This is a genomic window from Pseudomonas sp. ADAK2 TE3594 (genome assembly GCF_053628675.1).
In genome coordinates, this window is the sequence record NZ_JBRJGV010000001.1 from 322,501 (window position 1) to 378,759 (window position 56,259).

At 58.6% G+C, this 56,259-nt stretch carries 54 protein-coding genes, 1 tRNA gene and 2 rRNA genes (2 of these 57 cut by a window edge); 42 read left to right on the forward strand and 15 right to left on the reverse strand.

Annotated features, from left to right (window positions below):
* From AB7M22_RS01415 to AB7M22_RS01430, 4 genes are all read left to right on the forward strand, one after another.
* Positions 1–2,143, forward strand: a 23S ribosomal RNA gene (locus tag AB7M22_RS01415); it begins 749 nt to the left of the window's first position.
* 154 nt (positions 2,144–2,297) lie between these two features.
* Positions 2,298–2,413: ribosomal RNA gene (rrf, locus tag AB7M22_RS01420) — 5S ribosomal RNA — on the forward strand.
* A gap of 224 nt (positions 2,414–2,637) precedes the next feature.
* Entirely contained in the window at positions 2,638–3,303 is a 666-nt protein-coding gene (locus tag AB7M22_RS01425) for a M24 family metallopeptidase (protein WP_454184991.1), read from the forward strand.
* A gap of 13 nt (positions 3,304–3,316) precedes the next feature.
* Positions 3,317–3,670 carry a gamma-glutamylcyclotransferase family protein gene (locus AB7M22_RS01430; RefSeq protein ID WP_454184992.1) on the forward strand — a complete coding sequence of 118 codons (354 nt, stop codon included), beginning with the start codon at positions 3,317–3,319 and terminating at the stop codon, positions 3,668–3,670.
* A 68-nt stretch (positions 3,671–3,738) separates the two neighbouring features.
* Here AB7M22_RS01430 and AB7M22_RS01435 read toward each other — a convergent pair whose 3' ends face one another.
* Together AB7M22_RS01435 and AB7M22_RS01440 are read right to left on the reverse strand one after the other, a co-directional pair.
* Positions 3,739–4,008: a hypothetical protein gene (locus tag AB7M22_RS01435; protein WP_454184993.1), complete on the reverse strand. Its 270-nt coding sequence runs from the start codon at positions 4,006–4,008 to the stop codon at positions 3,739–3,741.
* A complete protein-coding gene (locus AB7M22_RS01440; protein ID WP_454184994.1) occupies positions 3,998–4,789 on the reverse strand; it encodes an MlaA family lipoprotein in 792 nt (263 codons plus the stop codon). Before AB7M22_RS01440 ends, AB7M22_RS01435 begins: the two co-directional genes overlap by 11 nt.
* A 166-nt stretch (positions 4,790–4,955) precedes the next feature.
* Here AB7M22_RS01440 and AB7M22_RS01445 point away from each other — a divergent pair, with 166 nt between their 5' ends.
* Complete coding sequence (locus tag AB7M22_RS01445; protein ID WP_454184995.1) at positions 4,956–5,666, forward strand: response regulator; 711 nt, start codon at positions 4,956–4,958, stop codon at positions 5,664–5,666.
* Entirely contained in the window at positions 5,663–7,015 is a 1,353-nt protein-coding gene (locus AB7M22_RS01450; protein WP_454184996.1) for a sensor histidine kinase, read from the forward strand. Before AB7M22_RS01445 ends, AB7M22_RS01450 begins: the two co-directional genes overlap by 4 nt.
* 152 nt (positions 7,016–7,167) lie before the next feature.
* Here the strand turns inward: AB7M22_RS01450 and AB7M22_RS01455 are convergent, their stop codons facing one another.
* The 5 genes from AB7M22_RS01455 to AB7M22_RS01475 all read right to left on the reverse strand — a co-directional run bounded on the left by AB7M22_RS01455 (position 7,168) and on the right by AB7M22_RS01475 (position 12,987).
* Positions 7,168–7,389 carry a formate dehydrogenase subunit delta gene (locus tag AB7M22_RS01455; RefSeq protein WP_454184997.1) on the reverse strand — a complete coding sequence of 74 codons (222 nt, stop codon included), beginning with the start codon at positions 7,387–7,389 and terminating at the stop codon, positions 7,168–7,170.
* On the reverse strand, positions 7,386–10,268 hold the full coding sequence (gene fdhF, locus AB7M22_RS01460; RefSeq protein WP_454184998.1) for a formate dehydrogenase subunit alpha: 2,883 nt from the start codon (positions 10,266–10,268) through the stop codon (positions 7,386–7,388). The genes AB7M22_RS01455 and fdhF overlap by 4 nt, the downstream gene beginning before the upstream one ends.
* Positions 10,265–11,797 carry a formate dehydrogenase beta subunit gene (locus AB7M22_RS01465; protein WP_454184999.1) on the reverse strand — a complete coding sequence of 511 codons (1,533 nt, stop codon included), beginning with the start codon at positions 11,795–11,797 and terminating at the stop codon, positions 10,265–10,267. The genes fdhF and AB7M22_RS01465 overlap by 4 nt, the downstream gene beginning before the upstream one ends.
* Entirely contained in the window at positions 11,794–12,270 is a 477-nt protein-coding gene (locus AB7M22_RS01470; protein WP_454185000.1) for a formate dehydrogenase subunit gamma, read from the reverse strand. The genes AB7M22_RS01465 and AB7M22_RS01470 overlap by 4 nt, the downstream gene beginning before the upstream one ends.
* Before the next feature lie 339 nt (positions 12,271–12,609).
* Positions 12,610–12,987, reverse strand: a complete 378-nt coding sequence (locus AB7M22_RS01475; RefSeq protein WP_454185001.1) for a hypothetical protein — start codon at positions 12,985–12,987, stop codon at positions 12,610–12,612.
* A 460-nt stretch (positions 12,988–13,447) separates the two neighbouring features.
* Here AB7M22_RS01475 and AB7M22_RS01480 point away from each other — a divergent pair, with 460 nt between their 5' ends.
* The 3 genes from AB7M22_RS01480 to AB7M22_RS01490 all read left to right on the forward strand — a co-directional run bounded on the left by AB7M22_RS01480 (position 13,448) and on the right by AB7M22_RS01490 (position 16,006).
* Positions 13,448–14,584, forward strand: coding sequence for an ImmA/IrrE family metallo-endopeptidase (locus AB7M22_RS01480; RefSeq protein WP_454185002.1), 1,137 nt, complete (start codon positions 13,448–13,450; stop codon positions 14,582–14,584).
* Positions 14,581–15,078: a DUF4411 family protein gene (locus tag AB7M22_RS01485; RefSeq protein ID WP_454185003.1), complete on the forward strand. Its 498-nt coding sequence runs from the start codon at positions 14,581–14,583 to the stop codon at positions 15,076–15,078. The genes AB7M22_RS01480 and AB7M22_RS01485 overlap by 4 nt, the downstream gene beginning before the upstream one ends.
* Positions 15,079–15,256: 178 nt before the next feature.
* Positions 15,257–16,006, forward strand: a complete 750-nt coding sequence (locus AB7M22_RS01490) for a tetratricopeptide repeat protein (protein WP_454185004.1) — start codon at positions 15,257–15,259, stop codon at positions 16,004–16,006.
* A 164-nt stretch (positions 16,007–16,170) separates the two neighbouring features.
* On the opposite strand, the gene AB7M22_RS01495 is transcribed toward AB7M22_RS01490, so the two are convergent.
* The 3 genes from AB7M22_RS01495 to AB7M22_RS01505 form a co-directional block, all read right to left on the reverse strand.
* Entirely contained in the window at positions 16,171–16,671 is a 501-nt protein-coding gene (locus AB7M22_RS01495) for a DUF3916 domain-containing protein (RefSeq protein WP_454185005.1), read from the reverse strand.
* A 147-nt stretch (positions 16,672–16,818) separates the two neighbouring features.
* Positions 16,819–17,148: a hypothetical protein gene (locus tag AB7M22_RS01500; RefSeq protein ID WP_454185006.1), complete on the reverse strand. Its 330-nt coding sequence runs from the start codon at positions 17,146–17,148 to the stop codon at positions 16,819–16,821.
* Positions 17,149–17,310: 162 nt separating this feature from the next.
* Positions 17,311–17,395: transfer RNA gene (locus tag AB7M22_RS01505), tRNA-Leu, on the reverse strand.
* Between the two features lie 107 nt (positions 17,396–17,502).
* Between AB7M22_RS01505 and queA the strand changes: the two genes are divergently transcribed.
* The 6 genes from queA (at position 17,503) to AB7M22_RS01535 (ending at position 23,585) form a co-directional block, all read left to right on the forward strand.
* Complete coding sequence (gene queA, locus AB7M22_RS01510; protein WP_048393697.1) at positions 17,503–18,552, forward strand: tRNA preQ1(34) S-adenosylmethionine ribosyltransferase-isomerase QueA; 1,050 nt, start codon at positions 17,503–17,505, stop codon at positions 18,550–18,552.
* A 14-nt stretch (positions 18,553–18,566) separates the two neighbouring features.
* Positions 18,567–19,682 (forward strand): tRNA guanosine(34) transglycosylase Tgt, encoded by a 1,116-nt coding sequence (tgt, locus tag AB7M22_RS01515; RefSeq protein WP_454188745.1) that lies wholly within the window; start codon positions 18,567–18,569, stop codon positions 19,680–19,682.
* A gap of 43 nt (positions 19,683–19,725) precedes the next feature.
* Positions 19,726–20,061: a preprotein translocase subunit YajC gene (yajC, locus tag AB7M22_RS01520; protein WP_008014002.1), complete on the forward strand. Its 336-nt coding sequence runs from the start codon at positions 19,726–19,728 to the stop codon at positions 20,059–20,061.
* Between the two features lie 63 nt (positions 20,062–20,124).
* A complete protein-coding gene (gene secD / locus AB7M22_RS01525) occupies positions 20,125–21,993 on the forward strand; it encodes a protein translocase subunit SecD (RefSeq protein WP_008014003.1) in 1,869 nt (622 codons plus the stop codon).
* 9 nt (positions 21,994–22,002) lie between these two features.
* Complete coding sequence (gene secF, locus AB7M22_RS01530) at positions 22,003–22,917, forward strand: protein translocase subunit SecF (RefSeq protein WP_454185007.1); 915 nt, start codon at positions 22,003–22,005, stop codon at positions 22,915–22,917.
* A gap of 119 nt (positions 22,918–23,036) precedes the next feature.
* A complete protein-coding gene (locus AB7M22_RS01535) occupies positions 23,037–23,585 on the forward strand; it encodes a glycine zipper 2TM domain-containing protein (protein ID WP_454185008.1) in 549 nt (182 codons plus the stop codon).
* Between the two features lie 256 nt (positions 23,586–23,841).
* On the opposite strand, the gene suhB is transcribed toward AB7M22_RS01535, so the two are convergent.
* Positions 23,842–24,660: a type III secretion system regulator SuhB gene (gene suhB, locus AB7M22_RS01540; protein WP_007903571.1), complete on the reverse strand. Its 819-nt coding sequence runs from the start codon at positions 24,658–24,660 to the stop codon at positions 23,842–23,844.
* Between the two features lie 146 nt (positions 24,661–24,806).
* Between suhB and trmJ the strand changes: the two genes are divergently transcribed.
* From trmJ to AB7M22_RS01645, 21 genes are all read left to right on the forward strand, one after another.
* Positions 24,807–25,577: a tRNA (cytosine(32)/uridine(32)-2'-O)-methyltransferase TrmJ gene (gene trmJ, locus AB7M22_RS01545; protein WP_007903572.1), complete on the forward strand. Its 771-nt coding sequence runs from the start codon at positions 24,807–24,809 to the stop codon at positions 25,575–25,577.
* 2 nt (positions 25,578–25,579) lie between these two features.
* The gene (cysE, locus tag AB7M22_RS01550) at positions 25,580–26,356 is read left to right on the forward strand and encodes a serine O-acetyltransferase (RefSeq protein WP_454185009.1); all 777 of its coding nucleotides are present in this window, start codon (positions 25,580–25,582) and stop codon (positions 26,354–26,356) included.
* 264 nt (positions 26,357–26,620) lie between these two features.
* Positions 26,621–27,112: a Fe-S cluster assembly transcriptional regulator IscR gene (gene iscR, locus AB7M22_RS01555; protein WP_007903581.1), complete on the forward strand. Its 492-nt coding sequence runs from the start codon at positions 26,621–26,623 to the stop codon at positions 27,110–27,112.
* Between the two features lie 50 nt (positions 27,113–27,162).
* Positions 27,163–28,377 (forward strand): IscS subfamily cysteine desulfurase, encoded by a 1,215-nt coding sequence (locus AB7M22_RS01560; RefSeq protein WP_007903584.1) that lies wholly within the window; start codon positions 27,163–27,165, stop codon positions 28,375–28,377.
* An 85-nt stretch (positions 28,378–28,462) separates the two neighbouring features.
* The gene (gene iscU, locus AB7M22_RS01565) at positions 28,463–28,849 is read left to right on the forward strand and encodes a Fe-S cluster assembly scaffold IscU (RefSeq protein ID WP_003443374.1); all 387 of its coding nucleotides are present in this window, start codon (positions 28,463–28,465) and stop codon (positions 28,847–28,849) included.
* Positions 28,850–28,883: 34 nt separating this feature from the next.
* The gene (gene iscA, locus AB7M22_RS01570; RefSeq protein ID WP_007903589.1) at positions 28,884–29,207 is read left to right on the forward strand and encodes an iron-sulfur cluster assembly protein IscA; all 324 of its coding nucleotides are present in this window, start codon (positions 28,884–28,886) and stop codon (positions 29,205–29,207) included.
* Positions 29,208–29,215: 8 nt separating this feature from the next.
* The gene (hscB, locus tag AB7M22_RS01575; RefSeq protein WP_007903590.1) at positions 29,216–29,737 is read left to right on the forward strand and encodes a co-chaperone HscB; all 522 of its coding nucleotides are present in this window, start codon (positions 29,216–29,218) and stop codon (positions 29,735–29,737) included.
* A gap of 51 nt (positions 29,738–29,788) precedes the next feature.
* Positions 29,789–31,654 carry a Fe-S protein assembly chaperone HscA gene (gene hscA / locus AB7M22_RS01580; protein ID WP_454185010.1) on the forward strand — a complete coding sequence of 622 codons (1,866 nt, stop codon included), beginning with the start codon at positions 29,789–29,791 and terminating at the stop codon, positions 31,652–31,654.
* Entirely contained in the window at positions 31,654–31,995 is a 342-nt protein-coding gene (gene fdx, locus AB7M22_RS01585) for an ISC system 2Fe-2S type ferredoxin (protein WP_008014719.1), read from the forward strand. Before hscA ends, fdx begins: the two co-directional genes overlap by 1 nt.
* A gap of 14 nt (positions 31,996–32,009) precedes the next feature.
* On the forward strand, positions 32,010–32,210 hold the full coding sequence (gene iscX, locus AB7M22_RS01590) for a Fe-S cluster assembly protein IscX (protein WP_007903597.1): 201 nt from the start codon (positions 32,010–32,012) through the stop codon (positions 32,208–32,210).
* Positions 32,211–32,302: 92 nt separating this feature from the next.
* Positions 32,303–32,728 carry a nucleoside-diphosphate kinase gene (gene ndk / locus AB7M22_RS01595; RefSeq protein ID WP_007903599.1) on the forward strand — a complete coding sequence of 142 codons (426 nt, stop codon included), beginning with the start codon at positions 32,303–32,305 and terminating at the stop codon, positions 32,726–32,728.
* Between the two features lie 28 nt (positions 32,729–32,756).
* Entirely contained in the window at positions 32,757–33,905 is a 1,149-nt protein-coding gene (gene rlmN, locus AB7M22_RS01600) for a 23S rRNA (adenine(2503)-C(2))-methyltransferase RlmN (RefSeq protein ID WP_367372830.1), read from the forward strand.
* Positions 33,906–33,917: 12 nt separating this feature from the next.
* Positions 33,918–34,676, forward strand: a complete 759-nt coding sequence (pilW, locus tag AB7M22_RS01605) for a type IV pilus biogenesis/stability protein PilW (protein ID WP_007903601.1) — start codon at positions 33,918–33,920, stop codon at positions 34,674–34,676.
* Positions 34,676–35,710, forward strand: a complete 1,035-nt coding sequence (locus AB7M22_RS01610) for a RodZ domain-containing protein (RefSeq protein WP_454185011.1) — start codon at positions 34,676–34,678, stop codon at positions 35,708–35,710. Before pilW ends, AB7M22_RS01610 begins: the two co-directional genes overlap by 1 nt.
* Before the next feature lie 3 nt (positions 35,711–35,713).
* Positions 35,714–36,823, forward strand: a complete 1,110-nt coding sequence (gene ispG / locus AB7M22_RS01615; protein ID WP_007903603.1) for a flavodoxin-dependent (E)-4-hydroxy-3-methylbut-2-enyl-diphosphate synthase — start codon at positions 35,714–35,716, stop codon at positions 36,821–36,823.
* Positions 36,824–36,846: 23 nt separating this feature from the next.
* Positions 36,847–38,136, forward strand: a complete 1,290-nt coding sequence (gene hisS / locus AB7M22_RS01620) for a histidine--tRNA ligase (protein ID WP_063341451.1) — start codon at positions 36,847–36,849, stop codon at positions 38,134–38,136.
* Between the two features lie 40 nt (positions 38,137–38,176).
* The gene (locus AB7M22_RS01625) at positions 38,177–38,818 is read left to right on the forward strand and encodes a tetratricopeptide repeat protein (RefSeq protein WP_454185012.1); all 642 of its coding nucleotides are present in this window, start codon (positions 38,177–38,179) and stop codon (positions 38,816–38,818) included.
* Complete coding sequence (gene bamB / locus AB7M22_RS01630; protein ID WP_032836290.1) at positions 38,811–39,962, forward strand: outer membrane protein assembly factor BamB; 1,152 nt, start codon at positions 38,811–38,813, stop codon at positions 39,960–39,962. The genes AB7M22_RS01625 and bamB overlap by 8 nt, the downstream gene beginning before the upstream one ends.
* A 140-nt stretch (positions 39,963–40,102) precedes the next feature.
* A complete protein-coding gene (der, locus tag AB7M22_RS01635) occupies positions 40,103–41,572 on the forward strand; it encodes a ribosome biogenesis GTPase Der (RefSeq protein WP_008070964.1) in 1,470 nt (489 codons plus the stop codon).
* 224 nt (positions 41,573–41,796) lie between these two features.
* Positions 41,797–42,945 carry a pyridoxal phosphate-dependent aminotransferase gene (locus AB7M22_RS01640; protein ID WP_454185013.1) on the forward strand — a complete coding sequence of 383 codons (1,149 nt, stop codon included), beginning with the start codon at positions 41,797–41,799 and terminating at the stop codon, positions 42,943–42,945.
* Positions 42,933–43,724, forward strand: coding sequence for an amidohydrolase (locus AB7M22_RS01645; RefSeq protein ID WP_052967491.1), 792 nt, complete (start codon positions 42,933–42,935; stop codon positions 43,722–43,724). Before AB7M22_RS01640 ends, AB7M22_RS01645 begins: the two co-directional genes overlap by 13 nt.
* A 202-nt stretch (positions 43,725–43,926) precedes the next feature.
* Here AB7M22_RS01645 and leuA read toward each other — a convergent pair whose 3' ends face one another.
* Positions 43,927–45,606: a 2-isopropylmalate synthase gene (leuA, locus tag AB7M22_RS01650; protein ID WP_007903610.1), complete on the reverse strand. Its 1,680-nt coding sequence runs from the start codon at positions 45,604–45,606 to the stop codon at positions 43,927–43,929.
* A gap of 393 nt (positions 45,607–45,999) precedes the next feature.
* Between leuA and AB7M22_RS01655 the strand changes: the two genes are divergently transcribed.
* Positions 46,000–46,356 carry a hypothetical protein gene (locus AB7M22_RS01655; protein WP_454185014.1) on the forward strand — a complete coding sequence of 119 codons (357 nt, stop codon included), beginning with the start codon at positions 46,000–46,002 and terminating at the stop codon, positions 46,354–46,356.
* 117 nt (positions 46,357–46,473) lie between these two features.
* On the opposite strand, the gene AB7M22_RS01660 is transcribed toward AB7M22_RS01655, so the two are convergent.
* From AB7M22_RS01660 to AB7M22_RS01670, 3 genes are all read right to left on the reverse strand, one after another.
* Complete coding sequence (locus AB7M22_RS01660) at positions 46,474–47,295, reverse strand: peptidoglycan DD-metalloendopeptidase family protein (RefSeq protein WP_454185015.1); 822 nt, start codon at positions 47,293–47,295, stop codon at positions 46,474–46,476.
* A 3-nt stretch (positions 47,296–47,298) separates the two neighbouring features.
* Positions 47,299–48,678 (reverse strand): exodeoxyribonuclease VII large subunit, encoded by a 1,380-nt coding sequence (gene xseA / locus AB7M22_RS01665; RefSeq protein ID WP_454188746.1) that lies wholly within the window; start codon positions 48,676–48,678, stop codon positions 47,299–47,301.
* A 138-nt stretch (positions 48,679–48,816) separates the two neighbouring features.
* A complete protein-coding gene (locus AB7M22_RS01670) occupies positions 48,817–49,713 on the reverse strand; it encodes a LysR family transcriptional regulator (RefSeq protein ID WP_454185016.1) in 897 nt (298 codons plus the stop codon).
* Between the two features lie 100 nt (positions 49,714–49,813).
* Here AB7M22_RS01670 and AB7M22_RS01675 point away from each other — a divergent pair, with 100 nt between their 5' ends.
* The 5 genes from AB7M22_RS01675 to AB7M22_RS01695 all read left to right on the forward strand — a co-directional run.
* Positions 49,814–50,581, forward strand: coding sequence for a sulfite exporter TauE/SafE family protein (locus tag AB7M22_RS01675; RefSeq protein ID WP_454185017.1), 768 nt, complete (start codon positions 49,814–49,816; stop codon positions 50,579–50,581).
* 184 nt (positions 50,582–50,765) lie between these two features.
* Positions 50,766–51,314, forward strand: coding sequence for a sugar ABC transporter ATPase (locus AB7M22_RS01680; protein WP_454185018.1), 549 nt, complete (start codon positions 50,766–50,768; stop codon positions 51,312–51,314).
* Positions 51,315–51,545: 231 nt separating this feature from the next.
* Positions 51,546–53,015 carry an IMP dehydrogenase gene (gene guaB, locus AB7M22_RS01685; RefSeq protein WP_007903618.1) on the forward strand — a complete coding sequence of 490 codons (1,470 nt, stop codon included), beginning with the start codon at positions 51,546–51,548 and terminating at the stop codon, positions 53,013–53,015.
* Between the two features lie 93 nt (positions 53,016–53,108).
* Entirely contained in the window at positions 53,109–54,686 is a 1,578-nt protein-coding gene (gene guaA, locus AB7M22_RS01690; RefSeq protein ID WP_007903619.1) for a glutamine-hydrolyzing GMP synthase, read from the forward strand.
* Positions 54,687–54,895: 209 nt separating this feature from the next.
* Positions 54,896–56,259: the 5' portion of a tetratricopeptide repeat protein gene (locus AB7M22_RS01695; protein ID WP_454185019.1), read on the forward strand. 619 nt of this gene lie beyond the right edge of the window; 1,364 of the gene's 1,983 nt are visible here — the first part of the coding sequence; it begins with the start codon at positions 54,896–54,898; its stop codon lies off the right edge, out of view.

Here is a 56,259-nt window from a genome sequence, read left to right on the forward strand (position 1 = left end):
GGATGACCTGTGGATCGGAGTGAAAGGCTAATCAAGCTCGGAGATAGCTGGTTCTCCTCGAAAGCTATTTAGGTAGCGCCTCATGTATCACTGTAGGGGGTAGAGCACTGTTTCGGCTAGGGGGTCATCCCGACTTACCAAACCGATGCAAACTCCGAATACCTACAAGTGCCGAGCATGGGAGACACACGGCGGGTGCTAACGTCCGTCGTGAAAAGGGAAACAACCCAGACCGTCAGCTAAGGTCCCAAAGTTATGGTTAAGTGGGAAACGATGTGGGAAGGCTTAGACAGCTAGGAGGTTGGCTTAGAAGCAGCCACCCTTTAAAGAAAGCGTAATAGCTCACTAGTCGAGTCGGCCTGCGCGGAAGATGTAACGGGGCTCAAACCATACACCGAAGCTACGGGTATCACTTAGGTGATGCGGTAGAGGAGCGTTCTGTAAGCCTGTGAAGGTGAGTTGAGAAGCTTGCTGGAGGTATCAGAAGTGCGAATGCTGACATGAGTAACGACAATGGGTGTGAAAAACACCCACGCCGAAAGACCAAGGTTTCCTGCGCAACGTTAATCGACGCAGGGTTAGTCGGTCCCTAAGGCGAGGCTGAAAAGCGTAGTCGATGGAAAACAGGTTAATATTCCTGTACTTCTGGTTATTGCGATGGAGGGACGGAGAAGGCTAGGCCAGCTTGGCGTTGGTTGTCCAAGTTTAAGGTGGTAGGCTGGAATCTTAGGTAAATCCGGGATTCTAAGGCCGAGAGCTGATGACGAGTTACCCTCTGGGTGACGAAGTGGTTGATGCCATGCTTCCAAGAAAAGCTTCTAAGCTTCAGGTAACCAGGAACCGTACCCCAAACCGACACAGGTGGTTGGGTAGAGAATACCAAGGCGCTTGAGAGAACTCGGGTGAAGGAACTAGGCAAAATGGCACCGTAACTTCGGGAGAAGGTGCGCCGGTGAGGGTGAAGCATTTACTGCGTAAGCCCACGCCGGTCGAAGATACCAGGCCGCTGCGACTGTTTATTAAAAACACAGCACTCTGCAAACACGAAAGTGGACGTATAGGGTGTGACGCCTGCCCGGTGCCGGAAGGTTAATTGATGGGGTTAGCTAACGCGAAGCTCTTGATCGAAGCCCCGGTAAACGGCGGCCGTAACTATAACGGTCCTAAGGTAGCGAAATTCCTTGTCGGGTAAGTTCCGACCTGCACGAATGGCGTAACGATGGCGGCGCTGTCTCCACCCGAGACTCAGTGAAATTGAAATCGCTGTGAAGATGCAGTGTATCCGCGGCTAGACGGAAAGACCCCGTGAACCTTTACTATAGCTTTGCACTGGACTTTGAATTTGCTTGTGTAGGATAGGTGGGAGGCTTTGAAGCGTGGACGCCAGTTCGCGTGGAGCCAACCTTGAAATACCACCCTGGCAACTTTGAGGTTCTAACTCAGGTCCGTTATCCGGATCGAGGACAGTGTATGGTGGGTAGTTTGACTGGGGCGGTCTCCTCCTAAAGAGTAACGGAGGAGTACGAAGGTGCGCTCAGACCGGTCGGAAATCGGTCGTAGAGTATAAAGGCAAAAGCGCGCTTGACTGCGAGACAGACACGTCGAGCAGGTACGAAAGTAGGTCTTAGTGATCCGGTGGTTCTGTATGGAAGGGCCATCGCTCAACGGATAAAAGGTACTCCGGGGATAACAGGCTGATACCGCCCAAGAGTTCATATCGACGGCGGTGTTTGGCACCTCGATGTCGGCTCATCACATCCTGGGGCTGAAGCCGGTCCCAAGGGTATGGCTGTTCGCCATTTAAAGTGGTACGCGAGCTGGGTTTAGAACGTCGTGAGACAGTTCGGTCCCTATCTGCCGTGGACGTTTGAGATTTGAGAGGGGCTGCTCCTAGTACGAGAGGACCGGAGTGGACGAACCTCTGGTGTTCCGGTTGTCACGCCAGTGGCATTGCCGGGTAGCTATGTTCGGAATAGATAACCGCTGAAAGCATCTAAGCGGGAAACTAGCCTCAAGATGAGATCTCACTGGGACCTTGAGTCCCCTGAAGGGCCGTCGAAGACTACGACGTTGATAGGTTGGGTGTGTAAGCGCTGTGAGGCGTTGAGCTAACCAATACTAATTGCCCGTGAGGCTTGACCATATAACACCCAAGCAATTTGTGAACTCGAAAGAGGCCAGATTGCGGTGTGTGAAGACGAAACGAACCGAAAGTTCGAGAACAAACACACAAACTATCGCATACCCATTCGCTGGAGCGTGATCTCGCAAGAGAGAACGACCTGGCTACCGAATTTCTTGACGACCATAGAGCATTGGAACCACCTGATCCCATCCCGAACTCAGCAGTGAAACGATGCATCGCCGATGGTAGTGTGGGGTTTCCCCATGTGAGAGTAGGTCATCGTCAAGATTAAATTCCGAAACCCCTATCTGCGTATGCAGGTAGGGGTTTTGTTTTGTCCGCAGGAAAGTTCGTACAGCATTATCGGACCGCTTCCGGCTGTCACAGCCTCGCTCAGGCGTCATGGCGATGAATTGAAGTCAGGGTCATGGCTATATTTTTATTATTGAATATCGCAATATATAAAACTATATAGCGTATGAGCCTGCGCTTTCTAATAAAGGGAATGAGTGATGACAATGGTCCTGAGCGGAAAAGAGGCAGTAGGCGAGCGCTACACGCTGGAAACGATGCGCCACGCCCAGCAGATGACCTGGAAGGCCATCGAACAGATCGCTCGGATTATTTCTCCCGGTATGCGCGAGTCTGAAGCCCAGTTGCGAGGCAAGCAGATTTTGTCCGAACTGGGCATGGATCGAATCTGGCATCCACTGCTGATCCGCTTTGGCGCCAACACACTCAAGACGTTCAAGCAGCGCTCCGATGGCGATCCTGAATTGAGTGACGAAGATATTTTCTTCATCGACATGGGCGCAGTCTGGCAAGGGCACGAAGGTGATGCCGGGGCGACTTTCACCACGGGTTCCGATCCTGAAATGATCGCCTGTGCCGCGGCTGCCCGAGAGCTTTTCAATCGGGTCGAAGGCTTTTGGCGCAGCGAACGGGTTTCCGGCATGGAGCTTTACAGCTATGCGGCCAGCCAGGCGCAAGCCATGGGGTGGAAGCTCAATCTGGACATCAAAGGCCACAGAGTCTGCGATTTCCCTCATGCGATTCACCGTGGCGGCGACCTCGGGGATTTAGACAAATGCCCGACAACCGGCCTATGGATTCTGGAAATCCAGATCGCCCACCCGGAGCGCCCTTTCGGAGCGTTCTACGAAGATTTGCTTATCTGACCGAGGAAACCTCATGCCTAACCAAACAGAGCAACCGGTTCTGCTGTTCTCCTACGGTACCTTGCAGGATCAGGCAGTCCAGTTGTCCACCTTCGGGCGCGAGTTGAAAGGGCATCTGGACAGTCTGCCAGGCTACAAGCAGAACCTGGTCGAGATAACCGATCCAGCAGTGTTGGCCATGAGTGGGAAAACCCATCATCCCATCGTGCAGGAGAGTGGCGACCTGTCGGACGAGATCGCCGGCACTGTTTTCGAGATCACGGCCCAAGAGCTGGCCGCGGCCGACGAATACGAGGTGGCGGACTATAAACGCGTCAGTGTGACCCTCAAGTCCGGCATCAGCGCCTGGGTTTATGTGCGAGCCTGATCGCCAAGGGCTGCAGCAACTGGGATGACGACCGGAAGACTTCCGTCCTCCGTATCATCACCCTGAAATCAAGGCAGCGACTGGCTGCTCGCTCTCATGACCCCCGCCTCACCATTGGCCACGAGCCAACGAAACAGTTCAGCCACCGACACCGTGTGGCTGCGCTCTATCCAGCGTACCAGCGCCGGGCCGTAGTGTTCGGTGTAGCGGGTGAGCACCAATTGGCGGCAGTCCGGTGACAGGCGCAGGGTGATTTCCCGACAGTGCAGATGCTGATTGGCCGAGTCGTCCCGAATCACCCGTTGCTGCAGAATCAGGCTATTGCTTTCAGAAACCATCGGCCGGTACTCCTGTGCATTGAGGAGCGGTGTTGTCTGGCGAGCCTTGTTTGCCTTCGGCCACGTAAGCGGCACGATGCTCGGCGACCACATTACGCAAAGCGCTGTAATAGTCCGGCAGTTTTTGCAGGCTATCGGTCAGCGGTAAGGCTTCTGCCCGGCCATCGACGATGCCGCCGACAGTGCTGATAGTGGACAGTGTCTCCACGGTATCGCTATTGCTGCCGAACGGATCGACCACAAAACCGAGCACGCGCCCGGCGGCGTCGCGACTGTTGGAGGTCCCGAGCAATGGCAGCTCGATGATCGGACCGTTGCCAATGCCCCACACGCCGAAGGTCTGGCCGAAGTCCGAGTCGTGGCGCGGGATACCGGCCATGCCGGAGACGTCGATCAAGCCCACCACACCTACCGTGGTGTTGAGCGCGAAACGTCCCAGGGTATTGACCGAGCGCATAGGATTGCCTTGCAGCAGGTCATTGATAAAAACCTTGGGCTCGCCGAAGTTCGCCACAAAGTTATGCACGCCGGTCTGGAAAAAGTCCGGCGTGTAGCGGTAGCCGCGCGCGACCGGCGCCAGGGCGTAATCATCAACCACCCGGTTAAACGCGAAGACGCCACGATTGAACGGTTCCGCCGGGTCGTACACTGAATAGGCGATGTCGGCACAGGCCACATCGGTGGTGGACGGCAGCTGGCTGCTGCAACCCGTCAGCCCTGCGGCCAACACAGCAATCGAGGTGTTGCGGGCCAGCCAGGGAGCACACTTGAAAGGCAACATGGACGCAAGTCTCAGGAGGAATTCGCCGTGATGCTGAGCCCCAAGCCTTGCGCAAAGATGTCTGGTTTATTGCGGTGCTGATGTTTTATTGCAGAGTTGAAATATATGACTAGCAGCCGTGAATGGTTTTAGATGGCGGTTCCATTCGCCCCTTAAGTGACCTTCGGTGAACAGCCTTTTAATTGTGGACGACGACCTTGAAGTCCTCGATCTACTGAAAAAATTCTTCGTGCAGCACGGCTACAGCGTCGAGGTCGCCACAGACGGTGCGTCGCTGTGGGCGGCCATAGAGCGCCAGGCGCCAGACCTGATCATTCTGGACGTGATGTTGCCGGGCGACAGCGGGCTGATCCTGTGTCAGCAACTGCGGATTCGATACGCGTTACCAGTGATCATGCTGACCGCCATGGGTGAACTCAGTGATCGGGTGGTCGGCCTGGAGCTGGGCGCCGATGATTACCTGACCAAACCCTTCGACGCCCGTGAACTGCTGGCCCGAGTGCGCGCTGTGTTGCGTCGCGTGGACGAGCGTCGTCCGGTGTCGCAGGAACGGCCACGGCCGCTGATCGACTTCGCCGACTGGCACCTGGACGTCACCCGCCGTGAACTTCGCTCGCCAGACAACGTGATGATCCCGCTGTCGGCCGGTGAGTTTGACCTGCTGCTGGTCTTCGTAGAACACCCGCAACGCATTCTCACCCGCGAGCAATTGCTGGACCTGGCGCGCGGGCATTGCCATGACGCGTTCGATCGCAGCATCGACGTTCAGGTCAGCCGCCTGCGACGCAAACTCGAGTCCGATACCAAGCGCCCGGCAATGATTCGCACCGTGCGCAACGGCGGTTACCTGTTCACTCCCAGCGTGACGCGGCGATGAACTGGTTGAAGCGGATTCGCGCCCGAGACTGGCCGCAAGATACGGTTGCGCGCTGGGTCGCGTTGACGATCATCCTGGCCATGCTCATTTCACTGGCGCTCAACGGGTTGTTTATCCAACTGGCCGGGGTGTGGGCCCGCCCGCCGTTGACCGAAATCGGCCTGCTGGAAAAAGCCGCCGCCATCACCCGCGTCATCGAGGCCGCTCCGGCGCCACTGCGCAACCCATTGGCGCAAGCCGCCAACGAGAACGGCTTCACTGTCACTTGGCATCCTGATAGGCACGATCTCAATCTGCCGACAGTGGACGATCCGAAGTCTGACATCGGCTCGACCATCCTGCAGCCGATGCTCAGAGCCCCTGACCGGCGCATCGAAGCCTATGAGCCGGCCGACTGGACGGAGCACACGGCGGACGCGCATTACGCGCTGCTGATCGAGCTGTCCGACGCATCGTGGCTGATGTTCTCCGCGCCCTCGCGCAGTTGGGGGCTCGACGAAGCGCCACGCTACCTGATCGTCATCCTGCTGGTGCTGATCTCCACTGCACTGGTCGCACTGATCGCCACCCGACGCCTCGCCACACCTTTGCAGCGCTTCGCTGAAGGCGCCCGCCGCTTCGGCGTGGACTTCCGCGCACCGCCGATCGAACCGCTCGGCCCCCACGAAATCCGCCAGGCCATTCTCGCGTTTAACGCCATGCAGGCGCAGTTACAGCACTTCATCCGCGACCGTACGCAAATGCTCGCCGCCATCTCCCATGACCTGCGAGCGCCCCTGACGCGGATGCGCTTGCGTGGCGAATTCATCGAAGACAGCGAGCAACAACAACGGCTATTTCGTGACGTGGATGAAATGCAGGCGATGATCAACTCGGCGCTGGAGTTCTTTCGTGATGATGCGCGACTTGAACCGGCGACCCAGTTTGATCTGGCGGAACTGCTGCAAACGTTGCTTGATGATTATCGGGATCAGGGAGTCGACATTGCCTTCAGCGGGCCGCTGCGGTGGGTGTATTTCGGGCGCCCGTTGGGGCTTAAGCGGGTGATGACCAATCTGCTTGATAACGCGATCAAGTACGGGAGTGAGTCGGGGATTGAACTGATCCCGGGTGCTGGAGAGGTGCGGATCAAGATACTGGATCGTGGGCCGGGTATTCCCGATGCCAGCCTTGAACAAGTGTTCGCACCGTTCTTTCGCATGGAAGGCTCACGAAACAAAAGCACGGGGGGCGTTGGTTTGGGGTTATCGGCGGCGCGGGCGATTGTGCTGGAACACGGAGGCGAGCTGACACTGCGTAATCGGTCGAAGGGCGGGTTGGAGGCGTTGGTGGTGTTGCCGATGCATTAGTCCCGAAAGACTCGCAATACTGCTCACATAATGTCGAAACGATCAAAAAACTGTGGCGAGGGAGCTTGCTCCCGCTGGGGCGCGAAGCGGCCCCCCGCCACAGTTTTCAGTCAACAGGCCAAGGGGCAACTCTCCCCAAGGATCGTATGAACCTAAGCCTCCCAGCCCGCCCCACTGACCGCGGCCTGCGCCAGTGGGTGCAAGTCTGCCCCCTGATGCTCCGTCTGCCAGGCCAGCAACTCCTTGCGCATGCCCGGCGTCCAGTACATCTGCAAATGATTACGCACACCGAGCACGGCCTGTTTCTGGTCCGGTTGGCTGGCGAAGTACTGGGCGATCTGGTTGGCCATTTTGATCAGATTGTCAGTGCTCATCGGCGTACCTCGGCTTTAGTGTCACGCGCCTGACGGCGTTCGTCGAGCAGGCGTTGTTGGTTGTCACTGAATTCCTGATAGCGTTTTTGCCACTCGGAAGGGTGGTAGACGCGGCTGACTTCCACGGCGGTGACCTTGTACTCCGGACAGTTGGTGGCCCAGTCGGAGTTGTCGGTGGTGATGACGTTGGCGCCCGATTCAGGGAAGTGGAACGTGGTGTACACCACGCCTGGAGCGACCCGTTCGGTGACCCGCGCACGCAGTACGGTCTGTCCGGCGCGGCTGCCGATGCCGACCCAGTCATCTTCGTTGATGCCACGGCTCTCGGCGTCGGTCGGGTGGATTTCCAGGCGGTCTTCGTGGTGCCAGGCGACGTTGTCGGTACGCCGGGTCTGGGCGCCGACGTTGTACTGGCTGAGGATGCGTCCGGTGGTCAGCAGAAGCGGATAGCGACTGTTGACCTTTTCCTCGGTGGGCACGTAGCCGGTGAGCATGAAGCGCCCCTTGCCGCGCACGAATTCCTCGATGTGCATGGTCGGCGTGCCGTCCGGTGCCGCGGCGTTGCACGGCCATTGCAGGCTGCCGTGGCGATCCAGTTCGGTGTAGCTGACGTTGGTGAAGGTCGGCGTCAGGCTGGCGATTTCATCCATGATTTCCGACGGATGTTTGTAGTTCATCGGGTAACCCAGGGCGTTGGCCAAGGCCACCGTGCCTTCCCAGTCGGCCTTGCCGCCCAGCGGCTCCATGACCTTGCGCACCCGGGAGATGCGTCGCTCGGCGTTGGTGAAGGTGCCGTCTTTTTCCAGGAACGAACTGCCCGGCAGGAACACGTGGGCGAACTTGGCGGTTTCGTTGAGGAAGATGTCCTGCACCACCACACATTCCATGGCCGACAGCGCCGCGGTGACATGCTGGGTATTCGGGTCGCTCTGGGCGATGTCTTCGCCTTGGCAATACAAGCCCTTGAAGCTGCCGCCCAAGGCCGCCTCGAACATGTTGGGAATGCGCAGGCCCGGGTCGGGTTGCAGAGTGACGTTCCACGCCTGTTCGAACTGCGCCCGAACCACTTCGTTGGAGATGTGCCGGTAGCCGGGCAGCTCGTGGGGGAAGGAGCCCATGTCGCAGGAACCCTGAACGTTGTTCTGCCCACGCAGCGGGTTCACGCCCACGCCTTCGCGGCCGATGTTGCCGGTGGCCATGGCCAGGTTGGCGATGCCCATGACGGCGGTGCTGCCCTGGCTGTGCTCGGTGACGCCCAGGCCGTAGTAGATCGCCGCGTTGCCGCCGGTGGCATACAGACGAGCGGCGGCACGGATGTCGGCAGGTTCTACACCGCAGATGGCGCCGAGGACTTCCGGCGAGTTTTCCGCGCGGCTGACGAACTCGCTCCAGTGGGCGAAATCCGTTCCTTCGCAACGGGCGTCGATGAAGGGCTGATTGAGCAGGCCTTCGGTGACGATGACGTGGGCCAAGGCGTTGAGCATGGCAACGTTGGTGCCCGGACGCAGGGCCAGGTGCAGTTCGGCGCGGGCATGCACCGAGTCCACCAGATCAATGCGTCGTGGGTCGATGACGATCAGTCGCGCGCCTTCACGCAGGCGGCGTTTGAGCTGAGAGGCGAACACCGGGTGGGCGTCGCTGGGGTTGGCGCCCATCACCAGGATCACGTCGGCCTGCATCACCGAGTCAAAACTCTGGGTGCCGGCGGACTCGCCCAGGGTTTGTTTCAGGCCATAGCCGGTCGGCGAGTGGCAGACCCGCGCACAGGTGTCGACGTTATTGTTCCCGAACGCGGCGCGCACCAGTTTTTGCACCAGATAGGTTTCTTCGTTGGTGCAGCGGCTGGAAGTGATGCCACCAATCGAGTCGCGGCCGTATTTTTGCTGTAGCCGGCGGAATTCGCTGGCAGCGTAGGTCACCGCTTCATCCCAGCTGACTTCTTGCCAAGGGTCGTTGATGTGCTTGCGGATCATCGGCTTGGTGATGCGATCCGGGTGGGTGGCGTAGCCCCACGCAAAGCGCCCTTTGACGCAGGAGTGACCGTGGTTGGCTTGGCCATTCTTGTCTGGAACCATGCGCACCAGCTGGTCGCCTTTCATCTCGGCGCGGAACGAGCAACCCACGCCGCAATAGGCACACGTGGTGATCACGCTGCGTTCGGGCTGGCCCAGTTCGACCACGCTTTTTTCCATCAGCGTCGCGGTCGGGCAGGCTTGCACACAAGCACCGCAGGACACGCATTCCGAATCGAGGAAGTTCTCGCCCCCGGCGGCCTCGACCCGGGATTCGAAACCGCGTCCGGTAATGGTCAGGGCAAAAGTGCCCTGGGTTTCTTCGCAGGCGCGCACGCAGCGGTTGCAGACGATGCACTTGCTCGGGTCGTAATCGAAATAGGGGTTGGAGGTGTCCTTCACGTCGGCGAGATGGTTGTCGCCTTCATAGCCGTAACGTACTTCCCGCAGGCCGACCTGGCCCGCCACGGTTTGCAGCTCGCAATTGCCGTTGGCCGAGCAGGTCAGGCAGTCCAGCGGGTGATCGGAGATGTACAGCTCCATGACGTTACGGCGCAGGGTCGCGAGCTTCGGCGTCTGGGTGTGCACGCTCATGCCTTCGCTGACCGGCGTGGTGCAGGACGCGGGGTAGCCACGCATGCCATCGATCTCCACCAGGCACATGCGGCAGGAGCCGAAGGCTTCCAGGCTGTCGGTGGCACACAGTTTGGGAATGGTGGTGCCCAGCAGCGCGGCGGCACGCATCACCGAAGTACCCTCGGGCACGCTGATGCTGCGGCCGTCGATGTTCAGGGTCACCTGCACGTCGCTGTCGCGGGCTGGAGTGCCAAGATCGATATCGGTTTTCGGGTCGAAGAGAGTGATCATTGGTCGGCCTCCGAGGCTTGCAGACCGAAGTCGGCGGGGAAGTACTTGAGGGCGCTGGCGACCGGAAAGGAAACCATGCCGCCCAACGCGCACAGCGAACCGTATTGCAGGGTGTCGCACAGGTCCTTGAGGATGATCACCTGTTCATCTCGACCACTTTGATCAGGCGCGGCCAGCAGACGGTCGATCACCTCCACGCCACGGGTCGAGCCGATGCGGCACGGCGTGCATTTACCACAGGATTCCTCGGCGCAGAACTGCATGGCGAAACGCGCCATATGAGCCATGTCCAGGCTGTCGTCAGCCACCACCACACCACCGTGACCGAGCATCGCGCCGATGGCGGCGAAGGCCTCGTAATCCAGCGGTGTGTCGAATTGCGACGGCGGCACCCAGGCACCGAGCGGGCCACCCACCTGGGCGGCTTTCAGTGGCCGGCCACTGGCGGTACCACCGCCGTAGTCTTCCACCAGTTCCCGCAGCGTCAGGCCAAAGGCCCGTTCCACCAGACCGCCGTGACGAATATTGCCCGCCAACTGAAAGGGCATGGTGCCGAGGGAACGGCCCATGCCGTAATCGCGATAGAACTGCGCACCCTTGGCCAGAATCAGCGGCACCGAAGCCAGGGTCAGCACGTTGTGTACCAAGGTCGGTAGACCAAACAGCCCCTTCAACGCAGGGATCGGCGGCTTGGCGCGGACAATCCCGCGCTTGCCTTCGAGCGAGTCCAGCAGCGCGGTTTCCTCACCGCAGATGTAAGCGCCGGCACCGACGCGCACCTCCATATCGAAGGCCTGGCCGCTGCCGCCGACATTGGCTCCCAGGTATCCGGCGGTCCGAGCAATGTTCAGCGCTGCACGCAGTGTGGCCACGGCGTCTGGATATTCCGAGCGCACATAGATGTAGCCGTAAGTGGCTCCGACGGTGATGCCCGCAATGGCCATGCCTTCAATCAGCAGGAAGGGGTCGCCTTCCATCAACATGCGGTCGGCAAAGGTGCCGGAATCGCCTTCGTCGGCGTTGCACACAATGTACTTTTGCGCCGCTTCGGTAGCGCGCACCGTGCGCCATTTGATCCCGGCCGGGAAGGCCGCGCCGCCACGGCCACGCAGGCCTGAATCGAACACTTCCGTCACGGTCTGCTCGCCGCCCACTGCGATGGCCCGGGTCAAACCCTCGAAGCCGCCGTGCGCCCGGTAATCATCCAGGGACAACGGCCGGGTAATGCCGGCGCGGGCGAACAGCAGGCGTTGTTGAGTCTTCAGATAAGGCAACTCTTCCACCAGCCCCAAGGCCAGTGGGTGCAAGGACGGATCACTGTGCAGCGCGTCGAGCACGGATGGCACATCGGCAATGGTCAGCGGGCCGAAGCCGATACGGCCTTGCGGAGTGTCCACTTCCAGCAATGGTTCCAGCCAATACAGGCCGCGAGAACTGGTGCGCTGCAGGTCCTGGCTGGCAAGGGCCAACGCCACCTCATCGGCACCCACGGCACGGGCCAGCGAATCACAGGATAGATAGAGGCTCATACGTCCTCCCGGCAAGCATCAAGTAGCGCATCCAGACGCTCGACACTCAGCCGCGCATGCACCCGGCCATCCAGCTCCAGAGCGGGCGAGCAGGCACACGCGCCGAGGCAATACACCGGACGCAAACTGATGCTGCCGTCGGCGCTACTGCCGTGATCATCCAGTTGCAGACGTTCGCGCAACTGCGCCGCAAGCTGCTCAGCGCCGCGACTCTTGCACGACTCGGCGCGGCACAGCCGCAGGATATGCCGGGCCGGAGGCGAGGTGCGGAAGTCATGGTAGAAGCTGATCACCCCGCGAACCTCGGCCTGACTCAGGTTTAGCGCGTGGGCAATCTCGGGGATGGCGGCATCGGGGATGTAACCGATACCCTCCTGAATCTCATGAAGGATGGGCAACAGTGCACCGGGGGAGCGTTTGTGGCGCTCCAGCACGCTGTTGACCATTGGCAGGTGCAACATCTCATCAGGCATTCAGCAATCCTCACGGTCACGGACAAACCAGATGGTTGTCGGTCGTCCGAAAGTGTCGGCTGCGGCACTCACACCACGTCACGGTATCGTGGCATTTTCAGGCCGTTGGCCAGGGCACCCTGAGCGGGCATCTTGTTGGGCCCGGTGCGGTCTTTGCCGCACCTTTTATAGGGCATTAAGGCAGCTTGCCACGCTGCCTTTGATTCATCAGCACCAAAGCGACGTGTTCGATTCTGTCTACGACTACCTGTTAAGTCTAGAAGAGCGCAGGCCGAGGCGTTCGCTCACTGAGTACTTTTCAGGTAACCCGTGAGCGCGATGGGAGGGGTATCAAAATACTCACTTGGCGGGAAGGATCATCACCCACAACACCACCGTGGTCAGTGCCGCCAACACACTGCACGCTCCGGCGATCAAATGACGGACGACGGGGTATTCAGACTGCTTGAGCCGGGCGATCACCAGAAGCCAGGTTCCGACAAAGGCACCTGAAATCGCCATCAATGTATAGAACATGAATACAACTCCCCGTGCCGAGTTTCCTCCGGGGACAAACCATCTGTTGAACAGAATCAGCACCGCAATCCCGACAATAAAACTACCCACGGCACCTGCCAGATTAGCGAGCCACAGATTCACAGTGCCACGGTTCCTCACCACCCAAATCCACATCCCCGCTGTCGCAGCGAAGAACACCAACATGCCGATTAGCTGCATTCAATCCTTTTCCTTGTTAACAATGCCCTGAAACCGCCGGTTTCTTTGATGAGATGAGGCGATGGAGGCACGATATCAAAATAATGGCTCTATGCTGAAGGGCCTGCAACCTTCGAAAGCACTGGGGGCTATGTGGCCGGTCACCACGGATACTCGGGTGATGAAGAGATGGCGGGCTGGAAAGAGATGTACTTGCGTCATGAAACGCATTGAAACAGGTCAATACCATCTGTCTGCGGGTTACATATTTGCGCTTCGGGTCGTTGCGAATTTACCTCATAATCGCGCGCTCTTACCGTCGGTAGCTCTGCTTCTCGACTAATCTGTAGACGCAGCCACTAGACCTTTAATAGCCAAGGAGAAAGGCGATGCCAGATAACTGGAACCAGCATCAGTCGGATGCATCTGCCAAGGATGCTCTCGAACGTTTACTGGCCCTATCTGAATTGCCTGCAATCCTATGAGCCAAGCCGCCTTAGTCAATCCAAGCCTGCTCACATGGTCTCGTGAGCGCGCAGGCCTCTCCACTGAGCAGGTTGCTAAAAAGCTACCAGTGAAACCTGATCGAGTAGAGGAATGGGAGGCAGGCGAGACCAAGCCAACATTCCTTCAGGCTCAAAAGTGGGCGAGTCTCGCTCATGTCCCTTTCGGCTTCCTATTTCTTCAGCAGCCGCCCGTCGAACAACTGCCTTTACCTGATCTTCGGACTGTCGGTGGGATAGCTCCTCAACGCCCCAGTCTGGAACTGTTGGACACCGTCAGGGATTCCATGCGTAAGCAGGACTGGTACCTGGAGTATCTGCAACACCAGGAGCATCAGCCGCTGGCATTCGTCGGTCGCTTCAATAGCCGATCTCAAGTCGCTGAGGTGGTGGGCGATATCCGCCGGATCCTCGGCGTGAACCCTGACGTTGCTCGATTGGATTACGACAAATACAGCCGCGCCTTGATCGAGGCTGCAGAAGCGGCTGGAATTTTGGTTATGCGTAGTGGCATTGCGCTAGGAAATACTCATCGCAAACTTGAAGTTAGCGAGTTTCGGGGTTTTGCCATCAGTAATGCATACGCCCCTGTTGTATTTATCAACAGTTCCGACGCACCCACCGCCCGGCTGTTCACCTTGCTTCACGAGCTGGCCCACATCTGGATTGGCAGCAGTGGAGTGTCTGACGGAAACACCGCCAATGGTCGAGACGAGGAACGATTCTGCAATGCAGTTGCAGGTGAATTTCTGGCTCCCGGAGCCCAATTCCGAGCCCTGTGGAACGCAGATGTTAACTGGGAAGACAATTTAGCTCCGCTAGCCACTCGATTTCACATCAGTAAATTAGCTATCGGTCGCCGCGCCCTTGATCTGGGTTATATAAGCCAAGCACAGTACAGCGCTTACTATCGAATGATCCTCAAGGCTTTTCAGGATGATAAAGGTGGAGCGGGTGACTATTACCGTAACGCCACCGCGAAAAACAGCCCTCGCCTAAGCAAGGCAGTGCTGACTGAAGCAATGAGTGGCCGGATGCTGCTACGCGAGGCGGGAAATTTGCTCGGCGTGCAACCTGCTAAATTAAGGACTCTCGCCAACAAGATTACGGAATGAATCATTTACTCGACGCTAACACGCTGATCGAAGCAAAAAACCGTTACTACGGGATGGCTATCTGTCCTGGCTTTTGGCAGTGGTTACTACTTAAGAACAAAGCATTGGCTTTAGCCAGCATTGCACCTGTCATGGATGAGCTAACAAAAGGGTATGACGATCTGGCGGGTTGGGCGAAGGACAATTCTGATTTTTTTCACTCCACCACCGATCAGGATACGCAACTGGCATTCACGCAGGTTGCGGGATTTGTAGCTGATCAAGCGCATAAGATGAAAGTTGGCGCTATGGAAGAGTTTTTAGCGGGTGCTGACCCTTGGTTGATTGCGAAAGCAATGACTACAGGGGCTACAGTCGTTACTCATGAAGTGCTAAATCTCGATGCTAAGCGAAAGTTCATAATTCCCAATATTTGTAAGGAGCTGAATGTTCCTTTTTTGAATACGTTCGAGTTGTTGCATAGGCTCGAAGCAAGGTTTGTGTTACCTGCTTGAAAAAAAGTAACTTGCTCAAATCGTGTGGGCTTGAAATGTTTAGCAGGGTGAATGGAAATAAAACTGCCCCCTTTTTCGGTCAGATGGCCTGTCCCCTTTTTATGCAATTGTTTCTCCCGCACGACAACGCTACCCTTTGCGTCGTTTGGGATTTAAGTTTTTAACAGGAAAAAATAATATGGACATTCAGCACTTCTATCCTTCAGCGCGCCGCTTTATAAAAATTGACGCGATCATACTGCTTTTTATTACCCCGCTTTTTGCTCATGCGGACATTACTGAGGAAGAGGCGACGGCTAACTGCCTTAAAATTAGTGAATACTCCGCCGAGGGCGGGAAGTATTACAAGCTTAAGCAATACGCCAAGGCTCGGGAGCAATACGAGCGACAGGTCGGCTGGTCGGAGAGTTGTCAGCTGGGTGAAGAGGCAGTTGCGATGGCCTACAATAACGTCGCTCTCACCTATGTACACGAAGGCAATTACCTTAAGGCCCGGGCATGGCTGAATATTCTTCCAAACGACAAAAAGTCGATTTTCAACCTTGAAAAATTCAGTGGCGATATAAAAAACTCAGTAGAGAAACTGTCTGCTAAGTCAGAAGGGCAATATTGGCAATATGCCGGGGCTTCGTTATGGAGCACCATGACTATCAAGCCGCAGGGTCAGAAATACAAAGTTGATTTTCAGGGTTATTACGCTGGCCTGATGGCGATGTACTACGGTCCCAATATAGGTGAGTTTTCAACGGTGTTAGAGGTTGATAATGGCAAGGCTCAATACGTCATGAGCGGAGATGACGAAGGCGACTGCGTATACGACTTCGACATTAAAGAAGATCTGCTCACTGTAAAGCGCACGGCAGGTGAGTGGTGCGGCTTTGGTCATAATGTGGGAGCTGAAGGCGTTTATAACAGGGTTGAGCTCTAGCAGCTTTCGGGCAGTTCGCGAAGTTTGGCAAACAGTCGAAATCCAACGTAGTTGGTATGGCGTTTGTTCATCACACAAACAGGGGCCGGATTTATTTTTTGATTTATTTTTTCCTGCTGTCAGTTCTAGTGTAGAGAAAAAATTTGTCCTCCCTTTTCTCCACGTCAGGCCGGTTCCCCAATACACCACCACTGTACTGCGACCTCATCGTCAGGTTGAGTTACGTCATGCCCGTGCTCGATGAAATGCGCTGGAGTGTGCAGGGCAAGAATATCACTGATCCGCTCTGGTTTAAGCGCGTTGGTTTCACCGAGAAAACCCAGATAATAGTCCCGGTCATAGAAGAGGGTGACTTCGCTCTGATGAACCCATGGCCACACCAGCAGACAAGCGACCCGGTAGTAACCCTGTGAGTGGTTGGCAGCGTTGGACAGGTGGCTAGCGGCTTCGAGCAGTTGCTGAATGCAGAAGGCCTGAACTTCGATCCTGGCTTGAGGGCCTTGGACCAGGGCCGCGTGCACCGGGATCTTCCAATGTGTGTAGCACTCCATGTGCGCGGATCGCGGGTGAAACTCATCGCGAAAACTGGAGGCCCAGCTTTCCAGAGCGCGAAGGCGGCGGGGAATGCCTCTGAGTGGTTTGTTGTTGAGGGCGATTTGCCTCATTGATACGTCCTTGTGATTTCGAAAAGGTCTTTCGTTGCTGTCTGCTGACGCAATTGAAAAGTGGGCAGATAGATTTCCATATTAGCCAAGACCCTAGCCAGCACTAGTCGGTGTAAAGGGTTACTAAACTTTGCCTCACCCGATCATTCACTGAATGTCTTTCAAGTAATCCTTAAGTGCGATGAGCGGCGCATTAAGCTGCTCCATTGTCCGCGCACTGCTGAAATCAGCTGACAATCTGTGCAGCTCACGCCCCAACGGCGTATCAACACCACCTAAAGCATCCATCGCCAAATCCACGCAGTGCGCCACTCTAAACTGGATAGCCTCGACATCCCCCCGACGCACCAGCAAGCCGAATACCTCCCTCTCATAATCACTCATGATCGGATCATCCCGCAAAATGGGACTTTCACCTTCCGTCTCATAAGCCAGCTTGAAGGCGAAAAGGGCAACGGTTTCCAGTGGCAATTCCATTGTGTGAATCCTTGATTCGTTAGCGAGCGGTTTGGGGCTGTAGCGCCGAAAAGACAAGATCAAAAGATCGCAGCCTTCGGCAACTCCTACGGGGCGGCGGGGCGAGATCACTTTTCTACAGGCGAAAAAAAAGGCCTTGCTAAGCAAGACCTTTCTTAATTTTGGTGCCCCGAGGGAGACTCGAACTCCCACTCCTTTCGAAAACGGATTTTGAATCCGCCGCGTCTACCAATTCCGCCATCAGGGCTCAATGGCGGCGAAGTATAGAGATGAGATAACCGTTGGTCAATCAGGTACATGGAGAATTTTTGATATTTCCGCTAGACTTCCCGGCCCTGCTAGACGAACCCCATCATGCGCGTTGCTGACTTTACTTTTGAGCTCCCTGATTCGCTGATTGCTCGCCATCCTTTGGCTGAGCGTCGCGGTAGTCGCCTGTTGACCCTGGACGGGGTCAGCGGCGCCCTGGCACACCGTCAATTCACTGATTTGCTCGAGCATTTGCGCCCGGGCGATTTGATGGTGTTCAACAATACCCGGGTGATTCCGGCGCGGCTGTTTGGCCAGAAGGCTTCTGGCGGCAAGCTGGAAATCCTGGTGGAGCGGGTGCTCGACAGTCATCGCGTGCTGGCGCATGTGCGTTCCAGCAAGTCGCCCAAGCCGGGTTCGAAGATCCTGATCGACGGTGGTGGCGAAGCCGAGATGCTGGCGCGTCACGATGCGTTGTTCGAGCTGGGGTTTGCCGAAGAGGTGTTGCCGCTGCTCGACCGCGTCGGGCACATGCCGTTGCCTCCTTATATAGACCGCCCGGATGAAGGCTCGGACCGCGAGCGTTATCAGACGGTGTACGCCGAGCGTTTGGGCGCGGTGGCGGCGCCGACGGCGGGGCTGCATTTTGATCAGCCGCTGATGGAGGCGATTGCCGCCAAGGGCATCGAGACTGCGTTCGTGACCTTGCACGTCGGCGCCGGCACCTTTCAGCCGGTGCGTGTGGAGAAGATCGAAGATCACCACATGCACAGCGAGTGGCTGGAGGTCGGTCAGGACGTGGTCGATGCCGTCGAAGCCTGCCGCGCTCGCGGTGGTCGCGTGGTGGCCGTGGGGACTACCAGCGTACGTTCTCTGGAAAGTGCCGCGCGCGATGGCGTGCTCAAGCCGTTCAGTGGCGACACCGACATCTTTATCTACCCGGGCCGGCCGTTTCATGTGGTCGATGCCCTGGTCACCAACTTCCATTTGCCCGAATCCACGCTGTTGATGCTGGTTTCGGCGTTCGCCGGTTATCCCGAGACCATGGCCGCCTATAAAGCCGCCGTCGACAACGAATACCGCTTTTTCAGCTACGGTGATGCGATGTTTATCACCCGTAATCCCGCACCACGTGGCCCTGAGGAAACAGAATGAGTCGCACCAGTCGCATGTCTTTTGAGCTCCTTGCCACCGACGGCAAGGCTCGTCGCGGTCGTTTGACCTTCCCGCGCGGTACCGTCGAGACCCCGGCCTTCATGCCGGTGGGCACCTACGGCACGGTCAAGGGCATGCTGCCGCGGGATATCACCGCCACTGGCGCGGAAATCATTCTGGGTAACACCTTCCACTTGTGGCTGCGTCCTGGCACCGAAGTGATCAAGGAGCACGGCGACCTGCACGATTTCATGCAGTGGAAAGGCCCGATTCTTACAGATTCCGGCGGTTTTCAGGTGTTCAGCCTGGGCGCGATGCGCAAGATCAAGGAGGAGGGCGTGACCTTCGCCTCTCCGGTCGACGGCGCCAAAGTGTTCATGGGGCCGGAAGAGTCGATGCAGGTCCAGCGCGATCTGGGCTCGGACATCGTGATGATTTTCGACGAATGCACCCCGTACCCGGCCGATGAAGATGTCGCTCGCGTCTCGATGGAGCTGTCGTTGCGCTGGGCCCAGCGTTCGAAAAACGCCCATGGCGATAACACGGCGGCGCTGTTCGGCATCGTTCAGGGCGGTATGCACCAGGATTTGCGCATGCGCTCCCTGGAAGGCCTCGACAAGATCGGCTTCGATGGCCTGGCCATTGGCGGTCTGTCGGTGGGCGAGCCCAAGCACGAGATGATCAAGGTGCTGGATTACCTGCCGGGCCAGATGCCGGCTGACAAACCTCGTTACCTTATGGGCGTTGGCAAACCGGAAGATCTGGTTGAGGGTGTGCGCCGCGGTGTGGACATGTTCGATTGCGTGATGCCAACCCGTAATGCCCGCAATGGGCATCTGTTCATTGATACAGGCGTGCTGAAGATCCGTAACGCGTTCCATCGCCATGATGATTCGCCGCTGGATCCGACCTGCGATTGCTATACCTGCCAGAACTTCTCCCGTGCTTATCTGCACCATCTGGACAAGTGCGGCGAAATGCTGGGTAGCATGTTGAATACCATCCACAATTTGCGCCATTACCAGGTGCTTATGGCTGGTTTGCGCGAGGCTATTCAACAGGGTACATTGGCCGCCTTTGTCGATGCCTTCTACGCCAAACGCGGGTTACCTGTTCCGCCTTTGGACTGAGTTTTCTGACCCCAAGATTCAACATTTGCAACTGGAGTGCTAAATGAGCTTTTTTATCTCTAATGCCATGGCTGATGCTGCTGCACCTGCGGCAGGCCCAATGGGCGGCGGCTTTGAGTGGATTTTCCTGGTCGGTTTCCTGGTCATCTTCTACCTGATGATCTGGCGTCCACAGGCCAAGCGCGCCAAAGAGCAGAAAAACCTGCTGGGCAGCCTGCAAAAAGGTGACGAAGTTGTGACCACCGGTGGTATCGCCGGCAAGATCACCAAAGTGTCCGATGACTTCGTGGTTCTGGAAGTTTCCGACACCGTCGAAATGAAGTTCCAGAAAGGCGCCATCGCCGCCACGCTGCCAAAAGGCACGCTCAAAGCGATCTAAGTTTCAACTTCTACTCAATCGACGGGGCGCGCAAGGCGCCCCGCGTCATAAGCGGGCGGCGTGATGCTGAACAAATACCCTCTGTGGAAATACATTCTGATCCTGGCGGTGCTGGCGATCGGTCTGATTTATTCCGCTCCCAATCTATACCCTGATGACCCGGCCATTCAGGTCAGCGGTGCAAGCACTGCGCTGCAGGTTACTCAGGCTGATCTGGATCGTGTGAGCACCGCGCTCAAGGAATCCGGGATCAACGTCAAGGCGGCCACCCTGGCTGCGGGCGGCAAGGGCGGTCTGATCCGTCTGACCAAGGCTGAAGATCAGCTGCCAGCCAAAGACGTCGTGCGCAAGGCATTGGGTGATGACTACGTCGTTGCACTGAACCTGGCACAAACCACCCCGCAATGGCTGCGCAGTTTTGGCGCGCACCCGATGAAGCTGGGTCTGGACTTGTCCGGTGGTGTGCACTTCCTGCTGGAAGTGGACATGGACAAAGCCCTCGACGCACGCCTGAAAGTCTACGAAGGCGACGTCAAGAGCCTGTTGCGCAAAGAGCGTCTGCGCTATCGCAGCCTGCCGCAACTGGGTGGTGCCATTCAGCTGGGCTTCACTGATGAAGCTGCCCGTGAAGAGGCGCGTGCGCTGATTCGCAAGAACTTCAACGATTTCGACATTGTTCCGGCCGACCTCAATGGCCAACCGGTACTGCGTCTGGCGATGACCCCGGCCAAGCTGGCGGAAATCCGCGAATACTCCATCAAGCAGAACTTGACCACGGTACGTAACCGCGTCAACGAGCTGGGTGTTGCCGAACCTATCGTTCAGCGCCAGGGCGCCAACCGCATCGTGGTTGAGCTGCCGGGCGTACAAGACACCGCAGAAGCCAAGCGTATCCTCGGCAAGACGGCCAACCTTGAGTTCCGTCTGGCAGCTGAGCCTGGCGCTTCGAAAGCCACTTCCGAGTCGTTCGAGTTCCGTGAAGGCAATCGTCCTGCGGCGCTGATCGAACGTGGCCTGATCATCACCGGTGACCAGGTGACTGACGCCAAGGCTGGCTTCGGCGAGCATGGCACGCCAGAAGTGAACATCCGTCTGGATGGCCACGGTGGCGAGCTGATGAGTCGTGCGACTCGCAGCAACGTCGGTCGCAGCATGGCGGTGATCTTCATCGAGCAACGTCCTGTTACCACTTACACCAAGCAAGTGGTCAACGGCGTCGAGAAAGACGTGCCGGTTCAGACGTTTAAAGAAGAGAAGAAGATCATCAGCCTGGCGACCATCCAGTCGCCACTGGGTGCCCAGTTCCGCATCACTGGCCTGAACGGCCAGGGCGAATCGTCCGAACTGGCGCTGCTGCTGCGTGCCGGTGGTCTGGCGGCACCGATGTACTTCGCTGAAGAGCGCACCATCGGCCCAAGCCTGGGTGCCGACAACATCACCAAAGGTATCGATGCATCGCTGTGGGGCATGCTGTTTGTCTCGCTGTTCATCATGGCCATCTACCGCTTCTTCGGCCTCATCGCCACCGTCGCGCTGACGGTGAACATGGTGATGCTGCTGGCCTTGATGTCGCTGCTGGGTGCAACGCTGACCCTGCCGGGTATCGCCGGTATCGTGTTGACCATGGGTATGGCGGTCGACGCCAACGTACTGATCTTCTCGCGGATACGTGAAGAGATCGCGGCTGGCATGACCGTGCAGCGGGCAATCAACGAAGGCTTCGGCCGGGCATTCACCGCGATTCTCGACGCCAACCTGACAACCTTGTTGGTCGGCGGGATTCTCTTTGCCATGGGCACCGGCCCGGTCAAAGGCTTCGCAGTGACCATGTCCCTCGGGATCTTTACCTCGATGTTCACGGCCATCATGGTGACCCGCGCGATGGTCAACCTGATCTTCGGCGGTCGTGACTTCAAGAAGTTGTGGATTTAAGGGGCTGCCATGTTACGTACAATCAACTTCATGGGCGTTCGCAACTTTGCGTTCGGCGTCACATTGTTCCTCACGGCATTGGCATTGTTCAGTGTCGCCACCAAGGGCATGAACTGGGGCCTGGACTTCACCGGCGGTACGCTCATCGAGCTGACCTACGAGCGTCCGGCCGATGTCACCAAGGTGCGTGAGCAGCTGGTTACATCGGGTTATCACGAGGCGATCGTTCAGAGCTTCGGTGCGACTACCGATTTGCTGGTGCGTATGCCAGGTGAAGACCCGCAGCTGGGTCACCAGGTGGCCGAGGCCTTGCAGAAGGTCGGTGGCGACAACCCTGCGGTGGTCAAGCGCGTCGAATTCGTCGGCCCTCAGGTCGGTGAAGAGCTGCGCGACCAGGGCGGCCTCGGCATGCTGATGGCGCTGGGCGGCATTTTGATCTACCTGGCTTTCCGCTTTCAGTGGAAGTTTGCGGTGGGTGCGATCGTTTCGCTGATCCACGACGTGATCGTGACCATCGGTATCCTGTCGTTCTTCCAGATCACCTTCGACCTGACGGTACTGGCGGCGGTGCTGGCGATCATCGGTTACTCGCTCAACGACACCATCGTGGTATTCGACCGGGTTCGTGAGAACTTCCGGGTACTGCGCAAGGCCAGCCTGATCGAGAACATCAACATCTCGACCACGCAAACCCTGCTGCGGACCATGGCGACGTCGATCTCCACCTTGCTGGCGATCGCGGCCCTGTTGTTCTTCGGTGGCGACAACCTGTTCGGCTTCTCCATTGCCCTGTTCATCGGTGTTCTGGCGGGTACTTACTCGTCGATCTACATCGCGAACGTGGTGCTGATCTGGCTGAACCTGAGCAGCGAGGACCTGATTCCTGCTGCAGTGGCCGAGACGGAAGTCGACGACCGTCCATAACGGTTATCGCTTTTCCAGCTATAGGCCGAGAAGGCGCGAGTGTTGAACTCGCGCCTTTTTTTATGCTCCAAGGCTGGGAGAAGCGGGTTTGTCCCGCCTGTGATGGTCAGGAGGTTCATGTGAACAAGTCGTTGCTGGTTGGTGCGGTATTGGGTGCTGTCGGTGTCACTGCCGGGGGTGCTGTTGCCACCTACAAGCTGGTTAAAAGCGGCCCTGAGTATGCGCAAGTGCTGGCCGTTGAACCGGTCAAGACACAAATCAAGACTCCACGTGAAGTGTGCAAGGACGTTACGGTTACCCGGCAAGCGCCGGTAAAAGATCAACACCAGATCGCCGGTACGGTGGTCGGCGCGCTGGCCGGTGGCCTGTTGGGCAACCAGATCGGCGGCGGTACAGGCAAGAAAATCGCCACTGTGGCCGGTGCGGTCGGCGGCGGTTATGCGGGCAACAAGGTGCAGGAAGGCATGCAGGAGCGTGATACCTACACCACGACTCAGACTCGCTGTAACACCGTGAATGACATCAGCGACAAGGTCGTAGGTTACGACGTTCGTTATTCGCTGGATGGCAAGGAAGGCAAAGTGCGGATGGATCGTGATCCGGGCAACCAGATTCCGGTCGACAAGGAAGGTAAGCTGATCCTGGGCCAGAACGAGCCGGCTCGGTAAATAGCTGAAATTCAGATTCAAAAAGAAGCACCCTGCGGGGTGCTTTTTTTGTGCCCGGAATACTGGTTCGAAATCACCACAAGACCCTGTGGGAGTGGGCTTGCCCGCGATAGCGAAGTGTCAGTTGCCATTAATGGTGCAGATGATGACGCCATCGCGGGCAAGCCCGCTCCCACAGGGATATGTGGTGACCGAAGGGTGGATTTCAGGCATAAAAAAAGCACCCCGTGGGGTGCTTTTTTTTGTGGCTGCTCGCTTAGCGTTTCAGCGAGGCCGGCAGGTGCGGCTGGATGGCCGTCAGTACTGCTTTGAAGCATTTGGTGTTACCGGCAACAACGTGACCTTTCTCAAGGAAGTCGTGGCCGCCAGTGAAGTCGCTCACCAGACCGCCGGCTTCCTGGATCAGCAGGGCGCCTGCCGCCATGTCCCACTCGGACAGACCCGACTCCCAGAATGCGTCGAAACGGCCGGCGGCCACGTAGGCCAGGTCCAGGCTCGCCGAGCCAGCGCGGCGGATGCCGGCGGTCTGGCCAACGAGGGCGCGGAACATGCCCAGGTAGTTGTCGAGGTTGTCCATCTGGTCGTCACGGAACGGGAAGCCGGTACCCAGCAGGGCGCCGTCCAGGCTGGTGCGACCGCTGACGCGCAGACGACGACCGTTCAGTTGAGCGCCGCGACCACGGCTGGCGGTGAATTCTTCCTGGCGAACCGGGTCCAGAACAACAGCGTGCTCCAGGCGGCCGCGGTATTTGCAGGCAATGCTGACAGCGAAGTGAGGAATGCCGCGCAGGAAGTTGGTGGTGCCGTCCAGCGGATCGATGATCCACAGGTACTCTTCGCCTTCGATGCCGTTACCGGCGTGCATGCCGGTTTCTTCACCCATGATCGAGTGATTAGGGTAGGCCTTGCGCAGTGCATCGATGATTTTCTGTTCGGCGGCGCGATCCACCTCGGATACGTAATCCTTGGCGTCTTTTTCGTCGACCTTGATGGTATCCAGGCGCTCGATGGAGCGGAAAATCAATTCACTGGCGCTGCGGGCGGCGCGCAGCGCGATATTCAGCATGGGCTGCATGGATGTGTCACCTAAGGTTGTTAAAGAAAGCCGGGCATTCTATCAGAAAGTTTCTACAGGTGAAGGTCAGTGTTCGCTTTCATAGCTTAACGGTAGGTTGAGCTGTAAGATTCTGCTCCCCATTAAAGTGTTCGAGAGCGCCTCCCTTGCTGCAAAACATTCGTGTCGTCCTGGTCAATACCAGTCACCCCGGAAACATCGGCGGGGCTGCGCGTGCCATGAAGAACATGGGACTGTCGCGGCTGGTGCTGGTCGAACCGCGGTTGTTCCCGCACCACGAGGCCGATGCGCGTGCGTCCGGCGCCGGTGACATCCTTGAAAATGCTCAAGTCGTCGCCACTTTGGAAGATGCCTTGGTCGGCTGCAATCTGGTGCTCGGTACCAGCGCCCGTGATCGTCGCATTCCCTGGCCGTTGCTCGATCCCCGCGAATGCGGTGTGAAGGTGGTAGAGGAGGCGGGGCAGGGCGCCGAGATCGCGTTGGTGTTCGGCCGTGAAGATTCCGGCCTGACCAATGAAGAGCTGCAGCGATGTCATTATCACGTGCACATCCCATCAGACCCTGAGTTCAGTTCGCTGAACCTTGGGGCGGCGGTGCAGGTGTTGAGCTATGAAGTGCGTATGTCCTGGCTGGCGGCTGCAGGTCAGCCGAGCAAGGTCGAGAAGGAAGAAGTGGCGTCCACCAAAAGTGGTGAGCTGGCGACCATGGATGAGCTGGAGCGATTCTATGAACACCTGGAGCAAACGCTGGTGGCCATCGAATTCCTCGACCCGGAAAAACCACGGCACTTGATGGCGCGTCTGCGCCGGTTGTACGGACGCAGCTCGGTCAGCCGGGCGGAAATGAATATATTGCGTGGCATCCTCACGGAAACCCAGAAAGCGGCCCGTGGCGAGCTTCTAAAGCGGAAGGATTAATGATGTTCGAGCGTTTGCGTGAAGATATCCAAAGTGTTTTCCATCGTGACCCGGCGGCGCGTAATGCTTTTGAGGTTCTGACGTGCTACCCGGGCATGCACGCCATCTGGATCCATCGCCTGTCGTCAGCGTTGTGGGGCATGGGCTGGAAATGGCTGGCGCGTCTGGTGTCGAACTTCGGTCGCTGGTTGACCGGGATCGAGATTCATCCGGGTGCCAAGGTTGGTCGTCGCTTCTTTATTGACCACGGCATGGGCATCGTTATCGGTGAGACCGCCGAGATCGGCAACGACGTCACCCTGTATCAAGGCGTGACCCTTGGCGGCACTAGCTGGAACAAGGGCAAGCGTCACCCGACTCTGGAAGATGGCGTAGTGGTCGGGGCGGGCGCCAAGGTGCTCGGCCCGTTTACGGTGGGTGCCGGGGCCAAGGTGGGTTCCAACGCGGTGGTCACCAAGGCGGTTCCGCCCGGGGCGACAGTGGTGGGGATTCCGGGGCGGATCATCGTCAAGTCCGATGAAGAGCAGGACGCCAAGCGCAAGGCCATGGCCGAGAAGATCGGTTTCGATGCCTACGGTGTCGGTGAAGACATGCCGGACCCGGTAGCTCGAGCCATTAACCAGTTGCTCGATCATCTGCAGGCTGTAGATGGTCGACTTGAAGGGATGTGCGGGGCGCTGAAGGATCTGGGTAGCAATTACTGTGCGAAAGATCTGCCCGAACTGCGCGAAGAAGACTTTGCCTGTGTGAAGGACAAGGATCAGAGCCAGGTCGGCTAAACCGAGTCAACTTCATCGCGGGCAAGCCCGCTCACACAAGGTCTCCGGTGAAGCACAGATTGTGTGAACACCGAAAATCCCTGTGGGAGCGGGCTTGCCCGCGATGAACGATAACTCGGTACTGCTGGCTGTGCACCGCCAGCCTTTGCTATGATGTGCGCGCTCTTTTGCGGGTAAACCTGACTAAAGTACTAGGTCTTATAGTTGACTTAAATACTCGGGAATTGCATACTCGCCCCATTCCGAACTCCGTGGTAATTGTCCATGCGACTGACTACAAAAGGCCGATACGCCGTGACCGCCATGCTTGACCTGGCGTTGCACGCGCAGCACGGGCCGGTGTCCCTGGCCGATATCTCCGAGCGCCAAGGCATTTCCCTGTCCTACCTCGAGCAGCTTTTTGCCAAATTGCGCCGCAGCAATCTGGTGTCCAGTGTTCGCGGTCCAGGCGGTGGTTACCAGCTGTCCCGAGACATGCAGGGCATCCAGGTCGCCCAGGTGATCGATGCGGTCAACGAATCGGTCGATGCAACCAAATGCCAGGGCCAGGGCGATTGCCATCAAGGCGACACCTGTCTGACCCACCACTTGTGGTGCGATCTGAGCCTGCAGATTCACGAGTTTCTGAGCGGTATCAGCTTGGCTGACCTTGTAACTCGCCGTGAGGTGCAAGAAGTAGCCCAGCGTCAGGACCAGCGTCGTTGCAACAGCAAGGCGCCACGCCTGGACAAGATTGAAGCGTCCGCCGTCGAATGACAGCCAAAGAGCTAGCGGCACGCCAGCCAGCCTGATTTAGGAGATAGTCCATGAAATTGCCGATTTACCTTGATTACTCTGCGACGACCCCGGTTGATCCACGTGTCGCGCAAAAGATGAGTGAATGCCTGCTGGTCGACGGAAACTTCGGTAACCCGGCGTCCCGTTCCCACGTGTTTGGCTGGAAAGCTGAAGAGTCCGTCGAGAACGCTCGTCGTCAGGTCGCTGACCTGGTTAACGCCGACCCGCGTGAAATCGTCTGGACCTCCGGTGCCACCGAGTCCGACAACCTGGCAATCAAGGGTGCGGCGCATTTCTACTCCACCAAAGGCAAGCACCTGATCACCACCAAGATTGAGCACAAGGCTGTCCTCGACACCATGCGCCAACTGGAACGTGAAGGTTTCGAAGTCACCTACCTCGACCCTCGCGATGATGGTCTGGTGACTCCAGAGATGGTCGAAGCGGCCCTGCGCGACGACACCATCCTGGTCTCGGTCATGCACGTGAACAACGAAATCGGCACCATCAACGACATCGCCGCCATCGGCGAACTGTGCCGCTCCAAGGGCATTCTGTTCCACGTCGACGCCGCTCAGTCCACCGGCAAGGTCGAGATCGACCTGTCGAAGCTGAAGGTCGACATGATGTCGTTCTCTGCCCACAAAACCTATGGCCCTAAAGGCATCGGCGCGCTGTACGTCAGCCGCAAGCCGCGTGTTCGCATCGAAGCGACCATGCACGGCGGCGGTCACGAGCGCGGCATGCGTTCCGGCACCCTGGCGACCCACCAGATCGTCGGCATGGGCGAAGCTTTCCGCGTGGCCAAGGAAGACATGGCTGCCGAGAACGTGCGCATCAAAGCCCTGAGCGACCGTTTCTTCAAGCAGGTCGAAGGCCTGGAAGAGCTGTACGTCAATGGCAGCATGACCGCCCGCGTACCGCACAACCTGAACCTGAGCTTCAACTACGTTGAAGGCGAGTCGCTGATCATGGCGCTCAAGGATCTGGCGGTTTCGTCCGGTTCGGCCTGCACCTCGGCATCGCTTGAGCCTTCGTACGTACTGCGCGCCCTGGGCCGCAACGACGAACTGGCGCACAGCTCGATTCGCTTCACCTTCGGCCGTTTCACCACCGAAGAAGAAATCGACTACGCCGCGCAGAAAGTCTGCGAGGCCGTTACCAAGCTGCGCACTCTCTCGCCGCTGTGGGACATGTACAAAGATGGCGTCGACATTTCGAAAATCGAGTGGGCGGCGCACTGATATTCAAGTCGCCGCAACCAGGCCCTGCCAATCCACGATTTGCAGGGCTTCAAGAGCGACTCCTGATGAGTGAGGATTAAGAATCATGGCTTACAGCGAAAAGGTCATCGACCACTACGAGAACCCGCGCAACGTCGGCAAGATGGACGCGGAAGATCCTGATGTCGGCACCGGGATGGTCGGCGCTCCGGCGTGCGGCGACGTGATGCGCTTGCAGATCAAGGTCAACGAACAAGGCATCATCGAAGACGCCAAGTTCAAGACCTACGGTTGCGGTTCGGCGATCGCCTCCAGCTCCCTGGCGACCGAGTGGATGAAAGGCAAGACTCTGGATGAAGCAGAGACCATCAAGAACACTCAGCTGGCCGAAGAACTGGCTCTGCCGCCAGTGAAAATTCACTGCTCCGTACTTGCTGAAGACGCTATCAAAGCGGCCGTTCGCGACTACAAGCAGAAGAAAGGCTTGATCTGACTTTCAAGATTTGGCGACGAGTAAGGAGTCACCGATGGCTATCAGCATGACAGAAGCGGCTGCTCAACACGTGCGACGCTCCCTCAACGGGCGCGGCAAAGGTGAAGGGATTCGCCTGGGTGTTCGCACCACAGGCTGTTCCGGCCTTGCCTACGTGCTGGAGTTTGTCGACGAGGTGGTTGCAGAGGATCAGGTGTTCGAAAGTCACGGCGAGAAAGTGATCATCGACCCGAAAAGCCTGGCCTACCTGGATGGCACCGAACTCGATTTCGTCAAGGAAGGGTTGAACGAAGGCTTCAAGTTCAACAATCCCAACGTGCGCGGTGAATGTGGCTGCGGCGAAAGCTTCAACATCTGAGGCTGCGCGTGGGTACTCCTTGTCATTTCGCTTTATTTGAGCTGAAACCGAGCTTCCGTCTGGATCTCGATCAGTTGGCCACGCGCTACCGTGAGTTGGCGCGCGGTGTTCATCCGGACCGCTTTGCTGACGCTTCCGAGCGTGAGCAGCGGCTGGCGCTCGAGCAATCCGCGAGCCTCAACGAGGCCTACCAGACGCTCAAAAGTCCCCCCAAGCGCGCGCGATATTTGCTCGCCATGGGCGGTCGTGAGCTACCGCTGGAGGTCACGGTGCATGATCCGGAGTTTCTTCTGCAGCAGATGGAGTTGCGTGAAGAGCTCGAAGACCTGCAAGACAGCGCCGACCTGGCGGGTGTCGCAGTGTTCAAGCGTCGCTTGAAGAGCGCGCAGGATGAACTGAACGAAAGCTTCGCAGCCTGTTGGGACGATGCAGCGCAACGTGAACAGGCCGAACGCCTGATGCGGCGCATGCAGTTCCTCGACAAGCTCACCTACGAAGTGCGCCAGTTAGAAGAGCGCCTCGACGATTAACCCAGTGCCGCTCCGGTCGCACGCCTGATATACAGATAAGTCCTGATAACGATGGCCCTACTGCAGATCGCCGAACCCGGCCAAAGTCCTCAACCGCACCAGCGTCGTCTGGCTGTGGGGATCGACTTGGGCACTACCAATTCGCTGGTCGCTGCATTGCGCAGTGGTCTTTCCGAACCTCTGGCCGACGCGCAAGGGCAGGTCATCCTGCCGTCTGCCGTGCGCTATCACGCCGATCACGTCGAAGTCGGCGAGTCGGCCAAACTGGCCGCCGCGTCCGATCCTTTGAACACTGTGCTGTCGGTCAAGCGCTTGATGGGTCGTGGTCTGTCCGACGTCAAGCAATTGGGCGATCAGTTGCCGTACCGTTTTGTCGACGGCGAATCGCACATGCCGTTCATCGACACGGTGCAAGGCCCGAAAAGCCCGGTCGAAGTCTCCGCCGATATCCTTAAAGTGCTGCGTCAGCGCGCTGAAGCGACCTTGGGTGGCGAGCTGGTTGGCGCGGTGATCACCGTTCCAGCCTATTTCGATGATGCACAGCGTCAAGCCACCAAGGATGCGGCCAAGCTGGCCGGTCTGAACGTGCTGCGTTTGCTCAATGAGCCAACCGCCGCCGCGGTGGCCTACGGTCTGGATCAGCACGCCGAAGGCCTGGTCGCGATTTATGACCTGGGCGGCGGTACGTTCGATATTTCGATTCTGCGCCTCACTGGCGGTGTGTTCGAAGTGCTGGCTACCGGCGGCGACAGCGCCCTGGGTGGCGATGACTTTGACCACGCCATTGCGGGCTGGATCATCGAGAGCGCGGGTCTGTCGGCCGACCTCGATCCGGGTACGCAACGTAATCTGCTGCAAACCGCGTGCGCAGCCAAAGAAGCTTTGACCAATTGCTCGTCCGTCGAAGTCGCTTATGGCGACTGGAAGGCCGAGCTGACCCGTGAAGCCTTCAATACGTTGATCGAGCCGATGGTTGCTCGCAGCCTGAAAGCCTGCCGCCGCGCGGTGCGTGATTCCGGCATCGAGCTGGAAGACGTTCACGCTGTGGTCATGGTCGGCGGCTCGACGCGCGTGCCTCGCGTGCGCGAAGCCGTTGCGCATGCCTTCGGTCGCGAACCGCTGACCGAAATCGATCCGGATCAAGTCGTCGCCATCGGTGCCGCGATCCAGGCCGATACTCTGGCCGGCAACAAACGTGACGGCGGCGAACTGCTGTTGCTCGACGTGATTCCGTTGTCCCTGGGGCTGGAAACCATGGGTGGCCTGATGGAGAAGGTGATTCCGCGCAACACCACCATCCCCGTCGCTCGGGCCCAGGACTTCACGACGTATAAAGATGGCCAGTCGGCCATGGCGATCCACGTATTGCAGGGCGAGCGTGAGTTGATCAGCGACTGCCGCTCCCTGGCACGCTTCGAATTGCGCGGTATTCCGGCGATGGTGGCCGGTGCTGCGAAAATTCGCGTGACCTTCCAGGTCGACGCCGACGGTCTGCTCAGTGTCTCGGCCCGCGAATTGGGTTCGGGCGTCGAAGCCAGCATCCAGGTCAAGCCGTCCTACGGCCTGACCGACGGCGAAATCGCCAAAATGCTCAAGGATTCGTTCCAGCACGCCAACGACGACAAGGTCGCCCGGGTGTTGCGTGAACAGCAGGTTGATGCCCAGCGCCTGATCGAGGCGGTGCAGGGCGCTCTGGAGGTTGACGGCGAACGCCTGCTCGACGCCGAAGAGCGCATGGTCATCGACTTGCAGATGCAGGAACTGACCGAATTGATGAAAGGTACCGATGGTTACGCTATCGAGCAGCAGACCAAGCGTCTGTCGCAAGTGACCGATGCCTTTGCTGCCCGCCGCCTGGACTCGACGGTGAAAGCCGCTCTGGCGGGGCGCAACCTGAATGAAATCGAGGATAACTGATGCCGCAGGTCATTTTTCTGCCACACGAGAAGTTCTGCCCGGAAGGCATGGTCGTAGAGGCTGAGCCCGGTATATCCATTCTCGAACTGGCCCATGAACACCATATCGAGATGGAAAGCGCCTGTGGCGGCGTCTGCGCTTGCACCACTTGCCATTGCATCATCCGCGAAGGTTTTGATTCGCTGGAAGAGGCCGATGAGCTGGAAGAAGACTTTCTTGATCGGGCCTGGGGTCTGGAAGCGCAATCGCGTCTAGGCTGTCAGGCGATCGTCGGTACAGAAGACCTGACCGTCGAGATTCCGAAATACTCGCTCAACCATGCAGCCGAAGCGCCGCACTGATTCAAGGAACCGACATGAGTCTGAAATGGGTTGATGTGCTTGAAATCGCGATCCAACTGGCTGAATCCAGGCCGGAAGTGGATCCGCGTTATGTGAACTTCGTCGATCTGCACCAATGGGTGCTGGCATTGCCGGAGTTCAGTGATGATCCGACCCGCGGTGGCGAGAAGGTGCTTGAAGCCATTCAGGCTGCCTGGATCGAAGAAGCAGACTGATTCTGCACCGTACGCAGTTAGGCAATACCAAAGAACCCGCGTATAATTCGCGGGTTTAATTTTTCGCAAATTACCGTTTCTGGAGTTACACCATGGCTGTTCAACGTACTTTCTCCATCATCAAGCCTGACGCTGTTGCAAAAAACGTTATCGGCGAGATCACCACTCGTTTCGAAAAAGCTGGCCTGCGCGTTGTAGCTTCGAAACTGAAGCAACTGTCCAAAGCTGAAGCTGAAGGCTTCTACGCTGAGCACAGCGCTCGTGGTTTCTTCAACGACCTGGTTGCTTTCATGATCTCCGGTCCGGTTGTCGTTCAGGTTCTGGAAGGCGAAAACGCTATCGCTCTGAACCGTGAGCTGATGGGCGCTACCAACCCTAAAGAAGCTGCTGCCGGTACCATCCGCGCTGACTTCGCTGATTCCATCGACGCCAACGCTGTACACGGTTCGGACTCCGAAGCCGCTGCTGCTCGCGAAATCTCGTACTTCTTCGCAGCTACTGAAGTAACCACTCGCTAAGCATTGGCTTAAGAGTGAAGGTGAATCCATGACTACATCGACTGTAAAAACCAACCTGCTGGGTCTGACTCAACAGGAAATGGAAAAATTCTTCGACTCAATCGGGGAGAAGCGTTTCCGTGCCGGTCAGGTAATGAAATGGATTCACCACCTTGGCGTTGATGATTTTGACGCCATGACGAACGTCAGCAAGGCCTTGCGCGACAAGCTCAAGGTCATTGCTGAAGTCCGCGGCCCCGAAGTGGTCAGCGAGGATATCTCCACCGATGGCACCCGTAAGTGGGTGGTGCGCGTGGCGTCCGGTAGCTGCGTCGAGACCGTGTACATTCCCCAGGGTAAACGCGGCACTCTGTGCGTTTCGTCCCAGGCAGGCTGTGCCCTGGATTGCAGTTTCTGCTCCACCGGCAAGCAAGGTTTCAACAGCAACCTCACCGCCGCCGAAGTGATCGGTCAGGTGTGGATTGCCAATAAATCGTTCGGCAGCATCCCGGCGACCGCCGACCGTGCCATCACCAACGTGGTGATGATGGGCATGGGGGAGCCGCTGCTGAACTTCGACAACGTCGTGGCCGCCATGCATCTGATGATGGATGACCTGGGCTACGGGATCTCCAAGCGCCGCGTGACCCTGTCCACTTCGGGCGTGGTGCCGATGATCGATGAGCTGTCCAAGCACATCGACGTGTCCCTGGCGTTGTCGCTGCACGCACCGAATGACGCATTGCGTAACCAATTGGTGCCGATCAACAAGAAGTATCCGCTTAAGATGCTGCTCGAGTCGTGCCAGCGCTACATGTCGTCCCTGGGCGAAAAGCGCGTGCTGACCATCGAGTACACCTTGCTCAAGGACATCAACGACAAGGTTGAACACGCCGTTGAGATGATCGAGCTGCTCAAGAACATCCCGTGCAAGATCAACCTGATTCCGTTCAACCCGTTCCCGCATTCCGGTTACGAGCGCCCAAGCAACAACGCGATTCGCCGGTTTCAGGATCAGCTTCACCATGCAGGCTTCAATGTCACCGTACGCACTACCCGCGGTGAAGACATCGATGCAGCGTGTGGCCAATTGGTAGGGCAGGTGCTGGATCGCACCCGTCGCAGCGAGCGTTATATCGCCGTGCGCGAGTTGAGCGCCGAAAACGATATCGCCACAAACGCTGCGAACAATAATTAAGAGAGGATCTCTATGTCCCTGCGCTTCGCGCTGCTTGTGCTGTTGGCCAGCCTCTGTGCTGGTTGTGTCCTGTCGGGCGATTTCAACCCGATGAAGACCAGCAAGGGCCGTGATGAGGCGCGTGCCGCCTACGTGCAGCTGGGCCTGGGGTATCTGCAGCAGGGCATGACCGAGCGCGCCAAGGTCCCGTTGAAGAAGGCCTTGGACCTGGATAGCTCGGATCCTGACGCCAACGCGGCGCTGGGGCTGGTGTTCCAGGCCGAGATGGAGCCGGAACTGGCCGATCAGCATTTTCGCAAGGCGCTGTCTTCTCGTCCCGCCGATGCGCGAATCCTGAATAACTACGGCAGTTTTCTTTTCGAAGAGAAACGTTACAAAGAGGCGTACGAACGCTTCGAACAGGCCGCCGCCGATACCCTGTATCCTGAGCGTTCACGGGTTTTCGAAAACCTGGGCATGACCGCATCAAAGCTTGGCCAGCGTGATCTGGCCCGCCAGCAACTGGAAAAAGCCCTGCGTTTGAATCGCCAACAGCCACGTGCGTTGCTGGAAATGGCTGAGTTGTCTTACGAAGACAGGCATTATGTGCCCGCGCGTGACTATTACGACCGTTTTAGCCTGCTCACCGAGCAAAATGCACGTAGTCTATTGCTCGGCGTTCGTCTGGCAAAAGTGTTCGAAGATCGCGACAAGGCCGCCAGTTTTGGCCTGCAATTAAAACGACTCTATCCCGGTACGCCGGAATATCAGCAATACCTGTCGGAGCAATGATGAAAGCGGCGCATCCCGAAGTTGTAGCAGCGAATCGCGTTAACCCCGGTGAGACTTTGCGCCAGGCCCGCGAAAGCAATGGCTGGTCGCTGGCCGAAGTGGCCCTCAAGCTCAACCTCACCGTCAATTCCCTGAGCAATCTGGAAGCCGGCGCTTTTGACAAGCTGCCTGGGCACACCTTTGCTCGTGGCTATATTCGCGCGTATGCCAAATTGCTCGGCATGGACCAAACCGTTCTGGTCCAGCAGTTCGACCAATCCACCGGCACCGACTCCCAGGGCAGCAACGTCCACAGCCTGGGACGTATCGAAGAGCCGGTTCGGGTTTCTCACACTATTTTGCGAATTGTCAGCCTGCTGTTGCTGCTCGCGGTGATTGGCGGTGGTTTTGTCTGGTGGCAGGATCAAACCTCATTGCGCACCAAGGACCTGATCGGGCTGGCCCCGGAACACGTTGAAGTCGAAGGCGCCGACGGCACCACCCAGATCCATCCACTGGACGAGCCGGAAGACCAGGCCGTTGCGCAAGGTCAGGCTGAAGGTGAAACCCCTCTTGCGCTGCCTCAGGCCGAGACTTCGACCGAGGAGCCAGTCAGTGCCGAAACGAGCGCACCGGTTCCAGCACCAGCGGCTCCAGCAGTGACGCCTGCGGCTGTGGCCCACAGCACTGCTCCGGTTGTCGCGACACCGGCGACGCCTGCGCCGGCTGTTCCAGCTGTTCCGGCACCGGTTGTCACTGCTCCGATTGCTCCCACCGCCCCGGCTCCAGCGGCTCCAGCGGCTCCGGTGGCTGGCCAAGGCCAGGTTCAACTGCAATTCACTGCCGATTGCTGGACGCAAGTCACCGATGGCACGGGTAAGGTGCTGTTGAGTGGTCTCAAGCGTAAAGGCGAAAATGTTACTGTCAGCGGCAAACCGCCTTTTTCCGTGCGTCTGGGCTTCGCCCGTGGCGCGCAGGTCAGCTACAACGGGCAGGTGGTCGATGTCGCTCCGTTCACCAGTGGCGAGACTGCTCGCCTGAAGTTGGGTCAATAAGTCATGCACGGCGAATCTCCAATCAAACGTCGCGAATCCCGCAAGATCTGGGTCGGCAACGTGCCCGTGGGCGGCGATGCGCCTATCGCTGTGCAGAGCATGACCAACAGCGACACCAATGACGTGGCCGCCACCGTGGCCCAGATCAATCGTCTGGAAGCCGCTGGGGTCGATATCGTGCGGGTTTCCGTGCCGGACATGGACGCCGCCGAAGCCTTCGGCAAGATCAAGCAGCTGGTCAAAGTGCCATTGGTGGCCGACATCCACTTCGACTACAAGATCGCTTTGCGCGTAGCCGAACTGGGTGTGGATTGCCTGCGGATCAACCCGGGCAACATCGGTCGCGAAGACCGCGTGCGTGCGGTGGTCGATGCCGCCCGTGATCGCGGGATTCCGATCCGCATCGGCGTCAACGCCGGTTCCCTGGAAAAAGACCTGCAAAAGAAATATGGCGAGCCGACTCCAGCCGCGCTGGTCGAGTCCGCCTTGCGTCATGTCGAACACCTCGAGCGCCTGAATTTCCAGGACTTCAAGGTCAGCGTGAAAGCCTCCGACGTGTTCATGGCCGTCGCCGCCTACCGCTTGCTGGCCAAGGAAATCGTCCAGCCGTTGCACTTGGGCATCACTGAAGCCGGTGGTTTGCGTTCAGGCACAGTGAAATCCGCCGTGGGCCTCGGTATGCTGCTCGCCGAAGGGATTGGCGATACTATTCGCATCTCGTTGGCGGCCGATCCGGTCGAGGAAGTGAAAGTCGGCTACGACATTCTCAAATCCCTGCACCTGCGTTCCCGTGGCATCAACTTCATCGCCTGCCCGAGCTGCTCGCGGCAGAACTTCGATGTGGTCAAAACCATGAACGAGCTGGAAGGGCGCCTCGAAGACCTGCTGGTGCCGCTGGATGTCGCGGTGATCGGTTGCGTGGTCAACGGGCCGGGCGAAGCCAAGGAAGCCCATATCGGCTTGACCGGCGGCACGCCAAACCTGATTTACATCGACGGTAAACCGTCGCAGAAACTGACGAATGACAATCTGGTGGATGAGCTTGAACGCTTGATCCGCCAGAAAGCGGCCGAAAAGGTCGAAGCCGACGCAGCTGTAATCGCTCGCGGCTGATCGAACGAATTTAAGGATTTAAAGTGAGCAAGTCTCTGCAAGCCATTCGTGGCATGAACGACATCCTGCCCGAACAGACTCCCCTGTGGCGTCATTTCGAGGGCACCGTCTCGCGTCTGCTGGATAACTACGGTTACAAGCAGATCCGCATGCCGATCGTCGAGTTCACCGAGCTGTTCAAACGCTCCATCGGTGAAGTGACCGACATCGTCGAAAAAGAGATGTACACCTTCGAGGATCGCAATGGCGATTCCCTGACCCTGCGCCCTGAAGGCACAGCGGCCTGCGTGCGTGCGGTGCTCGAGCACGGCATCACCGGCGGCGGTCAGGTGCAAAAACTCTGGTACATCGGCCCGATGTTCCGTCACGAACGTCCACAGAAAGGTCGTTATCGCCAGTTCCACCAGATCGGTTGCGAAGTCTTCAACCTCGACGGTCCGGACATCGACGCCGAGCTGATCGTGCTGACCTGGCGCCTGTGGGGCGAGCTGGGTATCCGCGATGCGGTCAAGCTCGAACTCAACAGCCTGGGCACCAGCGAGTCCCGTGGCCGTTATCGTGAAGCACTGGTCGACTACCTGTCTGCTCGCCTGGATCAACTGGACGAAGACAGCCAGCGCCGTCTGAAAACCAACCCGCTGCGGGTTCTGGATACCAAGAATCCCGACACTCAAGCGGCGTTGGCCGACGCGCCAAAGATGGCCGATTACCTCGACGAGGAATCCCGCGTGCACTTCGAGGGCCTAAAGGCTCGTCTGGACGCCGCCGGCATTCCTTATGTGATCAACCCGAAGCTGGTTCGCGGGCTGGATTACTACAGTAAGACCGTTTTCGAATGGGTCACCGACAAGTTGGGCGCCCAAGGCACTGTGTGTGCCGGTGGTCGCTACGACGGTCTGGTGGAGCAGATGGGCGGCAAGCCGACCACGGGCGTTGGCTTCGCCATGGGCATCGAGCGCCTGGTGCTGCTGCTTGAAACCCTGGAACAGATTCCCGAAGAAATCTCCCGTCAGGTCGATGTCTACCTCTGCGCCTTCGGTGAAGCCGCCGAGCTGGCCGGTCTGACCCTGAGCGAGCGTGTTCGCGATCAATTACCCAACCTGCGCCTGCAAGTAAATGCCGGCGCCGGCAGCTTCAAAAGCCAGTTCAAGAAAGCCGACAAGAGCGGTGCGCTGTACGCATTGATCCTCGGTGACGACGAAATGGCCCAGCAAGTGGTAGGTTTCAAACCCCTGCGTGGCCAGGGCGAACAACAAAGCATTGCCTGGGATGCGCTTGCTGCACACCTGGCCACCTGCGTCGTGCAGGGTTGAAGCTGTCAAACAGCCGATTTAGCGATTAAGGAGTATTGGGGTGTCGAGTACCGAAGACGAACATCTGGCGGAGTTGAAGGACTGGTGGACACGCAACGGCAAGCCCCTGGTCACTGGCGGCCTGTTGGCGCTGGTCATCGTATTCGGCTGGCAGGCCTTTCAGAAGTATCAGAGCAATCAGTCGCAAGGCGCCTCGATTCTCTATCAGCAATTGCTCGAAACCACGCTGACGCCTGACGGCAAGCCTGATGCTGCACGTGTTTCGGACCTGGCCGGCAAGCTCAACAGCGAGTTTGGCGGCACCGCTTACGCGCAATACGGCAGCCTGTTCGTGGCGAAAGTTGCAGTCGACAGCGGCAAGCTGGACGACGCAGCCAGCGAGCTGAAAGCCATTATCGCCAAACCGGCCAACCCGGCACTCGGCGAAATTGCCCGTCAGCGTCTGGCGCAGGTGCTGGCCGCGCAGAACAAGGTCGATGAAGCCCTGAAACTGCTCGAAGGCGATGCCGACAAAGCTTTCCTGGCCACTCGCGAAGAACTCAAAGGCGACCTGCTGGTGCAGCTGGGTCGTACCGACGAAGCGAACACGGCGTATCAAAAAGCCAAGGCGGCACTGTCGGATGAAGCGGCGGTCGGTGGCCTACAAATCAAGCTGGACGACCTGGCCAAAGGGGATGCGTGACGTGATCCGTTGGAAACATGCAGCATTGCTGGCTCTGGCCATATTGGCCGCGGGTTGCAGCAGCAACAGCAAAAAAGAATTGCCACCGGCCGAGTTGACCGACTTCAAGGAAGAAGTGGTTCTGCAAAAGCAGTGGAGTCGTTCGATCGGTGACGGTCAGGGCGAAACCTACAACATGCTGGTTCCGGCGATCGATGGCGATACCATCTATGCCGCCGACGTCACCGGCGTGGTGATGGCGATGGATCGCAGCAATGGCGACGTCAAATGGAAGAAAGATCTCGAACTGCCTGTCTCCGGCGCCGTTGGCGTGGGTTACGGTCTGGTCATGATCGGCACGCTCAAGGGCGAAATCGTTGCCCTGGACGCCAGCAGCGGTGAAGAGAAATGGCGCGCTCGCGTGACCAGTGAAGTGCTCGCGCCGCCGGCCACCAACGGTGACGTTGTTGTGGTTCAGACCCAGGATGACCGTCTGATCGGTCTGGATGCCGCCACCGGCAACCAGCGCTGGTTGTATGACAGCACGCCAGCGGTTCTGACCCTGCGCGGCACCAGCGCACCGATCGTCACCAACCGCCTCGCGGTGGCTGGCCTGTCGACTGGTAAAGTGGTCGCTCTGGATGTTTCCAACGGCGTGCCGGTGTGGGAACAGCGCGTAGCGATTCCACAAGGTCGTTCGGAGCTGGAACGTGTGGTCGATATCGACGGTGGCTTGCTGCTGTCCGGCGGTACACTGTATGTCGCCAGCTACCAGGGTCGCGTCGCGGCACTGGATCTGGAAAGCGGTCGTCAGCTCTGGCAGCGTGATGCTTCCAGCTATGCCGGCGTTGCCCAGGGTTTTGGCAGTGTCTACGTGAGCCTGTCTGCAGGCACCGTTGAAGGCGTTGACGAACGTTCTACCACCGCGTTGTGGAGCAACGATTCGCTGGCCCGCCGCCAACTGTCGGCTCCAGAAGTGTTCTCCAGCTATGTTGCAGTCGGTGATATGGAAGGTTACCTGCACCTGCTGAGTCAGGTGGACGGTCGTTTCGTCGGCCGCGAGCGCATCGACAGCGACGGCCTGCGTGCCCGTCCGCTGGTGGTGGGTGACACGATTTATGTGTATGGCAACAGCGGCAAACTGGAAGCCCTGACCATCAAGTAATGGTTTGACTATGCTTGGGGTTAGTTCCCCAAGCGGCCCCGTTCTGCGGGGCTCGCAGTGCTTACAGGCGCTGCCCCGAGCACCAGCCGCTGCCTCGCAGCGGCTTTTGTATTTTCTGAAATAACGAAGTGGAGAGCCGCATGGTTCCCGTAATCGCCCTGGTGGGCCGACCGAACGTCGGCAAGTCCACCTTGTTCAACCGCCTGACCAGGACTCGCGACGCCATTGTCGGCGACTTGTCCGGTCTGACCCGTGATCGCCAGTACGGTGAGGCCAAGTGGCAAGGGCGTTCCTACATTCTGGTCGACACCGGCGGTATCTCCGGTGACGAGCACGGTATGGACGAAAAAATGGCCGAGCAGTCGCTGCTGGCCATTGAAGAAGCAGATGTCGTTCTGTTCCTGGTAGATGCCAAGGCCGGTTTCACCGCGGCCGACCAGATGATCGCCGAGCACTTGCGCAAGCGTAACAAGCGTTCCTACGTGGTTGCCAACAAGGTCGACAACATCGACCCTGAAATGGCCCGCGCCGAATTCGCCCCGTTGGGCATGGGCCACGCGATCCCGATCGCCGGTGCTCATGGTCGTGGCATCACCCAGATGCTGGAAATCGCCCTGAGCGACTTCCCCAAAGACGACGAAGAGCCGGAAGAAGGCGAAGAAGAGATCGTTGCCGAAGGTGAGGAAGCCAAGCGCATTCCTGGCCCAAGCGAAAAAGACGGTATCAAGATCGCCATCATCGGTCGTCCGAACGTCGGCAAATCGACCCTGGTCAACCGCATGCTCGGTGAAGACCGGGTTATCGTTTATGACCAACCCGGCACCACCCGCGACAGTATCTACATCCCGTTTGAACGTAACGACGAGAAGTACACGCTGATCGACACCGCCGGTGTGCGCAAGCGCGGCAAGATCCACGAAGAAGTCGAAAAGTTCTCCGTGGTCAAAACCCTGCAAGCGATCAAAGACGCCAACGTGGTGATCTTCGTGATGGACGCCCGCGAAGGCGTGGTGGACCACGACCTCAACCTGCTGGGCTTTGCCCTTGAAGCCGGTCGTGCGCTGGTTATCGCGATCAACAAGTGGGACGGCATGACGCCGAGCGAGCGCGACTTCGTGAAGGTCGAGCTGCAACGTCGTCTGTTCTTCGTCGACTTCGCCGACATCCACTTCATCTCGGCCCTGCACGGCACTGGCGTAGGCAACCTCTACGCGTCGGTACAGAACTCGTTCAAGTCCGCGGTCACCCGCTGGCCGACCAACCGCCTGACCCAGATTCTGGAAGATGCGGTTGGCGAGCACGCGCCACCGATGGTCAACAACCGTCGGATCAAGCTGCGTTACGCCCACTTGGGTGGTGCGAACCCGCCGATCATCGTGATTCACGGTAACCAGATCGAGAAGGTGCCGAAGTCTTACGTGCGTTACCTGGAAAACACTTATCGCCGTGTCTTGAAGCTGGTCGGTACGCCGATCCGTATCGAGTTCAAGGGCGGCGAGAACCCGTACGAAGGTAACAAGAACTCGCTCACCGACCGCCAGGTCAACAAGAAGCGTCGGATGATGTCGCACCACAAGAAAGCCGACAAAAAGCGCCGCGACAAGCGTTGATTTGAGGCTGCCTGGCTTCTGTAGGAGCGAGGCTTGCCCGCGAAAGCCACACCGCAGTGTGCCAGGTAGAACGCATTATCGTTCTTCGCGGGCAAGCCTCGCTCCTACGGGACCGGGTTCGAAAAAGGGTGCTTAAGGCGCCCTTTTTTTATGGGCGTCGTTTGGGCTATTCTCGAGCTCTCCCGTGCCGTCGTAGAGCCGGGTGCAGAGCCAGGGAATCACCGATGATCACCAGCAAGCTGCCGAATGTCGGCATCACTATCTTCACGCAGATGTCTCAGCTCGCGGCGCAAACCGGGGCGATCAATCTGTCTCAAGGGTTTCCCGATTTCGACGGCCCGCAGGCCCTGCGCGATGCAGTCGGCCGGCATATCGCCAGTGGTCACAACCAGTACTCGCCGATGACTGGCCTGCCGGTGTTGCGTCAACAGATTGCGGCGAAGATCGCTCGCAGCTATGGCGCCGATGTCGATGCCGACAGCGAAGTGACGGTCACTCCCGGCGCGACTCAGGCGATTTTCTGCGCCATTCAGGCGGTGATCCACAGCGGTGACGAAGTCATCGTGTTTGATCCGGCCTACGACAGTTATGAACCCTCGGTGGAGCTGGCCGGTGGTCGCTGCGTCCATGTGCAATTGGGCCTGAATGACTTCGCCATCGACTTCCAGAAGCTCGCTGAAGCCATTACGCCGCGCACGCGGATGATTATCCTCAATACCCCGCATAACCCCAGCGGCGCGCTGATCAGTCGTGCCGAGCTGGATCAGTTGGCGGTGTTGATTCGTGATCGCGACATTTATGTGATCAGCGACGAAGTCTACGAACACCTGGTATTCGACGGTGTGCCTCACGTCAGCGTATTGGCCCACGAAGAGCTCTATCAGCGCGCATTCGTGGTCAGCTCGTTCGGCAAGACCTACCACGTCACCGGCTGGAAAACCGGTTACGTGGTGGCTCCGCCAGCCCTTAGCGCGGAGCTGCGCAAGGTTCACCAATACGTTAGTTTTTGCGGCGTGACGCCGTTGCAATACGCGTTGGCCGATTACATGGCCGAGCACCCGGAACACGTCGAAGAGTTGCCGGACTTCTATCAGGCCAAGCGCGATCTGTTCTGCGATCTGCTGTCGCCGTCGCGCTTCAGTTTCACCCGCGTGGCCGGTACTTATTTCCAGCTGGTCGATTACTCGCAGATTCGCCCGGACCTCAATGATGTAGAGATGGCACTGTGGATGACCCGCGAACATGGCGTCGCGAGCATTCCGATCTCGGTGTTCTACCAGACGCCACCCGAAGGCCAGCGCCTGGTGCGTCTGTGCTTTGCCAAACGCGAGGAGACCCTGCGTGAAGCAGCGGCAAAACTATGCGTGATCTGAGTGCTCTGCCCAATCTGAATGTTGCGCTGATCCAGACCACCCTGGCCTGGCATGATCGTCAGGCCAATCTGCAGCATTTCGAGCCCTTGCTGGAACAGGCTCGCGGCGCGGACCTGATCATCCTGCCGGAGATGTTCACCACCGGTTTCTCCATGGAATCGGAAACCCTCGCCGAGCCGGAAAATGGCCCCACCAGTAAATGGCTGCGGGTTCAGGCGGCGAAACTGGATGCGGTGATTACCGGCAGCATCATCGTCCAGGTGGCTGACGGCAGTCATCGCAATCGTCTGTTGTGGGCGCGGCCGGACGGGGAGGTGTGGCACTACGACAAGCGTCACCTGTTCCGCATGGCGGGCGAGCACAACCATTTCACTCCGGGCGAGCGTCAGGTGCAGTTCGAATTGAAGGGCTGGCGAGTGCGGCCGTTGATTTGCTACGACTTGCGTTTCCCGGTCTGGAGCCGCGACCCTCAAGACACCGACTTGTTGCTGTACACCGCCAATTGGCCGGGCGCCCGGCGCCAGCACTGGAACCGTTTGCTACCGGCACGGGCGATTGAAAACCTCTGCTATGTGGCGGCGGTGAACCGCATCGGTACCGACGGCAAAGGCTTTGCCTACACCGGTGACAGTCAGGTGCTGGATTTCCAGGGTGAGACGTTGCTCAGCGCAGGCGATGCCGATGGGGTATTCAAGGTCGTTCTGGACGCGGCGGAGCTGGCGGCTTATCGCACACGGTTTCCGGCGAATCTGGATGCGGATACCTTCGAGTTCACCTGAGACTTTCGCTGTCTGAACCGGCCTCATCGCGGGCAAGCCCGCTCCCACAGGTTCGGTGGTGTGCACAAACTTTGTGTTCGGCGCTATCACTGTGGGAGCGGGCTTGCCCGCGATGAGGCCATGACAGCCAATACATAATCTGCAGGCAAACAAAAAGGCCCCGAGGTTTTCACCCCGGGGCCTTTTGCATTGCAGCGCTGACTTACGCCGCTTTCGCTTCCGGCTGGCTCAGGGAGCGGTTCAGCGCGCTGAACAGGGCCTTGAAGCTGGCGGTGGTGATGTTTTCATCGATGCCGACGCCATGCACCGCACGCTCACCGTTTACGCGCAGTTCAATGTAAGCCGCCGCTTTGGCATTGGTGCCCGCGCCGATGGCGTGTTCGTTGTAGTCCATGATTTCCACCGGGATCGGCAGACCGGCCACCAGTGCTTCCAGAGCGCCGTTGCCCTTGCCACGCCAGTGCAGGTTGGTTTCGCCCTGACCTTTGCTGGAGACTTCCACTTCCACGGCGCTGTGACCGTTTTCTTCCTGCAAGCGATGGCTGACCAGCGCGTACGGCGTGTTGGCCTGCAAGTACTCGCTGTGCAGCAGCGCGTGGATCTGCTGGGCCGTCATCTCAAGGCCCAGGCGATCGGTTTCACGCTGCACGACCTGGCTGAACTCGATCTGCATGCGGCGCGGCAAGTTGATGCCGTATTCCTGTTCCAGCAGGTAAGCGATACCGCCCTTGCCCGACTGGCTGTTGACACGAATCACCGCCTCGTAGCTGCGGCCGATGTCGGCCGGGTCGATCGGCAAGTACGGCACTTCCCACAGGGCGTCCGGTTGCTGCTGGGCGAAGCCTTTGCGGATGGCATCCTGGTGCGAGCCGGAGAACGCGGTGTGAACCAGGTCACCGACATACGGGTGACGTGGGTGCACAGGAATCTGGTTGCACTCTTCGACGACTTTACGCACGCCATCGATGTCGGAGAAGTCCAGCTCAGGGTCGACGCCCTGGGTGTAGAGGTTCAATGCCACGGTCACCAGATCGACGTTACCGGTCCGCTCGCCGTTGCCGAACAGGCAGCCTTCGACACGGTCGGCGCCGGCCATCAGGCCCAACTCGGTGGCGGCTACGCCAGTGCCACGGTCGTTGTGGGTGTGCAGGCTGATGATCACGCTGTCACGACGGTTGATGTGACGGCCGAACCATTCGATCTGGTCGGCATAGATGTTCGGGGTGGCGCATTCGACGGTGGCAGGCAGGTTGAGGATCACCTTGTGCTCAGGCGTCGGGTTCCACACTTCGATGACCGCGTCGCAGACTTCCTTGGCGAACTCGAGTTCGGTAGCGCTGAAGGTTTCTGGCGAGTACTCGAAGGTCCACTCGGTGTCCGGCTGCTGGGCGGCGTATTTGACGAACAGCTTGGCGGCGTTCACGGCGATGGCCTTGATCCCGTCCTTGTCTTGATTGAAGACAATGCGGCGGAAGGAAGGGGAGGTCGCGTTGTACAGGTGAACGATGGCTTTCTTGGCCCCGCGCAGGGATTCGAAGGTACGTGCGATCAAGTCTTCACGGCCCTGGGTCAGCACCTGAATGGTGGTGTCGTCCGGGATGTGGCCGTCTTCGATCAGCGTACGCACGAAGTCGAAGTCGGTTTGCGAAGCGGCCGGGAACGAGGCTTCGATTTCTTTCACGCCGACTTGTACCAGTGTTTTCCAGAAACGCAGCTTCTTGACCGCGTCCATCGGCTCGATCAGCGACTGGTTGCCGTCACGAAGGTCCGAGCTGCACCAGATCGGCGCGGCGGTGATGGTCTTCGATGGCCAGGTGCGGTCCGGGATGTCGATGGTCGGGAACGCGCGGTATTTCGAAGACGGGTCTTTGAGCATGCTCATCGGAAAATCCTTATTGTGTGGGCCGAAAAAAGGCGGCCTGCCGGTGGATCAAAAGTTGGGATAAAGCGTAAGACGAGGCACCGCGATTCAGCCTGGCAGTCGTGCACTGACGAGGCACAGGCTGCGGTGCTGGCGGAGCTGAATGAGGGTGTGAGAGGTTTTCATGCCTTCAACCCTAACCGCGGGGATGAAGGATGGCAAGCAGTCGAAAAAAATTGAGAGGAATACTCGAAAAGTCGTGTTTATTGAGATTTTGTTGCGGTGAATGGCAGAGATTGTATTGATGTTTGCGCGAGGTTTGAGCGATGCGCAATTGAAGGTTGGCGATTGCAGTTCGGGCGACGCAGCTATTCTTAAAGCCTCAACCTGACGACCAGGAAGCAGGAGTTGGCGATGAACGAGTCGGATTGGAAGCTCTATAGCGCGCTGCGTCCAGTAGCCCATGAACGGATGTGTACCCGGATTATGGAAGAGGTCGAGCGTACGGTGCTGGATAAAAGCCTGGCGCCTTATGACCGTATTGAAGCCAGTGAAGAAAGGCTGAAGGCCGGTCAGCAGGAGCTGTATTGGGCGTTTGGCGTTTTCGGTCACTCACGCAATGAAGCGCCTGCTCATTTGCTGGGGCTGTGTACCCATGAGCTGATCACATCTGAAGAATTGGCGGGTTTCTCGGAGGAAACCCAGGCCTGGATCAAAGAGCGTCTGGCTCATAGGGAGGTCCACGGAATTGAGGACCTTGAGGCGGAATAGGCGGCGCCAATGAGGCCTCTTCGCGGGCAAGCCTCGCTCCTACAGATTTGTTGCGGTCATCCCCAATCCGTAGGAGCGAGGCTTGCCCGCGAAGAGGCCGGTAGCCTCAACAACTATTTAAGGCTGAAACGCCCCGATAAAAATCGCCGGATCCACCCGCGCATCATTCAGGCTGATGTTCCAGTGCATATGCGGCCCGGTCGCGCGCCCCGTGGAGCCGACTTTGCCGACCACGCCACCTCGCGCCAATTGCTGCCCAACTTTCACGTCGATCTTCGACATGTGGCAGAACATGCTGATAAAGCCCTGGCCGTGGTCGACGAATACCGTATTGCCATTGAAGAAGTAGTTACCGATCAGGATCACCTTGCCGGCGGCCGGGGTTTTGATCGGCGTGCCGGCGGGCACCGCAAAGTCGAGGCCCGCATGGGGGTTGCGTTCTTCGCCATTGAAAAAGCGGCGCACGCCGAACTTGCTCGACAGCGGCCCGTTGACCGGTTTGTCCAGCAGCAGATTGCTCGGAGTGTTCGGGCTGAAGCTGCGGTAGGCCTGGATCTGCTCCGCCAGCTCACCCTCGATGCGCTTGAGGTTCTCCGGGTTCGGATTGACCTGCTGGGTATTCTTCAGGGTGATGTGCTGTTCCGGGTATTTCTTGCTGCCGACGGTGAAGCTCAGATTGCGGCCGCCGCCGCTAAGCGACTGGCTACCCGGTTTGACCGTCAGCGGCACGCCGACGATGGCCAGCCAGTTGTTCTGTTCCTTGACCACCAATACCGGTCTCCCCTGATAGCTGGCTTTGGGTGCCTGGGCGGAGCTGCCCAAATCCACCACTGCCACGCCCCCCGGCACCGGTTTGTTCAACAGGCGGGTGATGTAACTGTCGGCGTGGGCGTTGAAGGTCAGGCACAGCAACAGCAGCGGAACTAGAAAACGCGGCATGGATCAATCCAGTAAAGAAAGGGTGACAGGCGTCAGGTGATTGTCTTCGACCCGCACTTGCAGTTCGCCTTCACCTAGTTTGGCTTTCAGGCGCTGGCCGGTATGGGTCTGAGCGGCGCTGCGAATCGCGTTGCCGCGCTCGTCCAGCAGAATGCTGTAACCACGCGCGAGGGTCGCCAGCGGGCTGACCACGTGCAGCGTCTGCATCTGACTTTGCAGTTGCAGGCGGCGGGATTTAAGCCCTTCACGCATGGCCCGGGGCAGGCGTTCGGCGAGGCTGTCGAGGCGCTGACGAAGCATCGCCAATTGCCGCCCGGGATGTTGCCCGGCGAGGCGGGTTTCCAGGCGGATCAAACGTTCGCGAGGGGTATTGAGGCTGCGTTCGAAGGCGCGGCGCATGCGCATGTCCAGATCATCCAGACGTTGTGCTTGCTGACGCAGTCGTTCACCGGGATGGCGCAGTCGGCGTGAAATACCTTCCAGGCGCAGCCGATCACGCATCAGGCGGTCGCGCATGCGCATCACCAGGCGCCGGTGCAGGCTTTCGACCCGACGCACCAGATCGCTGGAGTCCGGCGCGAGCAGTTCGGCAGCGGCGGAGGGCGTGGGGGCGCGGACGTCGGCGACGAAGTCACTGATCGATACGTCGGTTTCGTGGCCGACAGCGCTGACAATCGGCGTCACGCAGGCATCCACGGCGCGGGCTACGGCTTCTTCGTTGAAACACCAGAGGTCTTCCAGCGAGCCGCCACCACGGGCCAGGATCAATGCGTCGAAACCGCGGGCGTCCGCCAGTTTCAGCGCGCGGACAATCTGCGCAGTGGCTTCGCGGCCTTGCACGGCGGTGGGGATCAGCGTCAGTTGGATCTGCGGCGCGCGGCGGCGGAACACACTGATGATGTCGCGGATCACCGCGCCGGTGGGCGAGCTGATGATGCCGATGCGTTGCGGGTGCGCCGGCAGCGGCACTTTGCGCTCGGCGCTGAACAGGCCTTCGGCGCTGAGCTTTTCCTTCAAGGCATCGAAGGCCAGGCGCAGGGCGCCATCACCGGCCGGCTCCACGGTGTCGAGGATCAGTTGGTAGTCGCCACGACCTTCAAACAGCGAAACCTTGCCGCGAACCTTGACCGCCAAGCCGTCCTTCAACGCCTGGCGAACCCGCGCGGCGTTCTGCCGGAACAGCGCGCAACGCACCTGGGCGCCGCTGTCCTTGAGGGTGAAATACACATGGCCGGACGCCGGGCGGGCGAGGTTGGAGATTTCGCCTTCGACCCAGATATTGCTGAACACGTCTTCGAGCAACACCCGCGCGCGGCCGTTGAGCTGGCTGACAGTCAGGACTTCCCGGTCCAGGCCGAGTCTTGCAAAGGGATCTTTAATCATGGGGCGCATGATAAAGGCAATCTCCTGCGCAATGCACGATCCCCCTGTAGGAGCTGCCGCAGGCTGCGATCTTTTGACCTTGATTTTCGGCGAGGCTGAAATTGCTGAAGATCAAAAGATCGCAGCCTTCGGCAGCTCCTACGCCGATCGGGTGAAGTGTTCGACAAATTGCTGGACCAGCGCCGTGGAATTTTGCCGGCAGGCGAGGGCGACGGTGCTGTGGCAGTCCGGGTCGGCCAAGGGCAGGAAGTGGATATCCGGCGGCGCGATGTCTTGCATCGATTCCGGTAACAGCGCGATGCCGAACCCGGCCTGGATCAATTGCAGTTGCGTGGTTTTGCGCGACACCACTCGAGCCGCCTGGGGAAAGAACCCCTGGCGCATGCACAACTCGGCGGACAAATAGCTCAGGCCGCCGCGCTGTGGATGAGGGATGGAAATAAACGCTTCATTCTTCAACTGCGCCAGATCGATGCCTTGCGCGAACTTATCCACAGCCAATCGATGATTCGGCGGCACCGCCAGCAACAGACGCTCGCTGTACAGCGGAACAATCTGCACCCCTTCACACTGACGCAGCACCGGCAGGCGCAACAGGCCCACATCGAGGCGACCCTCGGCCAATTCTTCCAGCTGCGCCTCGGAGGACAGTTTGACGATGTCCATGGACACACCGGCATGCTGATTAAGATATTCGCTGATACCTCGCAACAGCCGACCGCTCATGGGCACCGTGCTGGAGTGACTCAGGCGCAACACGCCCAGTTGACCGGTGCCCACCTGAGTGGCCATCTCACTGGCCTTGGTCAGTTCGTTCAGCAGGTTTCTGGCCCGAGGCAAAAAGGCTTCACCCGCCGCCGTCAGTCGGGGTTGGCGCGCGGTGCGTTCGAACAGCGGCGTTTGCAGTCGGGTTTCCATGTCCTTGATCTGCCGGCTCAAGGCGGATTGAGCAATAAACAGTCGCTCGGCTGCAGCGCTGAAGCTGCCGCTCTCGGCGATTTCCACGAAGTAACGCAATTGGCGGGTTGAAAGCACGAGGTATGCCTTTTCGAGATGGCTAGTCGATGTGGAAGATATTAGTCGCAACGTTCGGCGCTGGCTAAAGTCATCGCAGGAATAAAAGGAAACCGTGTCGATGAATGTGCTGGAGTTGTTAAACCAATGGCCGTGGGGTGCGGTGGATTGGCTGGTGATCGGGTTGGGCGTTGCCCTGGCCTACATCGTGTTCGGCATCGCTGGTTTTGGCACCGCGCTGGTGGCTGGGCCGATTTTGATCCTGTTCATGCCGCTGTCGAAAATCGTGCCGCTGTTGGTGCTGCTGGATTTCGTCGCGGCGTTCGGCAATCTGCTGCCCTCGCGACGGGATGTGGCGAGGTCCGAATTGCTGCGGCTGCTGCCGTGCATGGCGGTGGGCTGCACGTTGGGGGTGATCTTTCTGCTGAACCTGAAATCCGATGTTTTGCTGCTGTTGATGGGGCTGTTTATCAGCGCCTATGCGGTTTACAGCCTGTGGATTAAAACCCGCCCCGCGCAATTGTCCGCCGGGTGGGCGGTGCCGATGGGCACGGTGGGCGGGATGTTCGGGGCGTTGTTTGGCAGTGGCGGCTTCTTATATGCGATTTATTTGAACAGTCGGTTGCCCAAGGACGCGGCCCGGGCGACCCAGAGTGCGTTGATCAGTTGCAGCACTGTGGTGCGTTTGAGCCTGTTTGCCGTCGCCGGCGTGTATGCCGAGCTACCCTTGTTGGTATTGGCGCTGTGTTTGTTGCCGGCGATGGCGCTGGGGTTGTGGATCGGCCGGCGATTGACCATGAAATTGTCCCGCGAGGCATTCGTGCGGCTGGTGACCTGGTTGGTGCTGGCCAGCGGGATTGCCTTGATCGGGCGCTATTTGAGTACTTGACCGGATTTCGTCAGGGATTAAGCTGCCGGCCGCCCTGGCGCTATCGCGGGCAAGCCCGCTCCCACAAGGATCTCAGGTGAGCACAAATGTGTTTACGACCGAGATCGTGTGGGAGCGGGCTTGCCCGCGATGGCGTCAGGACGAACACCGCAGAAATATCCATTTGACGCAGTAGGCTTGCACCATGAACTCGCAAAGCATCATCGTCCCGAAAATCTCCACCTTGCCGGTACACGAACCCCGGGCCCGGGCGGTCGTGCGTTGGCTGGTGCGCAAGAACATCATCAAAGAAGAACTGACCACCTGTGGCCGCACCGGCAATCGCATGGCCCACGCCATCGCCGACGGCGCCCGCGCCGTGGCCCTGCACCCTGACGCGCTGCCGTTCGGCGAGCCGGTCAATGGTCTGGAAATCATCACCAAGCGCTGCATTTATACTCCGGCCAAGGGGTTTCTCGAAGAAGCTGGCTGCGCCGAGTGCCGCAAGGAAGTCGGCGAAGCATTGTTCGAAAGCCTGGAAGACTGGATGCCAGGGCGCACCGATAACTTCACGTGCCCTGAGTGCGGGCATGAAGATGACATCAACGGGTTTCTGTTCTTGCAGGAATGCGGCTTTTCCAACCTGGGTTTCATCTTCAACAACTGGCTCGAGGCCGGGTTCAAGCAAAGCTTCATCGACGAATTCGCCGATTGGCTGGATCAGCCTGTGAGTTGGGTCAAAGTCGAACTTTAAACCTGCGCCAGTCCCGTACTGTAGGAGCGAGGCTTGCCCGCGAAGGCATCGCTGCGGTACATCAGATACACCGAGTCGATGCCTTCGCGGGCAAGCCTCGCTCCTACGGGATTTGTGTGCCAAAACCTCCGTCGATCACCGCGTCGATAATAGACAGAGTTTTACATTGAACCCGAGGGGGTGTCTGACTATAATGGCGCGCTTCCATTTTCCCGCTCGGGAGCCCCCGCGATGCTGCGTATCAGCCAAGAAGCTCTGACCTTCGACGACATTCTTTTAGTGCCCGGTTATTCCGAGGTTCTTCCTAACGAAGTCAGTCTCAAGACCCGCCTTACCCGTGGCATCGAGCTGAATATTCCACTGGTTTCTGCTGCCATGGACACCGTTACTGAAGCCCGCTTGGCAATTGCCATGGCTCAGGAAGGTGGCATCGGCATCATCCACAAGAACATGACCATCGAGCAGCAAGCTGCCGAAGTGCGTAAGGTCAAGCGGTACGAGGCCGGCGTGGTCAAGGACCCGATCACCATCGAGGCTGACGCCACGGTTCGTGAACTGTTCGAACTGACTCGCCTGCACAACATCTCCGGCGTACCGGTACTGCATGATGGCGACCTGGTCGGCATCGTCACTTCCCGTGACGTGCGTTTCGAAAACCGTCTGGACGTCAGTGTCCGTGAAGTGATGACGCCTAAAGAGCGTCTGGTCACGGTCAAGGAAGGCGCCGACAAGAACGACGTCCGTGAGTTGTTGCACAAGCACCGTATCGAACGCGTGCTGATCGTCGACGACAAATTCGCCCTCAAAGGCATGATGACCGTCAACGACATCGAAAAAGCCAAGGCTTACCCACTGGCCAGCAAGGACGATCAAGGTCGTCTGCGCGTTGGCGCTGCAGTCGGCACCGGTAAAGACACCGGTGACCGCGTAGCTGCCCTGGTCCACGCGGGTGTTGACGTAGTAGTGGTCGACACTGCTCACGGTCACTCCAAAGGCGTGATCGACCGCGTTCGCTGGGTCAAGCAGAACTTCCCTGAAGTGCAGGTCATCGGCGGCAACATCGCCACCGGCGCTGCCGCCAAGGCCCTGGCCGAGGCCGGCGCTGACGCAGTCAAGGTCGGTATCGGTCCTGGCTCGATCTGCACCACCCGTATCGTTGCCGGTGTCGGCGTTCCGCAAATCAGTGCCATCGCCAACGTCGCCGCTGCCCTCGAAGGCACTGGCGTTCCGTTGATCGCCGACGGCGGCATCCGTTTCTCCGGTGACCTGTCCAAGGCCATCGTTGCCGGTGCCTCCTGCGTGATGATGGGCTCGATGTTCGCTGGTACTGAAGAAGCACCGGGCGAGATCGAACTGTTCCAGGGCCGGTCGTACAAGGCTTACCGCGGCATGGGTTCGCTGGGCGCCATGTCCCAGGCTCAAGGTTCCTCCGACCGTTACTTCCAGGACTCCTCGGCAGGCGCCGAGAAACTGGTTCCGGAAGGCATCGAAGGGCGTGTTCCGTACAAGGGCACCCTGAGCGCCATCATCCATCAACTGATGGGCGGCCTGCGTTCTTCCATGGGCTACACCGGTAGCGCCGATATCGAAGAAATGCGCACCAAGCCTGAGTTCGTGCGGATCACCGGCGCCGGCATGGCCGAGTCCCACGTTCACGATGTGCAAATCACCAAAGAAGCGCCAAACTACCGCGTAGGTTGAGGCTTCCAGCAATAAGTTAAGTAACCGGGGCTGTTTTCAGCCCCGAGTTGTTTCTGATTCTCTTCACCGAACTGCATAGACGAGACTGACCACATGGCCCTCGACATTCACGCCCACCGCATCCTGATCCTCGACTTCGGTTCCCAGTACACCCAGCTGATTGCCCGCCGCGTGCGTGAAATCGGCGTGTACTGCGAACTGCATCCGTTCGACATGGACGACGAAGCGATTCGCGAATTCGCTCCAAAAGGCGTCATTCTCGCCGGCGGCCCCGAGTCCGTGCACGTAGCCGACAGCCCGCGCTGCCCGCAAGCGGTGTTTGACCTGGGCGTACCGGTCTTCGGTATCTGCTACGGCATGCAAACCATGGCTGAACAGCTGGGTGGCAAGGTCGAAGGTTCCGAGCTGCGTGAGTTCGGTTATGCCCGCGTTGACGTGGTCGGCAAGAGCCGTCTGCTCGATGGCATCGAAGACCATATCGACGCCGATGGCCTGTTCGGTCTCGACGTGTGGATGAGCCACGGTGACAAGGTCACCAAGATGCCGGAAGACTTCCACATCCTGGCCAGCACCCCGAGCTGCCCGATTGCCGGCATGTTCAACGATGCACGCGGCTACTACGGCGTGCAATTCCACCCGGAAGTGACCCACACCAAGCAGGGTGGTCGCATCCTCTCGCGCTTCATCCTCGATATCTGCGGCTGTGAAGCCCTGTGGACACCTTCGAAGATTGCTGAAGACGCCATCGCCCAGGTCCGCGCCCAGGTTGGCACCGACAACGTATTGCTCGGCTTGTCCGGCGGCGTTGACTCCTCGGTGGTTGCCGCGCTGCTGCACAAGGCCATCGGCGACCAGTTGACCTGCGTGTTCGTCGACAACGGCCTGCTACGCCTGCACGAAGGCGAGCAAGTGATGGCCATGTTCGCCGAGAACATGGGCGTCAAAGTGATTCGCGCCAACGCCGAGGACCAGTTCCTCGACAATCTGGCAGGCGAAAGCGACCCAGAGAAGAAGCGCAAGATCATCGGCCGTACCTTCATCGACGTATTCGATGCCCAGTCGAACAAACTGGACAACATCAAGTACCTCGCCCAAGGCACCATTTACCCGGACGTGATCGAGTCGGCTGGCGCCAAAAGCGGCAAGGCCCACGTGATCAAGTCGCACCACAACGTGGGTGGCTTGCCGGAAGAAATGAACCTCAAGCTGGTTGAACCCCTGCGCGAACTGTTCAAGGACGAAGTCCGTCGTCTGGGCCTGGAACTGGGCCTGCCGTACGACATGGTCTACCGTCACCCGTTCCCGGGCCCGGGTCTGGGCGTGCGGATTCTTGGTGAAGTGAAGAAGGAATACGCCGACCTGCTGCGTCGCGCCGACCACATCTTCATCGAAGAGCTGCGTAAAGCCGACTGGTACCACAAGGTCAGCCAGGCATTCGTGGTGTTCCAGCCGGTGAAATCGGTGGGCGTGGTGGGCGATGGCCGTCGTTACGCCTGGGTCGTGGCCCTGCGTGCCGTGGAAACCATCGACTTCATGACCGCGCGTTGGGCACACCTGCCTTACGAACTGCTGGAAACCGTCAGCGGCCGGATCATCAATGAAATCGAAGGCATCTCCCGCGTCACTTACGACGTGTCGAGCAAGCCGCCGGCGACGATTGAGTGGGAGTGATGTGTCGACTGGCAATGACCAGTAGTCACTAGCAAGAAAGTGGAGGCCCGCATAATGCGCAATGTTATTCACTTAAGGTTCGTTTGATTCATTGTGGCCAGGGAGCAAGCTCCCTCACCACGGATTTATCTTTCCCTTAAGCGAACAGCGTTGCCGCGTAATGCGGGCCTTTTGTGCTCGACAAACTGAGAAACGGTGCCACTCCCCTTATGTTCCAGCGCATTTTGTCCGCTCTGCGCGGTAAGAAAACCAACAAGTCCACAACAGTCTCATCTCAGCACTCTGATGCGACGCAGTCGCCATCGCCCGAGAGTGAACTGGTCACTGTCTACGACGGTTACGGGCGTGAGCTGAAGATCGAACGTAGTGAATGGCGCGATAAAGTCTTCCTGCCCAATCTGCAACAGAAGTGGAGCGATGCCGACGAGCTCTACAACCTGGTTATCTCGGGCTTGAATGACGGCTTTGTCGCCGACTTAATCCCAGCCGCTGCGCAACTCGTCAAGATCGACAGCAATCCCGAGCGCAGCCATGTCGTCCAAGGCATTGTGCAAATGGGGAACGGCCAGCTTGATGCGGCCGAAAACACACTGCGTACGGGAATGGCGAAAGTGGGGGCGACAGGAACCCTTCTGACAAACCTGGCCAAGATATTCACCGAGCGAGGAGAGCAGGCGCTTGCAGATGAAACGCTTTGGCGCGCGATACAAACCGAGCCGAATCAAGAGAATGGCATGCTTTGGTGGGCGGCCATTCAGCGGGAACGAGGGGGCGAGGCAGGCTATCTTGAAGCACTCCGTACTGTAGCGGCGTTACCCGGTAGCTGGCGTGCGCAATTGTGGCTGGCGCGTCATTATTTGGAGCAGCAGGAAGTCGAGCCGGCGCGAGTGCTCTATTCCGAGGTGCTGACCGGAGGGATGTTCGACGGCAGCGCTCTGATGATGATATCGGGCGACTTGGGCAACAACGGCCAAACTCCCTTGATCGTTGAGCTGGTTGGGCCTATCTACGATGAGCACAAACACGACGCGATGGCGGGTCTCAACCTGTTGCGTGCCTATCAGGATCTCGGCAAAGCGGACGAAGGGGAAGCGTTGCTCGCCCGCCTGTATGCGCTCGGCTTCATGCCGATCAAAAGTCAGCTCGACCAGTTTGCGCAAGCTTTCCAGCAAATGCGCAAGCAAGACGCACAAGGGGAACCGGTCGATCCTGAGAACCTGAAGTTCGCGACGTTGGCGATAAGTCAGCCGATCTGGCACTACGGTTTGCGCAACGCCGACTGGCTCTTCGCGCAGAAATCGGGAGCGGCGTCGGAGGTTGGTTTCTTCGCACTTTCCAAAAGCATGGATGGATCAGAGCGTGCCGAAACACAACGAGAGGATGATCTTGGGCGCCTCACGCGTGCTATTCCTCTGTATCTGGCAGAGGCCGTGCATTACTGGAGCGACCATGCAGGCACTTGTTACATCCAGATCGTGGAAGGCGGCGGTCCGGTCCTGACTGGATGCGAAGCCGACGGCAATGCGCTCTTCGATATCGTGCCGCCGACGATGAAGTATTTCATAACCGGCGA

Bases quoted from the DNA above. Each gene is read 5' to 3' on its own strand.
- AB7M22_RS01425 (WP_454184991.1), top strand. From the start codon at position 2,638: ATGACAATGGTCCTGAGCGGAAAAGAGGCAGTAGGCGAGCGCTACACG.
- AB7M22_RS01430 (WP_454184992.1), top strand. From the start codon at position 3,317: ATGCCTAACCAAACAGAGCAACCGGTTCTGCTGTTCTCCTACGGTACC.
- AB7M22_RS01435 (WP_454184993.1), bottom strand. From the start codon at position 4,008: ATGGTTTCTGAAAGCAATAGCCTGATTCTGCAGCAACGGGTGATTCGG.
- AB7M22_RS01440 (WP_454184994.1), bottom strand. From the start codon at position 4,789: ATGTTGCCTTTCAAGTGTGCTCCCTGGCTGGCCCGCAACACCTCGATT.
- AB7M22_RS01450 (WP_454184996.1), top strand. From the start codon at position 5,663: ATGAACTGGTTGAAGCGGATTCGCGCCCGAGACTGGCCGCAAGATACG.
- AB7M22_RS01455 (WP_454184997.1), bottom strand. From the start codon at position 7,389: ATGAGCACTGACAATCTGATCAAAATGGCCAACCAGATCGCCCAGTAC.
- fdhF (WP_454184998.1), bottom strand. From the start codon at position 10,268: ATGATCACTCTCTTCGACCCGAAAACCGATATCGATCTTGGCACTCCA.
- AB7M22_RS01465 (WP_454184999.1), bottom strand. From the start codon at position 11,797: ATGAGCCTCTATCTATCCTGTGATTCGCTGGCCCGTGCCGTGGGTGCC.
- AB7M22_RS01470 (WP_454185000.1), bottom strand. From the start codon at position 12,270: ATGCCTGATGAGATGTTGCACCTGCCAATGGTCAACAGCGTGCTGGAG.
- AB7M22_RS01475 (WP_454185001.1), bottom strand. From the start codon at position 12,987: ATGCAGCTAATCGGCATGTTGGTGTTCTTCGCTGCGACAGCGGGGATG.
- AB7M22_RS01480 (WP_454185002.1), top strand. From the start codon at position 13,448: ATGAGCCAAGCCGCCTTAGTCAATCCAAGCCTGCTCACATGGTCTCGT.
- AB7M22_RS01485 (WP_454185003.1), top strand. From the start codon at position 14,581: ATGAATCATTTACTCGACGCTAACACGCTGATCGAAGCAAAAAACCGT.
- AB7M22_RS01490 (WP_454185004.1), top strand. From the start codon at position 15,257: ATGGACATTCAGCACTTCTATCCTTCAGCGCGCCGCTTTATAAAAATT.
- AB7M22_RS01495 (WP_454185005.1), bottom strand. From the start codon at position 16,671: ATGAGGCAAATCGCCCTCAACAACAAACCACTCAGAGGCATTCCCCGC.
- AB7M22_RS01500 (WP_454185006.1), bottom strand. From the start codon at position 17,148: ATGGAATTGCCACTGGAAACCGTTGCCCTTTTCGCCTTCAAGCTGGCT.
- queA (WP_048393697.1), top strand. From the start codon at position 17,503: ATGCGCGTTGCTGACTTTACTTTTGAGCTCCCTGATTCGCTGATTGCT.
- tgt (WP_454188745.1), top strand. From the start codon at position 18,567: ATGTCTTTTGAGCTCCTTGCCACCGACGGCAAGGCTCGTCGCGGTCGT.
- yajC (WP_008014002.1), top strand. From the start codon at position 19,726: ATGAGCTTTTTTATCTCTAATGCCATGGCTGATGCTGCTGCACCTGCG.
- secD (WP_008014003.1), top strand. From the start codon at position 20,125: ATGCTGAACAAATACCCTCTGTGGAAATACATTCTGATCCTGGCGGTG.
- secF (WP_454185007.1), top strand. From the start codon at position 22,003: ATGTTACGTACAATCAACTTCATGGGCGTTCGCAACTTTGCGTTCGGC.
- suhB (WP_007903571.1), bottom strand. From the start codon at position 24,660: ATGCAGCCCATGCTGAATATCGCGCTGCGCGCCGCCCGCAGCGCCAGT.
- cysE (WP_454185009.1), top strand. From the start codon at position 25,580: ATGTTCGAGCGTTTGCGTGAAGATATCCAAAGTGTTTTCCATCGTGAC.
- iscR (WP_007903581.1), top strand. From the start codon at position 26,621: ATGCGACTGACTACAAAAGGCCGATACGCCGTGACCGCCATGCTTGAC.
- AB7M22_RS01560 (WP_007903584.1), top strand. From the start codon at position 27,163: ATGAAATTGCCGATTTACCTTGATTACTCTGCGACGACCCCGGTTGAT.
- iscU (WP_003443374.1), top strand. From the start codon at position 28,463: ATGGCTTACAGCGAAAAGGTCATCGACCACTACGAGAACCCGCGCAAC.
- iscA (WP_007903589.1), top strand. From the start codon at position 28,884: ATGGCTATCAGCATGACAGAAGCGGCTGCTCAACACGTGCGACGCTCC.
- hscA (WP_454185010.1), top strand. From the start codon at position 29,789: ATGGCCCTACTGCAGATCGCCGAACCCGGCCAAAGTCCTCAACCGCAC.
- fdx (WP_008014719.1), top strand. From the start codon at position 31,654: ATGCCGCAGGTCATTTTTCTGCCACACGAGAAGTTCTGCCCGGAAGGC.
- iscX (WP_007903597.1), top strand. From the start codon at position 32,010: ATGAGTCTGAAATGGGTTGATGTGCTTGAAATCGCGATCCAACTGGCT.
- ndk (WP_007903599.1), top strand. From the start codon at position 32,303: ATGGCTGTTCAACGTACTTTCTCCATCATCAAGCCTGACGCTGTTGCA.
- rlmN (WP_367372830.1), top strand. From the start codon at position 32,757: ATGACTACATCGACTGTAAAAACCAACCTGCTGGGTCTGACTCAACAG.
- pilW (WP_007903601.1), top strand. From the start codon at position 33,918: ATGTCCCTGCGCTTCGCGCTGCTTGTGCTGTTGGCCAGCCTCTGTGCT.
- AB7M22_RS01610 (WP_454185011.1), top strand. From the start codon at position 34,676: ATGAAAGCGGCGCATCCCGAAGTTGTAGCAGCGAATCGCGTTAACCCC.
- ispG (WP_007903603.1), top strand. From the start codon at position 35,714: ATGCACGGCGAATCTCCAATCAAACGTCGCGAATCCCGCAAGATCTGG.
- bamB (WP_032836290.1), top strand. From the start codon at position 38,811: ATGCGTGACGTGATCCGTTGGAAACATGCAGCATTGCTGGCTCTGGCC.
- der (WP_008070964.1), top strand. From the start codon at position 40,103: ATGGTTCCCGTAATCGCCCTGGTGGGCCGACCGAACGTCGGCAAGTCC.
- AB7M22_RS01640 (WP_454185013.1), top strand. From the start codon at position 41,797: ATGATCACCAGCAAGCTGCCGAATGTCGGCATCACTATCTTCACGCAG.
- AB7M22_RS01645 (WP_052967491.1), top strand. From the start codon at position 42,933: ATGCGTGATCTGAGTGCTCTGCCCAATCTGAATGTTGCGCTGATCCAG.
- leuA (WP_007903610.1), bottom strand. From the start codon at position 45,606: ATGAGCATGCTCAAAGACCCGTCTTCGAAATACCGCGCGTTCCCGACC.
- AB7M22_RS01655 (WP_454185014.1), top strand. From the start codon at position 46,000: ATGAACGAGTCGGATTGGAAGCTCTATAGCGCGCTGCGTCCAGTAGCC.
- AB7M22_RS01660 (WP_454185015.1), bottom strand. From the start codon at position 47,295: ATGCCGCGTTTTCTAGTTCCGCTGCTGTTGCTGTGCCTGACCTTCAAC.
- xseA (WP_454188746.1), bottom strand. From the start codon at position 48,678: ATGATTAAAGATCCCTTTGCAAGACTCGGCCTGGACCGGGAAGTCCTG.
- AB7M22_RS01675 (WP_454185017.1), top strand. From the start codon at position 49,814: ATGAATGTGCTGGAGTTGTTAAACCAATGGCCGTGGGGTGCGGTGGAT.
- AB7M22_RS01680 (WP_454185018.1), top strand. From the start codon at position 50,766: ATGAACTCGCAAAGCATCATCGTCCCGAAAATCTCCACCTTGCCGGTA.
- guaB (WP_007903618.1), top strand. From the start codon at position 51,546: ATGCTGCGTATCAGCCAAGAAGCTCTGACCTTCGACGACATTCTTTTA.
- guaA (WP_007903619.1), top strand. From the start codon at position 53,109: ATGGCCCTCGACATTCACGCCCACCGCATCCTGATCCTCGACTTCGGT.